The following is a 57,671-nucleotide window of genomic DNA, read 5'->3' as shown; positions in this document are numbered from 1 at the left end:
TCTTTGAGTGGGTCAAACATCGCTCACACCTATCGCGCGGCGTCACCTTCGGCACCATGCTGCAGGATGAAGCACTCTATTTCATCCGACTCGGCACCTTCCTCGAACGGGCTGACAATACTGCGCGCATACTCGACGTCAAGTTTCACGGTGCCGCTACGCAATCGCGGGAAAAACTGAGGAATGAAAACCAAATCGACTTTTACTATTGGGCAGCCATCTTGCGCTCTGTCTCCGCCTTCGAGATTTATCGCAAGGTCTATCGTGATGCGATCACACCGGCACGCGTTGCCGATTTATTGATGCTGCACGCCGACATGCCGCGCTCGCTGCTGGCCTGTCTGACAGAAGTCGTACGTAATCTGCGCATGGTCACTGACGACACCCACAACGACACGCTACGCTTCGCCGGCAAGCTGCACGCCGAGTTGAAATTTGCCTCCATCAACGACATTTTGAAAGAAGGTTTGCACGACTATCTGACAGAATTTTTTGAACACATTTATGAACTGGGTAATCGCATCAGCCGCGAATTCCTCGTTCCATTGGCGGCCTAGATGCGACTCGCTATTCGCCATGAAACCCTGTATCGATACACATCGCCACTGGCATACACCATCCAGCAATTGCGCCTGACACCGCGTGTTGAATCACACCAACATCTCTTGTCCTGGCATATCGATACATCCGGCCAACGCCATGCCTTCGCCGATGCCTTCGGTAACCTATGCCACATGCTGACAATCACCGGCAAACATGATGCAGTACGCATTGTGGTCGCCGGCGAAGTCGACATCACGCCACTTGATCGCGGTCGCCTGCTGGAAAACGGTGCTTTATCGCCGCTGGTTTTCACCGTGACGACGCGCCTGACTGAACCTAGCGAACATATCCGCGCATTTGCCGCACAACATTTGCGCGGCAACAGCAGCAGCGATCTGCTGCAACTAGCCGAAGCAATTTGTGGTGCAGTGATGTACCAAAGCGGTGCAACTGGTGTCACCACCACCGCCAACGATGCACTACAACTGGGCCAGGGCGTATGCCAGGATCATGCGCATTTGTTCATTGCCTGCTGCCACACCAGATGTATCCCCACGCGCTATGTATCCGGCTACATCGATTCCGGCAGTACTGGCCATGCAGAAAGTCATGCATGGGTTGATGTCTGGGTAGAGGAAAGTGATTTCACTGGCTGGATCAGCATAGATGTCACGCATGCCGGATTTGCAAGCGATGCACATTGCCGTCTGGCGGTCGCGCGCGATTACGATTCAGCTGCACCGGTGAGTGGCGTACGACGTGGCGGCGGCGAAGAATCACTGGATGTCAGCGTCAAGGTAGTGCCGATGTTGTCGCAATAGTTGAAGAAATGAAGAACACTCCCTCTTCCTGTAAAATTCGCGTTTTGCTTTTTCCTTCATCACCATGACTTATTGTGTTGCGATGCGCCTGGATGCCGGGCTGGTTTTTCTCTCTGATTCGCGCACCAATGCCGGCGTAGACCACGTCGGTACTTTCCGCAAGATGAACATCTTCGAGATACCGGGCGACCGCTTGATTGTCTTGATGACAGCAGGGAACTTGTCGATTTCGCAATCCGTACGACAAATCATTGCCGAACATACAACGGCCAGTGGAAAAAGTATCTGGAACGTGTCATCCATGTATGAAGCGGCGCAAGTCGTCGGTGAAGCAATCCGTGTCGTGCATGATCGCGATGCGGCTACGCTGGAACAATTCGGCATCGACTTCAATGCCAGCATGATTTTTGGCGGGCAGATCAAGGGCGAACGTTGTCGTTTGTTCCAGATGTATTCCGCCGGTAACTTCATCGAGTCACACGATGAGAATACATATTTTCAGATCGGTGAATCGAAGTACGGCAAACCCATCATTGATCGCATCGTCAGCACAGATACGCCACTGGATGAAGCCGCGAAGTGCGCATTGATTTCGATGGACTCGACCTTGCGCTCGAATATCTCGGTCGGCTTGCCACTGGATTTGCTGATTTATGAAACGGACACGCTGGCCGTGACCCGCTTCGTTACCATTGATGAAAACAATCAGTACTTCCAGATGATACGCAACACCTGGGGCAAGCAATTGAAATCGGTGTTTGAAAGCATAGACGACCCCGTATGGAACGCAGCCCCGGATGCCAGCAGCAATGTGCTCTCCAGTCAGGCACAGAAGAGCCAGCCGCTGCGTATCTTGCCTCCTGCCAAATTCGGCATCGACACCACGACCGCAACGCCAGCGCCGCTACAAACCTTGGCGCAAGACGAAGGCAATAACAAGCAACATTAAACCGAATTCATTTGGACAAAGAAAAAGGCTGCAACACTATGTGTTGCAGCCTTTTTAATTTGTTGCGTGTGCTTTTACAGCACAGTGATTACAGAACGACGGTTTGCGCCTGACCTTCTGCACGTTCACGGATTTCACCGATACGCATCACGGTTTCACCAGCAGCTTTCAATTGCGCGATCGCTGCATCTGCATTTTCTTTCGCTACGATCACGGTCATGCCGATACCGCAGTTGAAGACGCGATGCATTTCTGCGTCAGCCACGCCGCCATGTTGTTGCAACCATTTGAACAGTGGTGGCATATCCCATGCGCTGCTTTCCAGCACAGCGGTCAGATGCGGCTGCAATACGCGTGGAATGTTTTCCACCAAGCCGCCGCCAGTGATATGGACCATGCCTTTGACTTCCATGGATGCCATCAGTGCCAGCAAAGGTTTGACGTAAATGCGGGTAGGTTCCATCAACACGTCAGCCAGTTTGCGACCGTGGAAATCGGCGTTCAAATCTGGATTCGCGACCGAGATGATCTTGCGTACCAGCGAATAACCGTTGGAGTGTGCGCCCGACGAAGCCAGACCCAGGACCACGTCACCCGGAGTAATCTTGGTGCCATCGATGATTTTCGATTTTTCCACTGCACCGACTGCGAAGCCGGCCAGATCGTATTCGCCAGCTGGGTACATGCTAGGCATTTCAGCAGTTTCGCCACCGATCAACGCGCAACCAGCTTGCTCGCAACCTTTGGCCACGCCTTTGATCACGTCTGTTGCGATCGCTACATCGAGCTTGCCGCAAGCGAAGTAATCAAGGAAGAACAAAGGCTCTGCGCCTTGCACCAGAATGTCGTTGACGCTCATCGCGACCAGATCGATACCGACTGTGTCGTGACGATTCAATTCAAATGCCAGCTTCAGCTTGGTGCCGACGCCATCAGTACCGGACACCAGTACTGGCTCTTTGTACTTCTTGCTGATTTCGAACATGGCACCGAAACCGCCGAGGCCGCCCATTACGCCTTCGCGCATGGTGCGCTTGGCAAATGGCTTGATCGCTTCGACCAGGGCATCGCCTGCATCGATGTCAACACCAGCGTCGCGATAGGAAAGTGAAATATTAGAAGTGGAACTCATGATGTGATTGGCAGCAGAGGCAGTAAAATAGACGGTTGTGGCCGGATGGCTGACCTGTGGATCATTGTTTTGGAGGACGAAGCGGATCAGGATCGCAATGAGCGGGAGTCATCGCGAGCAAAATCAAAATATGCGCGCTTCCAAAACAGGATGATTCAGGCTCTATAATTCGGGCTAAGCGGTATTTTATCAAATCGATCCCCCTCCTCCCTCATTTGATGTCACTTTCTTTACCGAACCAGCAAAATAAACAGGGATATGTCTCTGTGTTTGCCATGAAACGGCTCTATTCGAGCCTTTCTTGCCAAATACGAGCATTGCCTTTTTCACAAATAAATATGACGAAACAAGCATGAGGCAGTTGTTACTCGATTTACCCGCCGAAAAACCACAGACACTGGAATCGTTTGTAGTCGGAGCCAATGAAGAATTGGCTCAGTTACTACAACGCCTGTCGCAAGGTAGCCCAAATGGACTGGACGAGCGCTTTGTCTATATATGGGGCGATGCCGGTGCTGGCAAAACGCATCTGCTGCGCGCCATGGCTGAAACGCCGCAAACCCGCTATATCGCTGGCGATGCCACGACCGATGACTTCCTGTACGACACGGCGACCACGCTCTATCTGATCGACGATAGCCACAAACTGACGCCGGATGCGCAAATTGCAGCCTTCGCGCTCTTTAACCAGGTACGCGAACAAGGCGGCTGCCTGATCGCCGCTGGCAACGCTGCACCCGCCACCCTTACCGTGCGTGAAGATTTGCGCACCCGCTTCGGCTGGGGCTTGATCTATCAGGTACACGGCTTGAGCGATGAAGAAAAGATCGCCGCATTGACGCACACGGCAACCGCGCGCGGGCTAACACTGTCGCCTGGCGTGTTACCCTACCTCATTACGCATTTTGCGCGCGATATGCGCTCTTTATCGGCGATGCTGGACGCACTTGATCAGTACTCACTGGAAACAAAACGACCAATTACCCTGCCCTTGCTGCGCGAACTGTTGCAACGGGAAAACGACACAAATTCATGACAAACCTGGCTTTATTCGACCTCGACCACACGCTGCTCCCGATCGATTCTGATTACGAATGGGGACAATTTCTCTCTCGTACCGGTGCAGTAGACCAGGCAGCCTATGCCGCGCGTAATGCCGAATTCTTTGTGCAGTACCAGAACGGCACCTTGAATCCCACCGAATACCAGGAATTCGTGCTTGGTACGCTGGCGCAATTCCCGCGTACGCAACTGGACGACTGGCACCTAGCCTTCATGAAAGAAGTGATTCATCCGGTTATCCTGCCGCCAGCACGTGATTTATTGAAAAAACATCAAGACGCCGGTGATCTGATTGCCATCGTCACTGCGACCAATCGCTTTATTACAGCACCGATTGCGCAAGCGCTCGGCGTCGAGCATTTAATCGCTGCCGAACCGGAACTCAAACCCGACGGCAATCTGACCGGAAAACTAGTTGGCATCCCAACCTCAGGCGCGGGTAAAATCACACATACCAATGCGTGGCTGGCCGCGCGCGGCCTTTCCTTGAAGGATTTCGAACGCAGCTATTTTTATAGCGACTCGCAAAACGATATTCCCTTGTTGTCCATCGTCACTCATCCGATTGCAACCAACCCTAACGCCTTGCTGACTGCGCACGCTCAAGCGCAGGGCTGGCCGATCATCAATCTATTCAATGATTAAAAAGCTTATCCGTCGTATCCTCGGCACAAAACAAAAAACAGGTGACCACACCCAACCGGTGGTACTGACTGCAAAAGAGCACGGCATCGATCCGCAATTGGTTTCTTCCAATGCGATCCGTGTCACCAGCACTTTGCAGCAGGCAGGATACAAAGCCTTTTTAGTCGGTGGCGCCGTGCGCGATCTACTGCTGGGTGTCAAACCTAAAGATTTCGATATCGCCACCAATGCAACGCCAGAACAAGTCAAACGCCTGTTCCGCCGTGCCTTCATCATCGGCAAACGTTTTCAAATCGTGCACGTCATGTTCGGCCAGGATTTGCTGGAAGTAACCACCTTCCGCGGCACCTCGACCGATGCAGCGCCCAAGGATGAACACGGCCGCGTACTGCGCGACAACACCTTCGGCGAACAACATGAAGATGCGCTGCGCCGCGACTTCACCATCAATGCGATGTACTACGATCCAGCCACGCAAACCGTGCTGGACTATCACGGCGGCATGGCCGATATCCGCAATAAAACACTGCGCATCATCGGCGTACCGGAAGCGCGTTACCGCGAAGATCCTGTGCGCTTGCTGCGCGTCGTACGCTTCGCTGCCAAGCTCAACTTCACCATCGACCCAGCCACCAGCGCACCGATCAGCGTGATGGCTCCATTGATCAACAACGTACCCGCAGCACGCGTGTTCGATGAGATGTTGAAACTGCTGATGAGCGGTTCCGCACTCGCCTGTTTGCAACAGTTGCGCAAGGAAGGTTTGCATCACGGCTTGCTGCCTTTGCTCGACGTCGTGCTGGAACAACCACTGGGTGAAAAATTCGTACGCTTGGCATTAGCCAGCACCGATGAACGCGTCAAGCAAGGTAAACCGGTTTCTCCCGGCTTCCTGTTCGCCTCCCTACTGTGGCATCAAGTGTTGGAAAAATGGACAGCCTATCAAGCGGCTGGCGAATATCCGATTCCTGCTCTGCATCTGGCAGCCGACGATGTCTTGAATACACAAACCGACAAGCTCGCATTGCAACGGAAGATCGCATCCGATATGCGCGATATCTGGGCGATGCAACCGCGCTTCGAACGTCGTGTCGGTAAATCGCCATACAAGCTGCTCGAACATCTGCGCATGCGCGCCGGCTACGACTTCCTGTTGCTGCGTTGTGCATCCGGAGAAATCGATAACGAAATTGGCGAATGGTGGACGGCATTCATGGAAGCAGACGGCCCAGGCCGCGAAGCACTGTTGGCGAAAAAACCTGCCGCCGCAAGCGCGAGCGAAGGCCCGGCCAAAAAACGTCCACGCCGTCGTAGCCGTTCACGCAAAACCAATCCAGCCACACCTGAATGAGCAAACCGCAGATCACCGCTTACATTGGCATCGGCTCGAATCTGGGTGATGCCGAGGGCAATGTTCTGCGTGCATTGACTGAGCTGGATCAACTGCCTACCACACGCGTGACTGGGCAGTCATCGCTCTTCCGTACTGCGCCGATAGATTCCAGCGGCGACGATTACATCAATGCTGTTGCACGCGTTAGCACCAGTCTGTCTGCTGAAGAATTGTTGCAGGCATTGCTGGCATTGGAACAAACGTTCGGACGTGAACGTCCTTACTTTAATGCACCACGCACGCTGGATCTCGATGTGTTGTTGTATGGCGATGAAATCATTGCTACACCTACATTATCCGTGCCGCACCCGCGCATGACAGCACGTGCATTCGTGCTGATTCCATTGCTGCAGATCGATCCCTTCATCATCATTCCCGGCCAGGGTGCAGCACATCAATTCGTGCCAGCAGTCGCAGATCAGGCGATACAGAAGATTGCTTAACAGCTTCTGTAATCAGCTCAAACATCCAGCATTACCCCACTCTCCAGAATGAATACTCACTTCACGAGGCCGCCATGCAGATTCCTGTAATCGTTCAAACAATCGGCTTATTGACGCTATCGAATGTATTCATGACCATCGCTTGGTACGGCCATTTGAAAGGGCTTGCATCCAAGCCTTGGTGGATAGCCGCGCTGATCAGCTGGGGAATTGCACTGTTCGAATATTTACTGCAAGTGCCTGCCAATCGCATCGGCTATACACAGTTCAGTTTGGCTCAACTGAAAATTATGCAGGAAGCGATTACACTCACGGTGTTCGTGCCATTTGCCATCGTTTTTATGGATCAGCCGTTCAAGCTGGATTATGTATGGGCAGCACTGTGTTTGGTCGGTGCAGTTTATTTCATTTTCCGCACATGACGCTGCGTGCAAAGTCATCGCAACACTGCTAACAGAAACGGACAAGAAGCCATCATTATGGATTTTGAAAAATACAAATATGTCGTGGTAGAAGGTGCCATCGGTGCCGGCAAGACGACACTTGCACGCAAGCTCGCAGAAAAACTCGGCGCGCAAACATTGCTGGAGTTGCCGGAAGAAAATCCCTTCCTCGAAAAGTTTTATCGCGATGCTGCGCGCTACGCCTTGCCGACGCAAATGTTTTTCCTGCTGCAACGCATGAATCAATTACGCGACCTGGCGCAACCGGATTTGTTCGATACGCGCATCGTGTCCGATTTCCTGCTGGACAAGGATCCTATCTTTGCACGCCTGACGCTGAGCGACGATGAGTTGGCGCTGTACCAGCAACTCTACGATCATCTGCGTCCGCAAGCGCCTTTGCCTGATCTGGTGATCTATCTGCAGGCAGAACCGCAAACCCTGATTGATCGCATCCGGAAACGCGGCATTCCTATGGAAGCCGGCATTTCGGAAAACTATATGCATCGCCTGTGCGAAAGCTATAGCCGTATTTTTTATGACTACGATACGGCACCGCTACTGATCGTCAATACCGAACATTTGAACCCGATTGATAATGATGAAGACTTTGCGCTGTTGCTGACACGCATTGCCAACATGCGTGGAAAACGCGAATTTTTTAGCCGTGGAGAATAAGTATGTCCAGCTATTTGCAAGAAGCACGTACCAAAGCTGTAACCGTCCCATCCCTGCTCGCAATGAAAGAACGCGGCGAGAAGATCACCATGCTGACCGCTTACGATGCGAGCTTCGCGTCGATGATGGATACCTGCGGCGTAGAGATGATCCTGATTGGCGATTCGCTCGGCATGGTATGCCAAGGACATAATTCAACCTTGCCAGTGACGATAGAAGATGTCGCCTATCACACCGCTTGCGTAGCACGCGGCTCCAAGACTGCATTCGTCATGTCCGACATGCCTTTTGGTTCTTATGCAACGAAAGAAGATGCCTTCAAGAATGCAGTCAAGCTGGTGCAAGCCGGCGCACAAATGGTCAAACTCGAAGGCGGCGCATGGATGGCCGACACCGTTCGTTTTTTGACTGAGCGTGCAATTCCGGTCATGGTGCATCTGGGCTTGACGCCGCAGTTTGTACATCAGTTTGGTGGTTACAAAGTGCAAGGCAAGACCGCAGAAGCGGCAGAACAATTGAAAAGCGACGCGCTGGCATTGCAAGCTGCTGGTGCTTCCATGTTATTGCTGGAAGCGATTCCAGCATCACTGGGCAAGGAAGTCACTGAACTGGTGGCCATGCCGACTATCGGCATCGGTGCAGGCCCTGATTGCTCAGGGCAGGTACTGGTACTGCATGACTACATCAACGTCTTCCCGGGCAAGAAAGCCCGCTTCGTCAGAAACTTCATGGAAGGCCAGACCAGCATAGAAGGCGCAACACGTGCCTATATTGCAGCAGTCAAGGATGGCTCCTTCCCTGCACCGGAACATTGCTTCTGAAGCGATAAGGTCTGATGAAGTGGTTGCAGCGCTACATTCAGCATTGCAACTATCATTGAAATAACTGGTGTGATTTTATGCAGCAACGAATCTGAGTCGTTGCTGCATTTCAGTTTTTACTGAAACGCCGTTTGCATGGCAATCGCGCGATGATTGACGACTACTTCGTCGATGATGCCGCGAAACAAATTCTGCACCACCTGCGGCTTCACGCCGAATTCATTTGCCAGCTCGGTATAGCGTTGCGCTTGACGTGCTTCGCGCTCTGGATCAATTGCGCTTAACTTCTTCTGCGCCTTCAATGCACCAACCTGATTAGTAATGTTGAAGCGTTTAGCTAACAGCTCGACCATTTGTGCATCGATCTTGTCGATCTCGACGCGTAGTACTGCCAATTCAGAATCTTCCATTTATGCTCTCCTGCAAAATCGACGCAAGCTGCCAACTCACTTTGGCAGGTGCGTGATTGTAATCAAATAGTGTAATTAAAGCTCTCTGGCCGCAAAGGTATTGCAATCATTCAAGTCGCCGCGCTGTATGCCGCGCTGGAACCAACGCACGCGTTGTGCTGACGTGCCATGTGTAAATGAATCCGGCACCACCACACCTTGCGATTGCCGCTGCAAGGCATCGTCGCCAATCGCACTGGCAGCCTTCAATGCGCTTTCCACATCACCGTTTTCCAAAATGCTGCGCGCCTGATTGGCGTGATATGCCCAGACACCAGCAAAGCAATCTGCCTGCAACTCGACTTTGACTGACAAGGCATTCGCCTGCTTTTGCGATCCGCCGCGTTTTGCCTGTTCCACTTTATCCATGATGCCGCTAATGTGCTGCACATGATGTCCAACTTCATGTGCAATCACATAAGCTTGCGCAAAATTACTGGATACACGGAAGCGATCACGCATGGTTTGGAAGAACTCCAGATCGATATATACCTTCTGGTCGCCAGGGCAATAGAAAGGACCCGCAGCTGTATCGCCAGTACCGCACGCTGTAGGCGTCTGACCGGAAAACAGCACCAGTTTCGGCCTCACGTAAGTCCCACCGCTCTCGCGAAAAATGGGTCCCCAAGTATCTTCTGTATCAGCCAAGACTGTTGAGACAAACTTCGCCGTTTGATCATCAGCCGGAGGACGTTGCGCCGGTGCCTGCTGCGATTGCAACTGACCGGGGCCACCACTCAGCAGACTGATAATCGTCGCCGGATTGATGCCGAGAAAATAAGAGCCCAGCAATGCGATGACGATGGTGCCGATACCGATAGAGCGGCCGCCAAACCCACCGCCGCCACTACCGCGTCTGTCTTCAACGTTGTCGCTTTCGCGATTACCTTCCCATTTCATATCGCCTCCGGGCTGACGCTAGTGATTTGTAGTGAAAACTTCTGTTCATGCCACATTGCGATTATCTCAATCGGCACTTGGATCAACACGTTCTTCCACTTGTTCATACCGCGCAAAACTATTCTTCAGCTTTTCATCTGCAGCATCCGGGCAATCAATCGTCACGCCGAGATCGCTGAGCAAACCATCCTTCAAGCCATACACCCAGCCATGTATCGTCAATTCCTGTCCACGCTCCCATGCGTCCTGCACGATGGTTGTGCGGCACACATTGGCGACCTGCTCGATCACATTCAATTCACACAAGCGATCATGCTGCGCCTGCGTCGGCAAAGTATCGCGCAGATAGCGACCATGCTTTTGGTGCACATCCTGCACATGACGCAACCAGTTATCTGCCAAACCGACGCGACGGCGCGTCATCGCCGCATGCACCCCTGAACAGCCATAGTGACCGCATACGATCACATGTTTGACACCCAGTACATCGATAGCAAACTGCAAGACCGATAAGCAATTCAAATCCGAGTGCGCCACCACGTTGGCGATATTACGGTGGACGAATAACTCGCCCGGCTGCAAATCGACAATTTCATTCGCAGGAACACGGCTATCGGAACAACCTATCCACAAATATTCAGGCGATTGCTGTGCGGCAAGTTTTGCGAAGAATTCTGCATCCTCCGCCACCATAGCTGCGGCCCAATTACGGTTTTTCTGGAACAGTTGTTCCAGCGCGAGCGGTTCTTTCTTTTTTTCTGTCATCTTTATCAATCATGCTGCCGGTTCAATACACAAACGGCGTATCAGCGGTGGCTGCCATTTTATCTGGAATTATCAACTAGAGATGGACTGCATTACGCCGGCACTGGCGATAAAAAAGCCGCTGACCAAATCAGTCAGCGGCTTTAGATATCTCGCCTACCATAGCAGGCTCTGTGAGCGATGTTGCAACTTACTGCTCTCCGAGTAATTGTCGTTTGAGTTTATCGTCGACCGGCTTCGCTCCCAGCCAGATACGCAGTACCGCGTTATAGAACGCCACATCGTTTATCGGCTCAAGGATGCGCTTGCCGTTCAACTGCACTGTCATGCCGCTGCCTGGCAGCCAATCCACATGCAATACATCACCTTCTTTCAGTTGAGACACGGAGCCAAACATTGCGTTGAATTTCGCCATAGGCGCGGCCAAGGCAGTACGCTCACTTGCATCAGTATTTTGATCTATGCCACTGGTGAAAGCCTTGCCGAATTCCTCACTACCGACATCGCGCAACATCACAATATGGACACGGCGCGCACCGGGTGCCGCCAACACATCGGCTGTAGTGGTTTTCTTGTCTGTCAGATAGAGACCGGCGACATAGACTTTGAAGATCACTTTGGTACGTATCCCGACACCATTGAGCCTGAGATCCTGATTAGCGACCTTGATGCTGTCATCGAGCTTTACACCGGCCAGCTCGACCGCCGTTGCAGTATGGGCGAAAAACAGAGCACAGCACACAGCCAGCATGCCGCCGATTGCTTTAAACGGTTTCATGGTGTCTCCAATGGTTGTTGTGAAGCCAGCATAGAACCTTGCAGGCCGGCGAGCAACCAAAAAAAAATGCCGGTCGAAAAATCGACCGGCATTTGCTAGCAAGGTACATTCTTACTCGAAGAATTCCTTAACCTTGTCTTTCCATGACTTGGTCTGCGGGCTGTGCTTGGAGCCGCCTTCTACCGTCAATTGCTCAAACTCGCGCAACAATTCCTTTTGACGCTCTGTCAGCGTGACTGGCGTTTCCACTATCACGTGGCAGAACAGATCGCCGGCGTAACCGGAACGCACGCCCTTGATGCCTTTGCTACGCAAACGGAAGGTTTTACCCGACTGCGTACCCTCTGGAATCGTGAACGATGCCTTGCCGCTCAAGGTTGGCACTTCGATTTCGCCGCCCAATGCCGCTTTCGCAAACGAGATTGGAATCTCGCAATGCAGATCGTCGCCATCGCGCTGGAACATCGCGTGCTGCTTGATGCGAATTTCCACATACAGATCGCCCGGCGGGCCACCATTCATGCCTGGTTCGCCGTTACCGGACGAACGAATGCGCATGCCGTCATCAATCCCGGATGGGATTTTGACTTCCAGTGTCTTGTTGCGTTTGATCTTGCCTGCGCCGCTACATGCAGCACAAGGCGACGGATTGATCTTGCCGCTACCGTGACATTTCGGGCAGGTTTGCAACACGCTGAAGAAGCCTTGCTGCATACGAACCTGGCCATGTCCACCGCACGTGGTGCAGTTGATAGGCGAAGTACCTGGCTTGGCACCGCTGCCGTCACAAGTCTCGCAGCTATCCCATGAAGGAACGCGTATCGTCGTGTCGTAACCGTGTGCAGCCTGTTCCAGCGTAATTTCGAGGTTGTAGCGTAAATCAGCACCGCGATAAACCTGTGGTCCGCTGCGACCGCCGCGGCCACCACCAGCTTGACCAAAGATGTCGCCGAAGATATCGCCGAAGGCATCGGCAAAACCGCCGCCACCTCCGCCGCCACCCATATTCGGATCGACACCGGCATGACCGTAACGGTCATAAGCATCGCGCTTTTGCGGGTCGGACAGCATCTCGTAAGCCTCTTTGGCTTCCTTGAACTTGTCTTCCGCGCCCTTGCTATCCGGATTGCGATCCGGGTGGTGCTTCATTGCAAGCTTGCGATATGCCTTCTTGATTTCATCATCGGTGGCATTTTTGCCCAGTCCGAGGATTTCGTAAAAATCACGTTTTGCCATTTTGTAGGCGCCTTGTTCTATCTAAACTAAAACGCCGAGTCGACGGTTTTTTGAGAACCATTCGACCCGGCGAGTCTGCATGGCACAGACAAATTAACGAAAATTACAAAGCACTTCAAAACAGTAATTTGAAGTGCCAAGCAGCTTTTGCATTAATAAATCCAGCCGCTTGACCAATCAAAATTACTTGTCTTTGACTTCCTTGAAGTCAGCATCAACCACGTCGTCATGCTGTGCTTTCGCATCTGCTTGAGCGTGACCAGCATCGCCCGCACCTGCATCAGCACCGGCAGCGCCTGCTGCTTGTTGTGCTTGCATATCGGCATACATCTTCTCGCCGAGTTTTTGTGCGGCAGCTGACAAGGCTGCGGATTTTTCATCGATGGCAGCTTTGTCGCTACCTTTCAATGCTTCTTCCAGCTCAGCAATCGCTGCTTCGATTTTTTCCTTCTCGCCAGCTTCCAGCTTATCGCCGTATTCAGCCAACGATTTGCGGGTCGAATGCACCAACGCGTCGCCTTGGTTGTGCGCTTCTGCAACTTCTTTCAGACGTTTGTCTTCTTCTGCATTGGCTTCGGCGTCCTGCACCATCTTTTGAATTTCTTCTTCGGTCAAACCAGAGTTTGCCTTGATGGTGATCTTGTTTTCCTTGCCGGTTGCCTTGTCTTTCGCGCCGACGTGCAAAATACCGTTGGCATCGATGTCGAAGGTCACTTCAATCTGTGGCGTACCGCGTGCCGATGGTGGAATACCTTCCAGATTGAATTCGCCCAAAGCTTTGTTACCAACTGCCATCTCGCGTTCACCTTGGAACACTTTGATCGTTACCGCAGGTTGGTTGTCATCAGCGGTCGAGAACACTTGGCTAAACTTGGTCGGAATCGTGGTGTTCTTTTGAATCATCTTCGTCATCACGCCACCCAGGGTTTCGATACCGAGGGACAACGGAGTTACGTCGAGCAACAACAGATCTTTACGATCACCGGACAAGACCGAACCTTGAATCGCTGCACCGACTGCAACCGCTTCATCTGGGTTGACGTCTTTGCGTGGTTCTTTGCCGAAGAATTCTTTTACTTTCTCTTGCACCTTAGGCATACGGGTCATACCGCCGACCAGAATGATGTCGTCGATGTCAGATACTTTGACGCCTGCATCCTTGATTGCGATGCTCAGTGGTGCAATGGTTTTGCTGATCAGTTCTTCAACCAACGATTCCAGTTTTGCACGTGTGATCTTCATGTTCAAATGCACAGGTGCGCCGTTCGCCATCGCGATGTACGGTTCGTTGATTTCAGTTTGTTGCGACGACGACAGTTCAATCTTCGCGCGTTCTGCCGAAGCCTTGATACGTTGCAGTGCAATCGCGTCTTTCGACAAATCGAGACCGTTGATCTTTTTGAATTCGTCGATGATGTAATCGATGATGCGTTGATCGAAATCTTCACCACCGAGGAAGGTGTCACCATTGGTCGACAACACTTCAAATTGCATTTCGCCATCAACGTCTGCGATCTCAATGATCGAGATATCGAAAGTACCGCCGCCCAAATCGTACACAGCGATCTTGCGATCACCTTTGCCGCCTTTGTCGAGACCAAACGCCAACGCTGCCGCAGTCGGTTCGTTGATGATGCGCTTGACGTCCAGACCAGCGATACGACCAGCGTCTTTGGTTGCTTGACGTTGTGCATCGTTGAAGTACGCAGGAACGGTAATGACCGCTTCGGTCACTTCTTCGCCGAGGTAGTCTTCAGCGGTTTTTTTCATTTTGCGCAGGATTTCTGCGGAAATTTGCTGTGCAGCCAGCTTCTTGTCGCGCACGGAGATCCATGCGTCGCCGTTGTCGGCTTTGACGATTTGATACGGCATCATGCCGATATCTTTCTGCACTTCTTTTTCGTCGAATTTACGGCCGATCAAACGCTTGACTGCGTACAGTGTGTTTTTTGGATTGGTAACTGCCTGGCGTTTAGCCGGTGCACCAACCAGAATTTCGCCGTCTTCCTGATATGCAATAACGGATGGCGTAGTACGTGCGCCTTCCGAATTTTCGATAACTTTCGGCTTGCCACCTTCCATGATTGCTACGCAGGAGTTGGTCGTACCTAAATCAATACCAATTATTTTGCCCATGATGGTCTTTCCCTTAATGTCTGTGATGCGAAACTGTTAAATACAAAATTTGTTAACGTCAATATGTGGCGTAAACAGGTGCTTTCAAGTTATTTTTCTTGTGCAACCGTTACCAGCGCCGGACGTAACAAGCGATCTGCAATCAGATATCCTTTTTGCAGCGTACTGACGATCGTATTGGCTTCCTGATCGGCAGGGACGACTGAAATGGCCTGATGTTTCATCGGGTCCAGTTTGTCGCCTTGTTGCGGTTTAATTTCCAACAAACGATTCTTCTCGAAAGCAGCGTTCAGCTGTTTCAAGGTCATTTCCACGCCTTCCTTCAACGAATCAACGGAAGGTGTTTCTACTTGCAACGCCATTTCCAGGCTGTCTTTTACCGGAACCAGCATCTCGGCAAAGCCTTCAATCGCAAATTTGTGCGCACGGGTAACGTCTTCCTGCGCACGGCGACGGAAATTCTCTACTTCGGCTTTGGCACGCAAGAATGAGTCCTGCAATTCTTGTACGAGCAATTGGGACGCCGCGAGCTGCTCCTCCAGGGTAGGAGTAGAAGCAGGTGCCGCCTCAGCCGTTACCGGCTCGTCGATCGACGCTGCTTGCTCAGCGTATTTATCTTGGTCTTGCATGAAAAAATCTCCAACAATCAATGAGTTATGACAAAAAATGCCAATGCGACAGTGCACATGGGGTTATCCCACACTATTTCAAGGGGTATTCTGGCGGACTTCCCAATTAATTCGCGAAACGCGATGATAAACGCTGCAGTGTGGTCTTTGTTACAAAAAATCATCCATTCATGGGATGGTATTTTTTTCCACACGAACTAGGCTATAGGGGTGAACACGCCATTTTTCACGACATCATCCCTGACGATAGAAAACATCATGAAACTGCCAGTCATTTCCCTATCGATTGTGGCCTATACCGCCGTTGCGGCTGCAGTCATTTGTTATGTCGCATTGTAAAACAATGCGCGCAACATGAGCGCTTTGAAAGGAAAAGCGCCAGATACGCTTTTACCTTCCATAAATGCTGCTTAATCGCAAAAATTCAAGGTTTTTCGGTAAAAAACCCTCATTTCTGCCTGATTTGACCTTTATTGGGCTGCGCCCAGACGTTTTGCCTCTTCCAGCGAGGTACGCGCCTGCTGCTCCTGCTCTTCGCGCTGCGAAGACGGAACAATAGTCGGCCAGCCGATCAAGTGCAACTCCGTAATTTCCGCCATTGCCTTAATCCAGGCATCATCTTCATTCAGGCATGGGATGTAATTGAAGTCCTTGCCGCCGGCACTCATGAAGTCGTGACGTGCTTCCATCGCGATTTCTTCCAGAGTTTCCAGGCAGTCGCCAATAAATCCGGGACAAATGACATCCACGCGGTTGATGCCCTCTTTTGCCAATTTACGCAAAGTGGGTGCTGTGTACGGCTGCAGCCATTCCGCCTTGCCGAAGCGCGATTGGAAGGTCACCAAATACTGATCTGGCGTCAGGCCCAGTTCTTTTGCCAGCAAGCGCGCCGTTTTATGGCATTCACAGTGGTAGGGATCGCCCAGCGTCAACGTACGTTTTGGCACGCCATGGAAGCTCATCACCAGTTTATCCGGCCGACCGGCCATATCCCAGTGAGCAAGCACTGACTTGCGCAAGGCGCGAATATAGCCGTCGTGATCGTGGTAATGCTTGACGAAGCGCAGCTCCGGTACATTGCGCTCTTGCGCGTAATGGCTGAATACAGCGTCGAAAATGGAAGCGGTCGTGGTGCCGGAATATTGCGGATACGCAGGCAACACCAAAACTCGGTCGCAACCATCCACCTTCAATTGCTGCAATACGCTGGCCACCGATGGATTGCCATAGCGCATGGCGTAGACAACTTTGACCTTGTGACCGCGCTCGCCCAGATAACCACCCAGCAGCTTGGCTTGTTTTTCGGTATGCACCTTCAGAGGCGAACCTTCATTACTCCAGATCGATGCGTATTTCTTGGCTGATTGCCCGGAGCGAAACGGCAGGATGAGGAAATGAAGGATGAACCACCAGATTGCACGAGGAATTTCCACCACGCGCGGATCAGACAGAAACTGCTTCAGGTAACGCCGCACCGCAGATGTCGTGGGTGCATCAGGCGTACCAAGATTGACCAGTACAACGGCGGTTTTCGGTATGGTGCCGTGGGTATACGGTGGTTCAGTTCTAAAGGACATGAGTTCTCAATCTTATTGATCTTATAGGGTGATGCAAACACGCCGTATAAAGGAGTAGCAAGCGTCGTTGCTTAGGTCGCCAGCAATTCCCTCGCGTGGGACCGTGTAGTCGCAGTGATTTCCAATCCACCCAGCATACGGGCGATTTCTTCCACGCGCGCATTCGCGTCGAGTGCATCGATAGAGGACACAGTTTTTCCGTGATTGCTTTGCTTGCTGACCTGAAAGTGTTGATTGGCCTGGCTGGCAACTTGCGGCAAATGCGTCACGCATAAGACTTGACGATCTTGCCCCAAGCGGCGCAACAAGCGCCCCACTACTTCAGCCACGCCACCACCGATACCGCTATCGACTTCATCAAAAATCAGCGTAGGCGTTGCAGTCGCACTTGAGGTAATGACAGAAATCGCCAAGGCGATACGTGCCAGTTCGCCACCTGACGCCACCTTGGCCAGCGGCCGTGGCGTGGTGCCAGCATGTGCCGCCACCATGAATTCGATTTGTTCCAAACCATAGGAAGCTGGTTCGCACGGCTGCAAAGCGATCGCAAATTTACCGCCGGTCATGCTGAGTTCCTGCATTGCGGCAGTGACTGCATCACCCAAAGCTTTCGCGGCCTTGGCGCGTGCTTTCGATAATTTTTGCGCGACGCTGATGTATGCCGCTTTCAGTTTTTCTTCCTGTGCACGCAAGGCATCCAGATCGCTGGCATCGGCCAATTGCTTCAGCTGAGCGGACAGCGTTTCCAGTTCTTGCGGCAAATCGTCAGGTGCGACGCGGAATTTGCGTGATGTGGAGTGGATATTTTCCAACCGTATTTCAACTTCGCGTAAGCGCGCAGGATCGAGCTCGACTCTGCTCAAGTAATCATTGAGCGCATACACGGCTTCCTGCAATTGAATACGTGCAGGTTCCAGCGCATCCAACACTGGCTGCAAGCCGCCATCCAGATCGACCAATTTGCCGATGCGAGTATTTAAAGAAGACAACTGCGACAGCATCGGTGTATCAGCGTCGGAGATCAGATCCAAGGCTTCTTGCGCGCCTTCGATCAGGCTGGCAGCATGCGATAGACGACTGTGTTCATTGCTGATGTCGACCCATTCACCCGGCTTGGCTGCGAGTTTTTCCAACTCGCCTACTTGCCATTCCAGACGCTCACGTTCGAGCAAAACATTCTTCGCATTGGTTTCAAACTCTTCGCGCTGTTTAGCCAATGCACGCCATGTTTTATACGCAGCGGCCACAGCTTTTACTTCATCCTGCAAACCAGCCTGGTTATCCAGTAGCACACGTTGCGCGTCAGTTTTCAGCAGAGATTGATGTGCATGCTGGCCATGGATATCGACCAGTTTTTCACCCAGATCGCGCAGTTGCGTAGCAGTAGCGGCAATGCCGTTGATGAAAGCTTTGGAGCGACCGGCGTTGTCTATTACGCGACGCAACAAGGCACCGCCGTCTTCATTGCTGAATTCGTTTTCGGCCAGCCATGCGTCCAGCTCGGCGCTGGCAGAAAACTCGGCAGTAATGTCGGCCTTGGCCGCGCCTTCGCGCACGACGCTGGCATCGCCACGACCGCCCAAGGCCAGTGCCAAAGCGTCGATCAGGATGGACTTGCCCGCACCTGTTTCCCCGGTAAAAACCGAGAAGCCAGGCGAGAACTCAAGTTCGATAGCATCGACAATCACGAAATCGCGGATGGAGAGCGTGCGCAGCATGTGAATAGTGCGTTCCAGGTCGTTCGTTTTGCCACGGCGCTGCTATAAACAGATGTGACAAAAACGATTAGGTTTGAATGATGAATCAACGTTGCGCAGGCAAAACCTGCTGCAGCGTGAGGTTATTTTAACCGGCCTTCTACCGATGGATATTCATTCCAGTGCAGCTTTTCACGCAAGGTGTCGTAATAATTCCAGCCTTCTGGATGCAGGAAGGTAATCGTATGTTCGGAGCGCTTCACGATAATTCTGTCGTGCTTCAACAATCTGGCAACAGACTGCATATCAAAGTTGACGCTGGCATTACGACCGCCCATGACTTCGATCACGATCTCGCTGGTATCCGGCACTACGATCGGGCGATTGGACAAGGCATGCGGCGCAATCGGCACCAGCTCAATACCACGCAAGCTAGGATGCAGTATCGGACCGCCGGCAGACAAAGCATAGGCGCTGGAACCGGTCGGCGTCGCCACAATCAAACCATCCGAGCGTTGGTTGTACATGAAGTGACCATCGACTTCGACGCGCAACTCAACCATGCCGGCACCTGAACCGCGCGACAACACGACGTCATTGAACGCCAGCGTGTTGTACATCGCTTCGCCTTCGCGCTCAATGGAGCCTTTCAGCAAGCTGCGCTGTTCGGATCTGACTTTGCCGTTCAGCATTTCCTGCAGCAGAGGCATCATCTGATCCAGCGAAATATCGGTCATGAAACCGAGACGCCCTTGATTAACGCCGATCAGCGGCACATCGTAAGGCGCTAACTGCCTTGCAATGCCCAGCATCGTGCCGTCACCGCCGACTACAATAGCGGCATCAGCGCATTCGCCGATCTCGTGCAAGGTCATTGATTCATAAGCGCTCAAGCCAAAATTAAGCGCGGTTTCCGCTTCGAAAACGACTTTGCGTCCGGTCTTGCCCAGACAATCGGCGATATCGGTCAACGATTGCGCAATTCCGCCGGCCATGTGTTTACCGACGATTGCGATCGTATTAAAGCTGGGAACAGGAGATGAGTTTGGTGTAAGCGACATGCTGCAGATTAGACCATAATTTGCCCTTGTCTTGCACCAGGGCCTGTTAACAATTAATTTGCGAGTGCGAACGTGCGACAGGCGTTGACTGTCTAGGCGCAGCGACACGACATAGCGGTGCTATGGCAAGGAGTTGCAACAACGGCAGACGACGCCTGTCGCCGTTCCCGAAGGGTTCCAAACAGAAAGCGCGCTGACTGCGTTGCATGGCTTGCAGGTGGACCCACCACCTGCTACGCCACGCGCCTTGCCACCACGCTTTCTGTTTGGAACGCATCTCGCAAATTAACTGTTAACAGGCCCTAGCATCCATCCACGTAATTGATTGTGAATCGACCATGAAGTCTCATCTAACGCATCATCCTATTAAGGCCGTCCTGTTCGATCTGGACGACACCTTATGGCATTTAGCGCCAACTTTGGTCAAAGCCGAAGCCATTTTGTACGACTGGCTGAACATCCATATTCCCGGCGTGACCCAGCGCTTCAGTAATGAAGAATTGCGCGAATTGCGCATGGAGCTGCTACCAACCGATCCTCAATATCAATTCAATGTGTGGGCCTTGCGCCATGCTGCATTGACGCGCGCCTGCCATCTGACCAGTGAAAACAAGGATCTGGTTGATCAGGCGATGGCGGTTTTTTCTGTAGCACGCAATGCCGTCACACCTTTTGACGATGTCGTACCGGGTTTAAGCAGCTTGCGTCAACGCTTTGCCATCGGCTCTGTTTCCAACGGCTTTGCTGATCTGGAAGCGATAGGCCTGGCGCAGCACTTCCAGACCTCGATCGCCGCCCATCAATTCGGCAGTGCAAAGCCAGGCGCTGAGATTTTTCATGCGGCATGCGAGGCACTTTCAGTTGCGCCGCACGAAGCAATTTACGTTGGTGACGATCCCGCATTGGATATTCAAGGTGCAAAAAATGCCGGCTTGCAAGCAGTATGGATGAATCGCTTTGGACGCACCCTGCCCGAACATATCGTGCCAGACGCAAGCTGCACGAACTTATATGAGCTCGATGCCTGGCTAAAGCGCGCATAATGACAAGCAACCAGACGGACTAAGTCGCAAAAATGGATGAAGATCATCCGTCGTATTTTTTGCACGTAACCTCGTATGCTTGCCGCCCGGCATGGCCACTCATTACAATAGCAACACTATGCAACTCGATAACCGCGCACAAACCCTGCTGAAAGCTCTAGTCGAACGCTATATTGCGGACGGCCAGCCTGTCGGCTCGCGCGAACTTTCCAAGATATCGGGTCTCGATCTATCGCCGGCGACCATACGCAACATCATGGCGGATCTGGAAGAAATGGGTTTCGTTGCCAGTCCGCACACTTCCGCCGGTCGCGTACCAACGCCGCGTGGCTATCGTGTGTTTGTCGATACCTTGCTGACTGTGCAATCCATCGATGAAAGCGCGTTGGAATCGAAACTACAAAATTCGCTGCAAACCGGTTCCTCGCAAAAAATCATTTCCAACGCGGCGCAAATTCTGTCGTCACTCTCCGAGTTCGCCGGCATCGTCATGACGCCGCGGCGCGAATCGGTGTTTCAGCAAATCGACTTTCTGCGCTTGTCAGAAAAACGCATATTGCTCGTCATCGTCGGCCCTACCGGCGATGTGCAAAATCGCCTGCTGCTGACCGATGTCGATTATTCGCCTACGCAGTTGATACACGCGGCGAATTACATCAACCAGAATTACGGCGGATTAAGTTTCGACGACGTACGGATACGTTTGCAGGGCGAATTAAAAGCTTTGCGCGACGATATGACGCGTTTGATGCAAGCTGCGGTCGAAGCTGGCAGCGATGCGATGAATGATAATAGCGACGATGTCGTGATTTCCGGTGAGCGCAATCTGCTCAGCGTGTCGGATCTTTCATCGAATATGGTGTCATTGCGCAAGCTGTTCGATCTATTTGAACAAAAAACCAGTCTGATGCAATTGCTGGATGTCTCCAACAAGGCGACCGGCGTACAAATCTTCATCGGCGGCGAATCGAATCTGGTCCCTATGGATCAGATGAGCGTCGTCACCTCGCCTTACACCGTCAACGGCAAGGTAGTCGGCACATTGGGTGTGATCGGGCCGACACGCATGGCGTATGAGCGGGTAATTCCGATTGTGGATATCACGGCAAAATTGCTGTCGAACGCACTCAGCCACAACAACTAATTCCAGCAAACAAAATACAAAAAGCCATGCCCCGTTACCGGTTGCATGGCTTTTTTATAAATCCCGCAGATTATTTCTTGGCTTTTTGGCAGCTCTTGCAGTGGCCGTACAAAGCCAGCGCATGATCAGCAATTTCAAAACCGTGCTCTTCAGCGATACGGACTTGACGTTTTTCAATTTCCGCATCGAAAAACTCTTCTACTTTGCCGCAATCCAGGCACACCAGATGGTCATGGTGGGAGCCTTCGTTCAATTCAAAAACGGCTTTGCCGGTTTCAAAGTGATTGCGTTGCAGCAAGCCAGCTTGTTCGAATTGCGTCAAAACGCGATAAACCGTTGCCAGACCGACATCTAGATTATCGTTCAGCAACATCTTGTAGACGTCTTCCGCGCTCAGATGGCGTACCTCGGCATTTTGGAAAATATCGAGGATTTTCAGACGTGGCAGCGTCGCTTTCAGACCGCTGGCTTTTAACTCGGATGGATTGTTGGGCATGTTCTTGTTCATATTGAGGATATCTGCCTTATCATATAGCGTTTTCGTACAATTGCTCAATCCCTTGAGATTCCTTATGCAAATGCTGCCCCGCTATTCTAATCGTGCCCCAGCCATCGCTGGTACTTTTTGCCTGTTACTGGCAACCGTACTCACAGGTTGCGCATCGAAAAACCCGCTGATGGACGAACCGACGCCGGTTGCCGCGACTGCAAAGCCAGCCGTCGCTCCACAGCAGGCCAAAGCTGCAGAAGAAAAAACCGCATCCACTGCGCCTGCCACTACAGCCGACGCAAAACCGGTTGCAACGCAAGCTGCAGCTACCACCGGTGTGCAAACCAAAAAAGAGAAACGCTTCCTCGGCATTTTCTCGCCTTACCGTCCTGACATCCAGCAAGGCAACTTCGTCTCGCAAGAAATGGTCGCGCAGTTGAAAGAAGGCATGACACAAGATCAAGTCATCTTCTTGCTCGGCACACCGCTACTCACCGATATCTTCCACGCTGAGCGCTGGGATTATGCCTTCCGCATGCAAAAAGGTAATGGCGAAATCACCACCAGCCGTGTCACCGTTTTCTTCAAGGACAAGGTGGTATCGTCCTTCGAAGGTGGCGGCGATCTGCCGACTGAAAAAGACTACATCGCGCGCATTGCCGACAAAGCCAAAGAAGCCAACAAATAATTAACTGAATTTACGCATGACTCAATTGAAAATCGCAGTAGCAGGTGCATCTGGCCGTATGGGCCACATGTTGATCGAAACCATACTGAACGCACAAGATGCAACACTGTCTGGCGCGCTTGATATTGCCAGCTCACCGGCTATCGGCACAGACGCTGCTGCCTTCCTCGGCAAACCATCCGGCATCTTGATCGAATCTGATTTCGCCAAGGGTTTGGCCAATTCCGATTTCTTGATCGACTTCACACGTCCTGAAGGTACGCTGGAGCATGTGGAATACTGCGCCGCACACAATATCAAGATGATCATCGGCACTACCGGTTTCGATGCAGCAGGCAAGGCAGCGATCACAGCAGCAGCTAAAAAAACCGCAATCATGTTTGCACCAAATATGAGTGTAGGCGTGAACGTCACGATGAAATTGCTGGAAATGGCTGCGAAGAATTTCTCCGAAGGCTATGACATCGAAATCATCGAAGCGCATCACCGCCACAAGGTCGATGCGCCATCCGGTACCGCGATCAAAATGGGCGAAGTCATCGCCGGCGCACTCGGCAAGGAACTCAACGATGTCGCAGTATGGGCACGCGAAGGCGTAACCGGCGCACGCGATCCATCGTCGATCGGCTTTGCCACCGTACGCGGCGGCGACATCATCGGCGACCACACGGTATTATTTGCCGGCGACGGTGAACGCATCGAGATTTCACACAAATCATCCAGCCGCGTCAGCTATGCACACGGCAGCTTGCGCGCCGTCCGCTTTCTGGCCGACAAGAAAACCGGCTTGTACGATATGCAGGATGTACTCGGCTTGCGTTGAACTGAACGCTGCACACCCCATCAAACTGATTTACTCGGATCGATAATATGAACTCAACTGCAGCGGATCAGGGCTTGGGACTGGCGCATTACTGGGCACAAGGCGATGCCGTCTCGCACGCCGTCGCTTATGTATTGCTGATCATGTCGATACTCAGCTGGTATTACATCCTGTCCAAAGCATGGAGTTCATGGCGCATACGCAAAAGCGCTGCTGCACTCGAGGGCTTCTGGCAAGCACCTACGCTGACCGATGCAATCGCAACCATCAAAGTTGTCGATAGTGAAAACGTCTACACGCCGCTGGCAGCTCAAAGCGTCGAAGCGGCCAACATCAAGCCGCACGCCAATTCGCTGAACGCGAACACGGATCCTGGCGAATTGATTACCCGCACACTGCGTCAAGAAATCAATCGCGTTTCATCCAGACTGGAAACCGGCTTGACGCTGCTAGCATCAGTCGGCTCGACCGCACCTTTCATCGGCTTGTTTGGCACCGTATGGGGTATTTACCATGCGCTGGTCGCAGTATCTGCATCCGGCACCATACAGATCGACAAAGTCGCGGGCCCCGTTGGTGAAGCGCTGATCATGACTGCACTCGGTCTGGCCGTCGCGATTCCTGCGGTGCTGGCCTACAACGCCTTTACCCGTGTCAATCGCGTCACATTGGCTGAGCTGGACGCCTTTGCACACGATTTGCATGCCTACTTGACCACCGGCGCACGCGTCGGCAAGTAAGCGTTACGCACGCTACTCGGGAGAGAACATGTCATTCGGCGGATTCAACGACAATCAGCACTCGGCACCCATGGCGGATATCAACGTCACACCTATGGTGGATGTGATGCTGGTACTGCTGGTGATTTTCATCATCACTGCGCCTTTGTTCACGCATGCGATCAAGCTCGATCTGCCTAGTGCACAATCGGCACCTGCTCCGGCTGAACCGACGACGATTTCGCTCTCCATCAATGGCGAAGGCGCCATCTTCTGGAACAACGATCCGGTATCGCAAGACGAACTGACCGCGAAACTCGCGATTGCCGCGAAACAGCAGCCACAGCCACAAGTACAACTCCGTGCCGACAAAGGCACGCGTTACGAAGTCATTGCACAAGTCATGGCCGCAGCACAAACCAATGGCGTAACCAAGCTGGGCTTTGTGACCGAAGCGCCGCAATCATCCAAGAAATAAGATCCATGGCCGTCGTACATTTAAACGGTGACACCATCACCGATCAGCAGTCCTTTCATAGCGCATGCAAGACTGCATTCGGTTTCCCGGATTTCTACGGCGACAATATGGATGCCTGGGTCGATTGCCTCAGTTATCTGCGCGATGAGGAGAACATGACAAAATTTCGCCTCAAACCGAACGAAAAGCTGCAAATCGTCATAGATCACGCAGAAATATTGCGCAAAAACGTCCCCGATCTCCTCGAAGAATTAAGCTTCTGCATCGAAGGCATCAACGAACGCTACGCCGATTACGGCGAAAATCCGGCGCTCGAACTCAAACTGGCCTGAACTCCCCCTAATTGCCTCGCCTCTGACGCGCCATCCGGGTGGACGAACCAGTATAATCACGGGTTCACATTCACTTTTGGCTCCATCCGTCATGCAAGATAAATACAGCCCCGCCGAAGTAGAGAAATCGGCGCACGACCATTGGCAGGCAATCGACGCTTACAAGGCCGTCGAACACGCCAAGGATAAAAACGGCAACGACAAGAAGAAATTCTACGCTTGCTCTATGCTGCCGTATCCATCCGGCAAGCTGCACATGGGGCATGTGCGCAACTACACGATCAATGACGTGATGTACCGCTATCTGCGGATGAATGGCTACAACGTGCTGATGCCTATGGGCTGGGACGCGTTCGGCATGCCTGCGGAAAATGCAGCAATGGCCAACAATGTGCCGCCAGCACAGTGGACCTACGCCAACATCGATTACATGAAGACGCAAATGGCGTCCATGGGCCTGGCCATCGACTGGTCGCGCGAAATGACAGCGTGCAAGCCTGAGTACTACAAATGGAACCAGTGGATGTTCCTGAAGATGCTTGAGAAAGGCATCATCTACAAAAAAACCGGCACCGTGAACTGGGATCCTATCGATCAAACGGTTCTGGCAAATGAGCAAGTTATCGACGGTCGCGGCTGGCGCTCCGGCGCGCTGATCGAAAAGCGCGAAATCCCGATGTACTACGCGCGCATCACCGATTACGCCGAAGAATTGCTCGATCACGTCGACAATAAATTGCCAGGCTGGCCGGAACGCGTGCGTACCATGCAAGCCAACTGGATAGGTAAATCGACAGGCGTACGTTTCGCCTTCCCGCACGATATCGAGGAAGACGGCAAACTGATCAATGACGGCAAGCTGTGGGTATTCACCACACGCGCCGACACGATTAAAGGCGTGACCTTCTGCGCAGTAGCGCCGGAACATGCACTCGCAACTTTCGCCGCCAAGACCAATCCTGAACTCGCTGACTTCATCGCCGAATGCAAACTCGGCAGCGTCATCGAAGCCGATATGGCGACGATGGAAAAGAAAGGCATGCCTACCGGCTTGTTCGTCAAACATCCATTGACGCACCAACTGGTTGAAGTCTGGGTCGGCAACTACGTGCTGATCACCTACGGCGACGGTGCCGTGATGGGCGTGCCAGCACATGACGAACGCGACTTCGCGTTTGCACAAAAATACGTGCTACCTATTCATCCTGTCATCGACATTGAAGGTAAAACCTTTTCAGAAGTGAGCTGGCACGACTGGTACGGCGACAAGGAAAATGGTCGCTGCATCAATTCCGGCAAATACGATGGTTTGAATTATCAACAAGCGGTTGATGCCATCGCCGCGGACTTGGCTGAACTCGGTCTGGGCGAAAAGAAAATCACCTATCGCCTGCGCGACTGGGGTATTTCACGCCAGCGTTACTGGGGCACGCCTATCCCGATGATCAACTGTACCGAGTGCGGTGCAGTACCAGTGCCAGAAAAAGATTTGCCGGTCGTCTTGCCAGAAGATTGCGTACCAGACGGTAGCGGCAACCCGCTGAACAAGCACGAAGCCTTCCTCAAATGTGATTGCCCGAAATGTGGCAAAGCTGCGCGTCGCGAAACCGACACGATGGACACCTTCGTCGATTCGTCCTGGTACTACATGCGCTATTGCTCGCCTAATAGCAACGACGCGATGGTCGACAGCCGCAACGATTACTGGATGCCGATGGACCAGTACATCGGCGGCATCGAACATGCAGTCTTGCATTTGCTGTACGCACGCTTCTGGACCAAGGTCATGCGCGATTTCGGCCTCATCAAATTTGATGAGCCATTTACCAATCTGCTGACGCAAGGCATGGTTCTGAACGAAACCTATTATCGCGAACCTACACCAGGCAAGTTTATTTGGTACAACCCAGCTGACGTACAACTTGAGCTGGATGAAAAAGGCCGTCCTATTTCAGCAACATTGAGCACCGATGGTCAGCCTGTTGCAATCGGCGGCACGGAAAAAATGTCGAAATCGAAGAACAACGGCATCGACCCTCAAGCACAAATCGATCAGTACGGCGCAGATACAGCACGTCTGTTCACGATGTTTGCATCGCCACCGGAACAAACGCTGGAATGGTCGGGCGCGGGTGTAGAAGGCGCGAACCGTTTCCTGCGTAGAGTCTGGGCTTATGCCTACAATCAGTCGGCACGCATTAGCACCGCTCTGGCCGCACCTATTGTGCCCGGAGCACGCGACTATACTGAAGTTCACAAGACGCTGCGCCGCGAACTGCACAAGATCCTGCAGCAAGCAGACAACGATTTCAAACGCATTCAGTACAACACGGTCGTGTCTGCCAGCATGAAAATGCTGAATACATTGGAAGGTGCCAAGCTGGATGATTCTGCGGCGTCGAATGCAGTCGTCACCGAAGGCTTATCTATCTTCCTGCGCGTGCTGAATCCGGTCGCACCACACATCACGCACGCACTGTGGCAAGAACTTGGCTACGCCACATTGTTCGGCGATATCCTCGATGCCGCATGGCCACAAGTTGATGCAAGCGCGCTGGAACAAGCCGAAATCGAAATGATGATCCAGGTCAACGGCAAGCTGCGCGGCAGTATCATCGTTGCCAAGGATGCTGACAAGGCTACGATCGAAGCAGCTGCATTGGCGAATGAAAGCGTACAGAAATTCATCGAAGGCACACCGAAGAAAATCATCGTGGTGCCGGGAAAACTGGTCAGTATCGTTGTCTGATTTGAAGTATCAACCAACGCAGGATTACTCATGTTAAAAAATCGCCGCCTTCTTTTTACTGCACTGGCCTCGACTGTCATGCTGTCTGCCTGCGGCTTCAAGCTGCGCGGCTCGGTGCTTGGTGAGAACTTGCCGTTCAAGTCGATTTTCATTACGCCACCCGACGCCGCCTATTACACAGCAAATGCATCGCTGGGAGCGATGCTACGCCGCTATATACGCGGCAGTGGTGAACTTGAACTCAAAACATCGCAAAAAGAAGCGGAAGTAACACTAGACCTCATGAGTGAGGTCAGGAACAAAGTTATCTTGTCCTTGAATAGTCAGGGCCGTGTGCGTGAATACATGTTGTATTACAACGTCACCTTCCGTGTTCTCGACAGCAAGGGCCTGATACTGCTGGAGCCAACCCTGATCACATTGAAGCGCGACATGAGCTATAACGAATCACAAGCGCTGGCGAAAGAAGCTGAAGAAGTTACGCTGTATCGCGATATGCAATCAGATGCCGTACAGCAAATTCTGCGCCGTCTGGCTGGCGTCAAGCTGGTAGACAGCGGTCCTGTAGAAAAATAATGCAACTGCGCATAGATGCTCTCGACACGCATTTGACCAAGCCGCTCGCCGGCTTGTATGTCATCACGAGCGACGAGCATCTGCTGGCACTGGAAGCCGCCGACAAGATTCGTAAAACTGCACGCGCACAAGGTTTTTCCGAACGCGAAGTACTGCTCGTTGATCGCAGCTTCAAATGGGGCGAATTGCTAGCAGCCAATCAATCGCAATCATTATTCGGCGACAAGAAACTGATAGAGCTGCGCATCCCCACCGGCAAGCCGGGCAAGGATGGTGGTAAAGCGCTGCAGGATTACGCTGCATCGCTAAGTCCGGACAATGTCACCTTGATCACATTACCGAAACTTGATTGGGCAACGCAAAAAGCAGCATGGGTCGCCAGCTTGCAGCAAGCCAGCGTGTACATCGATATTCCATTGGTCGAACGCGCACAATTACCTGCGTGGTTAGGCGTGCGCCTTGCAGCGCAACGCCAAAGTGCGGATCGTGTATGTCTGGACTTCATTGCCGATAGAGTAGAAGGCAATTTGCTGGCTGCGCATCAGGAAATCCAGAAACTGGCCCTGCTCTACCCAGAAGGTCCTTTAAGTTTTGAGCAAATCCATGACGCCGTGTTGAACGTGGCGCGCTACGATGTATTCAAGCTGAATGAAGCAATGCTGAGCGGCGACACTGCGCGTCTGGTTCGCATGCTGGAAGGCTTGAAAGGCGAAGGTGAAGCTCTACCGCTGGTACTGTGGGCCGTAGCGGAAGAAATCCGCACCTTGCTGAAGCTGAAATCAGGCGTCGCGCAAGGCAAACCGCTTAGTCAATTGACAAAAGAATATCGCATCTGGGGTCCACGCGAACGTCTGATCGAACCCGCGCTGCGTAGACTGAAATTATCGACACTGGAAGGCGCGCTGCAAGAAGCCGCACAAATCGATAAGATGGTGAAAGGTTTACGCGCGAAGAAGTTCTCCGGCGATGCATGGGATGCCATGCTGCAACTAGGATTGAAGATTGCGCGCGGTTAGCCGGCAACAGAATCCCTGCTCTTGCACATGAGCACAAGGCGCACCATATACATGTCTGCATCAGCAGCAAGCGCTCCTGATAATTCCAGACTGTAGTTTTAAAAACTATCCATTCATTAACCGACACACCAACCATTCCTTAGCAAAATGGACATCAAGCAATACATGAAAGAAGTTGGGCTACGTGCACGCAAAGCATCGCGCGCCATGGCCAAGGCCGATACTGCGGCAAAGAATCAGGCATTGCTGTTAATCGCAGCCGCGATTCGTCGCGATGCAGATGCACTGCGCGCAGCCAATCATCAGGATCTGGAAGCAGCGCGTGCTAGCGGCTTGGCACCCGCTCTGCTCGATCGTCTGACCTTGTCCGACAAAGCCATCGCCACCATGGCAGAAGGTCTGGAGCAAATCGTTGCCCTGCCCGACCCTATCGGTGAAATCTCGAACATGAAATATCGCCCGACCGGTATCCAGGTCGGCCAGATGCGCGTACCGCTGGGCGTGATTGGCATCATTTATGAAGCGCGTCCTAACGTCACCGTTGATGCTGCAGGCTTATGTATCAAGAGCGGTAACGCAACTATTCTGCGCGGCGGTTCCGAAGCTATCCATTGCAATCAGGCACTGGCAAAAATCGTCAGTGAAGGTTTGGCCGGTGCCGGTCTGCCTGCTGATGCAGTACAAATTGTGGAAACCACGGATCGTGCAGCAGTCGGTGAATTGATTACGATGCCTGAATATGTGGACGTCATCGTGCCACGCGGCGGCAAAGGTTTGATCGAGCGCTTGATGAAAGAATCCAAGGTTCCGATGATCAAGCATCTGGATGGTATTTGCCACGTCTACATCGACAGCAATGCTGACCTGAAAAAAGCACTGGATATTTCCTTCAACGCAAAATGCCATCGCTATGGCACTTGCAACACGATGGAAACATTGCTGGTCGCGCGTTCAATTGCACCAACGGTTTTGCCAGAGCTGGCTAAACTGTATGCAACGAAGGAAGTGGAATTACGTGCTGATGATGAAGCGCGCGCCATACTGCAAGGTTATCCGCATTTGACCGCAGTGACCGAGCAGGACTGGAGCGAAGAATATCTGGCAGCCATACTCTCCGTAAAAATCGTTGACGGCATGGATGAAGCTATCGATCACATCAATACCTACTCGTCGCAGCACACCGATTCCATCGTCACGGAGGATTACACACGTGCGATGCGTTTCCTGCGTGAAGTCGATTCAGCATCCGTCATGATCAATGCATCGACCCGCTTCGCTGATGGTTTTGAATACGGTCTGGGCGCAGAAATCGGCATCTCGAACGACAAATTGCATGCACGCGGACCAGTCGGTCTGGATGGATTGACGTCCTTGAAATACGTAGTCTTTGGGCATGGGGAAGTTCGTGTGTAATGCCATGCGACGGAGTACTGCCGTGCAAGGCAGTACCGTTACGCAGACGCAGGGCAATGCCCCGCGAAACCACTGCTTCACCATGGCGAAGTACGTGTCTGACGCCATTCACGCATTAGCAGGGAAATAATATGCTTTGGATTAAATCACTGCACATCGTGTTCGTCATCTCATGGTTTGCCGGTTTGTTTTATCTGCCGCGTATCTTCGTCAATCTGGCAATGGAAACCGATGCCACAGCGACCACGCGCCTGCTGTTAATGGCACGCAAACTGTATCGCTTCACGTCTATTCTCGCAGTACCGGCCGTACTGTTCGGCGTCGCCTTACTGTTTTACGGATTCGGCCAAGGCCCTGGCAGTATGTGGCTGCATGTGAAGCTGGTGTTTGTGATTCTGGCGATCGGCTACCATCACGCCTGCAATTCATTGCTGAAAAAATTCGAGCTCGGCACCAATAAGCGCAGCCATACCTGGTTCCGCTGGTTCAATGAAGTGCCGGTGGTTTTGCTGCTGGCAATCGTGATCCTTGTCGTGGTCAAACCGTTTTAATTATTTCCGGAGTTTTCCATGGCAAAGATTTGCGAATATTATTTTGCGCCCCAATCACCGTGGGCTTACTTTGGACACGCACGTCTGATCGCACTGGCAAAACAATACGATGTGCAAATCGAGATGAAACCTATCGATTTGCAAAAAGTGTTCAGCGTCTCTGGCGGTTTACCATTAGCAAAACGACCACCACAACGTCAAGCCTATCGACTGCTTGAATTGAAGCGCTGGAGCGCTCATCTTGATTTGCCGCTGAATCCGCAACCGAAGTTTTCACCGGTATCCGGCGACCCTGCTGCCAAACTGATCATCGCCACCAAGCTCGCGCACGGCACCGATGCGGCACTGGCACTGACTAGCACCATCATGCACGCGTTCTGGGCTGATGATAAAAACATCATGGATGCAGATACTTTGGCAGCACTGGCAAATGCCGCAGGCTACGATGGCAGCGCATTAATGAAATCGTCGGAAACGACCAGCGTACAAAACGAATACGATCAGTTCACCAACGATGCAATGGCCGCCAGCGTATTCGGTGCGCCATGGTATGTAGTCGATGGTGAAGCGTTCTGGGGTCAGGACAGACTGGACTTCGTGGAACGCGCTTTCCAAAAATAAGCACAGCTGGATAGTAGTAAAAAAGTAGTACAACACGGTACGCGCGACACATCATCTCGATGTGGTCGCGCGTCTATTTTCATAACGGATAAAAGGTCCCCCATGTCATCATCCCATTCCTATTTTTGCCCATGCCCGCGCGGCCTGGAAATTGCACTAGCCGAAGAGCTCAACGAGATCGCAGCAATGCCTGGCAGTGGCAACACACTCAAGGTACATACGCAAGTTCCCGGCGGCGTGCATTGCTCCGGCACACTACAAGATTCCTACAGAATCAATTTGCACTCGCGCATTGCATCGCGCGTGCTGATGCGTATGGCGCACGCCAGTTACACCACCGAAAACGACATCTACGATCTGACACTGGCACAAGCGTGGGAAGACTGGTTTGAAGTCGACCACACCATCCGCATCGATGTGACCGCAATCAAATCGCCGCTGCGCAGTCTGGAATTCACCACACTGAAAATCAAGGACGCGATCTGCGATCGCTTCCGCGACATCTACGATAGACGTCCATCCGTGGATACAAAAATGCCTGATATGCGCGTCGTCGGCTTTCTCGACGCGCGTACGTTCACCTTGTATCTCGATACCTCAGGCGAAGCATTATTCAAGCGCGGCTGGCGCATGGAAACCGGTGACGCGCCACTGCGTGAAAATCTGGCAGCAGGCCTGTTGCGCACTACCGGCTGGAAACCAGGCATGACCTTGTTCGACCCTATGTGTGGCTCCGGCACCATCCTGGCAGAAGCAGCACAAATGCTGGCAGGCATTCCACCAGGCTTGCATCGCAATTTCGCATTCGAAAAATTTGCGGGCTTTAGCAAGGATGAATGGGCTGCGATCAAAGCCAGCGTAAAACCGAATGACTTGCCAGCAACACCGACTATTTTCGGCAGTGATATTTCCGGCGACATGGTGGCCATGACGCGCAACAATTTGAACAAAGCCGGAATTCGATTCGAAGTCCCGCTCAAGCAAATTGAAGCGCAAGAAGTCAAAGCGCCAAGCGAAACACCAGGCATCCTGCTGACCAACCCGCCATATGGCGAACGGATAGGCTTGCGTGGCGACAGCACGATAGAGGGCGATGAGATGGCGAAGGAATTCTTCAGCGCCCTCGGCACTACGCTCAAGCAACGCTTCGCCGGATGGAAAGTCTTTTTGTTCACAGCCGATCTCGGCTTGCCGAAATTGCTGCGTCTGAAAGAAGCGCGCAAAACGCCTTTCTTCAACGGCGCGATCGAATGTCGTTTATTCCGTTTTGACATGGTGGCTGGCTTCAATCGCCGTGAACAAGCCATACCCAAGACTGATTCCAAAGAGTAAGAAACTTCCTGAAGTCTCCTGACATAATGCTGTCAGGAGCACTCCCGCATGATGCGTCTTGCCATTTGGCATTTCCTTCGAGGACATCATGCAGACAAAAATTAACTGGTTTGAAATTCCCTCCACCGACTTTGGTCGTGCCACACGTTTTTATGAGGCCCTGTTCGACACCACACTCCGCATAGAAGAAGGCAATGCAGAGCTGATGAAAATGGCCATATTCACCGATCCTAGTGGCACAACCTGCGGCAGCGTCACCCATAGCGAGTACTCCCAACCAAGCAGCAACGGCACCATGATTTATCTGGATGCCAGTCCGTCTATCGACACCGTACTCAAGCGGATAACACCTGCCGGTGGCAAGATTTACCTGCCAAAAACGGAACTGCCAGACGATATCGGCTTCATCGCACACTTTGTCGATACCGAAGGCAATCTGGTTGGGCTGCACGCACAACATTAAACCTGCATAAACGTGAACTGGACGGTGAGGTGTGCATTTGTCAGAATGAGGCGACAAACCTCATTCTGAATCACCATCCAATCTCATTTGGAGCGCAAGATGCTGTCCCTATACCCAATCACGCACAACTGCCATGCGCCGCGCTGAACGTCTGTTTCAGATTGCACAGTATTTGCGTGGACGCAGACTTACCACTGCACAGCAATTAGCGAACTGGTTGTCGGTATCGGAACGCACGATTTATCGTGATGTGCGTGACTTGTCCTTGTCTGGCATTCCAATTGAAGGAGAAGCCGGCGTGGGTTATCGCGTCAAGGCCGGCTTCGATTTACAGCCACTGATGTTTTCCAGCGATGAGATCGAAGCAATGGTCGCCGGCATGCGTATGGTGCAAGCCTGGGGTGGTCCGCAACTGGCAGCATCGGGCGCTGCTGCGTTGGCAAAAATCACACTCGCCTTGCCGCGCGAGAAACGTGACTTCGTCGAAGCAACACCATTGTTTGCACCAGATTTCCATATCGATCCTAGCCATGGCGAAAGACTGGAAAGCATACGTCAAGCGATAGGCAAGCAAAACAAGTTGCAACTGGATTATGTCGATGCCAAACAGCAGGCAACCTGCCGCATCATCTGGCCACTGGCTTTATATTTCTGGGGTGGCGGTTGGTCCATCGCAGCCTGGTGCGAAACACGTAGCGATTTCCGTTCCTTCCGCCTGGACCGTGTGCAAGCGATGCGCCTTGTCGATTCCTATACCGGCACCAGCGGACGTCGTCTCGCTGACTTTGTACGCGCCATGCAACGTGAGAACGATTGCGCCTGATATCGCGTACTTGTCGTAGTTCTATTTCGCAACCATCTCGTTTCCAGCACTTCTCAGCGCGCTAACGACGATTGGGCTATGCTTTTCCTTTTGCCATGCAGGAGAATCACATGTCGCGCACTGCCAATAACAGCTTTCAATTAAAAGACCCAGCGCTCTTGCGCAATCTCGCCTACATCGATGGCGCATGGGTAAGTGCAAAGACCAGCTTTATTGTCACTAATCCGGCAGATGGCAGCACCATAGGCAGCGTGCCTAACATGGGTGCAGAAGAAACAGAAGCCGCTATCAAGGCTGCGCATGTCGCCTTCCCTGCCTGGGCTGCTAAAACCGGCAAGGAGCGCTCTATCATCATGCGCAAGTGGTTTGACCTCATCATCGCCAATGCAGACGATCTAGCAGCTCTCATGACTGCAGAACAAGGTAAGCCGCTGATTGAGTCCAAAGGCGAAGTCATTTACGGCGCCAGCTTCATCGAATGGTTTGCCGAAGAAGCCAAACGTGTCAGTGGCGATGTGATGGCCTCAACCTGGAGCGACAAGCGTACCGTCACGCTCAAGCAACCAATAGGCGTGTGCGCATCGATTACGCCGTGGAATTTCCCGATTGCGATGATTACGCGCAAGGTTGGGCCTGCCGTTGCTGCAGGTTGCACCATCGTCATCAAGCCTGCCGAACAAACCCCGCTGTCTGCGCTGGCGATCGCAGAACTGGCGCATCGCGCAGGCATTCCTGCCGGTGTCATCAACGTCGTCACGGCAGATGCAGATAAATCAATTGCGGTCGGCAAAGTACTTTGCTCCAGCCCGATCGTGCGTCACGTCTCGTTCACCGGCTCAACACCAGTCGGTCGCATCCTGATGGAGCAATGCGCACCTACCGTCAAGAAAATTGGCTTGGAACTCGGTGGTCACGCGCCTTTCATCGTGTTCGACGATGCAGATCTGGATGCAGCAGTCGCAGGCGCACTGCAATCAAAGTATCGCAATGCCGGTCAAACCTGCGTCTGCACCAATCGCTTCTATGTACATGAATCAATTTACGATGCCTTCGTACAAAAGCTGGGCGCCGGCGCCGCACAGATCAAGGTTGGTAATGGTTTCGAGCAAGGCGTATTGCAAGGCCCGCTGATCGATGAACAAGCAATCAAGAAAGTCGAACAGCATGTAGGCGATGCAGTGAAAAAAGGCGCACAGGTCATTACCGGTGGCAAGCCTCATGCATTGGGCGGCTATTTTTATGAACCTACCGTCTTATCGAATATCAGCAATGACATGTTGATCATGCATGAAGAAACCTTCGGCCCGGTCGCAGCCGTCATCAAGTTTAAAACTGAAGACGAAGTCGTCGCCGCTGCCAATGACACCGATTTCGGCCTTGCCAGTTATTTCTATTCACGCGATATCGGCCGTGTCTGGCGCGTTGCAGAAAAACTGGAATACGGCATGGTCGGCATCAATACCGGTTTGATCTCCAATGAAGTCGCGCCATTCGGCGGTGTCAAACAATCCGGTCTCGGCCGCGAAGGCTCCAAGTACGGCATAGAAGAATATCTGGAAATTAAATACCTTTGCATGGGTGGCATCTAAACACGTCGCCCATAACTATCAACGATACACCACACATCGGCCTCACGATTTGTTCAAGTAGAAAAGAGTAATACCGATGTCTCACACACCAGAAACGTCCGCGCGTCCTGTCACTGCCATCGTCATCAACAGCACTGCGCTGGCGGTGATGCTGGCGGCCTTGTCCATGCTCGGGCCTTTTTCCATCGATGCTTATTTACCGGCATTCCCTAATATTCAAGCAACGCTTGGTGCCACTGCGCTGGAAGTTCAGCAAACGTTAACCGCTTATCTGCTCTCGTTTGCCGTCATGATTCTGTGGCATGGCGCCTTGTCGGATGCTTTTGGCAGACGCAATATCATTCTGGTGTCACTCGCGGTCTTTGCAGTTGCAACGCTCGCTTGTGCGGCCGTACACAGCATTGAATATCTGTGGGTATTCCGTATGTTGCAAGGCATCTCGGCGGGCGCAGGTGTGGTGATCGGGCGTGCGATTATTCGCGATCTGTATGCAGGTGCAGCGGCCGAACGTTTGCTGTCCCTGGTGACGATGATTTTTTCCATCTCGCCGGCCATTGCTCCTATTCTCGGCGGCTGGATAGTCCAGCATTCTAATTGGCGCGCCATCTTTCTTGCCTTGTTCGTGTATGCGGTGTTATTACTTTTCTACTGCTACAAACGCTTGCCGGAATCACTCTCGCTAGAGAAGCGTCAGCCTTTTAATCCTCACTTCCTGTATCACAGCTACAAGCGTGTCTTTCGCTCGCCACTGTTTCATTTGAAGGCTGGAGCGGTGGCGTTCAATTTTGCCGGCATGTTTTTGTATGTCGCTGCTGCACCCGTATTCCTGGTAGAGCATCTCGGACTGGGTCCTGAACAGTTCGGCTGGCAATTCGTTCCTATGGTGTCAGGAATTTTCTGCGGCGCACTAATGGCTAATCGATTGGCTGGCAACATTCCCACCTCGCGACAAGTGCTGATCGGCTTTGCCTTTCTGGTCGGCGCGGCTGTATTCAATGTGAGCTATCACGCCTTGTTCCCACCGACGTTGCCGTGGTCGGTTCTACCCTTATTTTTTTACACCTTCGGCATGTCCATGGTGGCGCCTGGTGCAACTCTATTGGTGCTGGATTTGTTCCCGAATATTCGCGGCATCGTTGCTTCATGCCAGTCATTTGTCATGATGATATTGGGCGCGCTGGTCGCTGGCGTGATTGCGCCAGCTTTATCACATTCACCACTTGCACTCGCAAGCGGACAACTGTTTTTTACAGTGGTCGCATTGAGTTTGTGGCTGGGAGGGCGTACTTATAGACGCTTTCTGGATGCACGTAAAGAACCCAATGCATGGGAAACGATAGATTAATTCTTTTAGTGCAGGTAATCGCTAGACAGCGACTGCACGATTCTTTCCATTCTTTTTCGCTACATACATCGCACCATCTGCCAGCGTGATCAATTGCTCGGCAGTGGTGCTGTCTTCAGGCCAATGCATGGCGATACCTATGCTGGCTGATATCGATACAGTCGCCGCAGTCAATGCAAATGGTTGCTGCAGCGTCTGCAATATCTTGTCCGCCACTTCAGTCGCATCCGCATCGCCATTGATCATTTCCAGCACGATGACAAACTCATCGCCTGCCAATCGCGCCACCGTATCAGTGCTGCGTACAGCGCCTGACAGACGTTGCGCAATCGTACGCAAGAGTTCATCTCCCGCCTCATGTCCGTAGCCGTCATTAATGCCTTTGAAGCCATCCAGATCGAGGAAGAGCACTGCCAGCGGTTTGCCCAAGCGGGCAGCACGTGCAATCGACTCCGGCAGTTTTTGCATCAGTGCGCGGCGATTAGGCAAATCGGTCAGCGCATCTTTCAAGGCCATGCCCATCAACGATGCCTGCAACAACTTTCTCTCTGTAATGTCGTGCAGAAAGGCGATAAACAGATAACCATCGCGGCGCGGGACGCAGGCGACCGCCAGCTCAATCGGGAACTCGACGCCATCGCGACGCAATGCCGTCACTTCTATCCGCTGATTGATGATATTGCTTTCACCCGTGGCAATGAAATGCTGCAAGTCTTGCGCATAACCTTCGCGCATAGCCGGCGGCACCACCATTTCCGACAGGTTTTGCCCTATCGCTTCATGTCGCGTCCAGCCTAAAAGACGCTCCGCCTGTTCATTCCAGTCGACGATGATGCCATTCTGATCCATCGCGATAAAAGCATCATTCGCGTTCTGCAAGGTGGCGCGTAATTCTGCTTCGCTATCTTTCAGGCGCTCCTGAATCAGGAGCTGCTGTGCCAAGGCATTTTCCAGTGCGCGTGCTTTTTGCTCTATCTCGCTAGTACGTTCCTGCACCAGATTTTCCAGATTTTCATTCAAGGTGTGCAGTCTCTTCACGTGCTGCCGCTCACGCTCCACCATATCTGCCAGCGTGACAGAAAGCAGGTGCACTTCGTGGTAATTGGGGATGATGGGAATTTGTTCGAAATCATCATCTCTACGCCGCACTATCGCTGCACTCAAATCATCCAGCGGCTTGGCCAGTCCTCGCGCCAATCCAACGGCAACCAACGCCAGTAGTAAACCAACTAAGCCACCAACTAGCAGAATCTGCTTTTGCAAATCACGGAAAGCCGCTAACGCGACCTCTTCCGGCTGGCGTATCAATACCGACCATTTCAACGATGAATAAGCAGCGCGTCCACCCGTCTGCGAATAGCCAGTCAAATAACGCTGCCCATCCGGCCATTTTTCGGCAATAGCTCCCGTGCGACCAGTACGTGACAAGGTCACACTACGCGTATTGACAGTGCTTTCTTCCAGATAATCCGGCCCAAGTATCACCATGCCGTCACTCCGCACAACGATCACTTCGACCATATACTGCCGGTCTGTCGGCACCAACAATTCGTTCGCAATACTACGTGCCCAGTCCCAACTCAAATGTATGCCAAGAACACCACGATACATGCCATTGCTGTGCGTAATCGGTAAAGCTACATCGACAAAACGCCAACGCTCATCCGTATTGGGTAATTTGTTTTCCAGCAAGGAGGAAGGATGGTAGTCACCGATAAACAATTGCTTTTGCCCAGCCATGAACCAGGGACGCTGACTGACATCAACACCGTCCAGCAAACCATCCGAGGCGGCGACCACCACTCCCTTGGTATCGGTCAAACCTATCCAGGCGTAGTTGGAAAAATTTCTGTGTATGTTGTCGAAGACTCTTTGGATATCGGCAGCATTGTCCGAATCTCGTACCGTCGCCAGATTTGCAATGACTTGTGTGTGATCGACCACGCGTGCAATGCCACGATCGAGGGAATCGCGCATCTGCCACGATAATTGCTGGAGACGTTCTTGCGCCTGCTGCTTCGCGTAGGTTGCAGCGAAATGATCGACCAATACCAATAGCGCCAGCATGGTCACGATAACGGTGGCACACACACCTATCGTCACTAGTGTGGCAAGCCGCAAGCGGTCTGGTGTTTTAGGTCTCATCCGAGGTCCCGTCAGCTACTACGTTGGTAGCAAGCATCTTTTAGATGCTCTGGTGCTTTAATAGTTTTATGGAAAAATTTCTTTGTGTGAAGAATTTCTCTACTACCAAATCAAGACCATGAGGGCTTAAACGAACTTTTAGCACAGACAAGGCCGAAAAGCCTGTCTAACGACGTAAATGATTAAACTGCACTAGGAATTAGTGTAAATCACGCAACAAGTTATGCAGCAACTCCGGCTCCAGGGGTTTATGCAGTATCCGTAAATGTGCTTGCGCAATCCGATTGATACTCTCCACCGAGGTATCGCCGGTAATCACCACCGCGGGAATATCGTGACCAGCAGCTTGTCGTACAGCCTGCACGACATCGATCCCGCTAATATTCTCCGCCAGACGGAAGTCACTCAGAATCAGATCAAATGGTGGCCGCGCCTGAGATCGATGTTGCGCGACAGTCTGCAATGCCTGCTCCAATGAAGATACGGCAAACACTTGATGTCCCCACGACGATAACAACAAGCGCATGCTATCCAGCACGCTTGCGTCATCGTCTATCACCAAAATGTCTTTTGATGCAGCACCAGATGCTTGCGCCACCGTCTTTTCCTCAACGACTGACGGTGTGCCATGAATCAGCGGCAACCAGACAGAAAATACAGAACCCTTACCCAACACCGAGCGCAACCCTATACGCACACCCAGCAAATCAGCCGTGCGCTTGACGATAGCCAAGCCCAAACCCAAACCGTGTTCACGTCTGCGTGCAGCATTTCCGATCTGATAGAACTCGCCGAAGATGAGTTGTGACTGTCCCTCCGCAATACCGATACCGGTATCAAGTACCTGCACTTCGACAAAATTGCCACGCCTACGTGCGCCCACCAGAATTTTCCCGCTCTCGGTATAGCGCAATGCATTGGAAACAAAATTGGCAAGAATACTGTGCAGTAAAACGCGATCTGTCTGGATCAACAGCGATGTCGGTCTGACGATAAAGCGCAATTTTTGTTCTGCTGCAACGGCGGAAAATTGCTGATCTATGGTTTCCAATAATTCCTGCAAATCGAATACTTCACGTTTCACCTTGACCGCACCAGCATCCAGTTTGGAGATATCCAACAAGACATCCAGCAATTGCACCAAACCCTTTAATGCAGCTTGCAACTTCGCCGCAATATTACCGACGTCTTCAGTGCGTATAGCCGGTGCGTTACAGAATGCACGCAAGGTTGCGATATACAAACCAAGCGCATGTGTAGGTTGGCGTAAATCATGACTGGCGGCTGCGAGGAATTGTGACTTTGAACGACTGGCCGATTCGGCACGTTCCTTCTCTTGCCGTAATTGTGCGATCAGCTCCACATTCTCGAACCGCAAGGAAACCGCTTCGCGCACAGTGCGATGGAAGTTGCGGCTATAAGCCAGATTGACGCCCAGCAAAAACAGTGACAACACGCCCAGCACCGAAAACAAAGGGCCACCATAGATAAATGAGTGCAATGCAAACGGCAACACAGTCGGCAAGGCAAACGCGTAATACGCCGGAGGAAAAGAAGATTGCGATGCGACCGATCCGCCCGTCATACCGGACAGAAGAATGCAGATAAACACGGTCACTATCGTGCTGTCTGGCGAAAAAAAGAAAATCCCAACCGAACCCCACAAACAACCTGACATGCCGGATAACAATGCATATTTCCAGGCACGCTTATGTGCCCTCTCTTCTGGCTGCAACACACGTAAATCACGACGCACAATCACAATACGGATTGCAGTCAGACCAAAGATTGCAGCTGCCCAAGTGAGCAGCATCGCACGATCCAGCTCGCTCCACAGCAAATAAACCGACAATACAACCACTGCGACATTGCCGAAAAAAATAGGCGTGGCCTGCCTATACAGGATATTGATCAGTTCATTGAATATGCGTTTATCAACCGCAGATGCGGCGCGATGATTATTCATGCGTGTCTCATTTTCGATGCACGGTGATGGATAGAGCTTTCTTCGCAGTGTAATATCTAATCATTACTTTCATGCAACAACTTAAGTGCCATCGGCAATTGCCTGTTGTTACAGTTGCCCAGCCTTCATATCATGACAAAAATCGTAATCGCAGAAGATCACACATTGATCCGGGAGGGATTGAGGTCCTTGCTGGCGCAAGTGCCTGAGATCGATGTTGTTGCAGATACCGGCAACGGTGCATTGGTAGAGCAATTGCTATTGCAAACGCAGGCAGACTTTTTGTTGCTTGATCTAGACATTCCCGGTTGCCATGGAATTGCACTGACAGCGCGCATCAAGCAGCAATCTCCCCATATCAAAATTCTGATCCTGACCGGATCAACAGATCATGTCAGCGTACGACAAGCCTTTGCCGCTGGTGCAGATGGCTACCTGCTCAAGCTGGAAGACAGTAGCGAATTGCTGGAGGCAATTCCAACCGTACTCAACAACAGGCGCTACGTCAGCAAATTGCTCGGCTCCATCGACCACTTTCTGCAAGAAACAGATCAAGCAGTCACGCCACGCGAACAACAGATACTAAAACTGATAGCCTCAGGAAAATCAACGCAAGAAATTGCCGATGCACTGGCACTCAGCGTATTTACCGTCCGCAAGCACAAGCAAAATCTAATGGCGAAACTGTCACTGCACAATGCCGTTGAACTGGCACGTTACGCGCTACATCAAGACGCTTAATCATCAAAATGCGGCATGCATCAAATGATGGGCAGCTAATGGCGGCGAGAATATCAATGTCCCAAAAGCAAGTAAATACTGTAAATGCAGTAGTCGCCGGGAACGTCAGAGGATGGGAATGTTCGGAAAACGAAAAGACGATCTTAACGAAATCTTCACGCCAGGCTTAGGTTTCAGCCTGAAAATCATTTCAAAATATTTGTAGAAATGCGTCAACCGCATTATTTGGCTGGCGTTATGTACGTACGAACCGAAAATACGGTTCGCACTATTTCCTAAACTTTAGAGAGCACTCAAATGAATAAATTAATCGCTGCCCTGGTTGCCGGTCTGTTTGCCTCCACCGTTTTCGCACAAGCCGCTGCTCCAGCACCTGCTGCTGCTCCAGCTGCTCCAGTTGCTGCTAAAACAGAAGCAAAAGCCGCAGTCAAAGCACCAAAAGCACACGCTAAGAAACACAAAAAAGCTAAAAAAGCTAAAGCAGCCGCTGCTGCTCCAGCTGCAGCCCCAGCTGCTAAGTAATTCGCAGTAACTAAAAAAGACAGGCTTGCCTGTCTTTTTTTATTGCCTGGTCAGACCGGATACTGACCGGGCAAGTTTTTTTTCTGCTGTATTTACACGCCTAAAGCTCTGCCATCGCTCCTCGGATCATGCGCGCCTGAAAAAGTCCCCGTCTTTTGATCGATCACAATTGCTCCCGGATGACCGGATAAAGGACTTTGTGCCGGAATGACACTCATTTCATGTCCACGTCGTGCCAGCTCTTGAAACACTTGCTCGCCTGCATCCTTCTCCAGCTTCAAAGAATCTCGCGTATCTGAAAAAGTTTTACCCAACAAGAACCGCGGTTTCGATAATGCCGTCAACGGATCCATGTTGTAATCAATCATTCTGGTCAGGATAGTCGCCAAGGTTTGTGGCTGCCCATCTGCACCTTGCGTGCCATACAAAATATGTGGTTTATCGTTCTTCAGATACATACCGGGATTAAGTGTATGGAATGGACGCTTACCAGGTTGCAATACATTTGGATGATCCGGCTTCAGGCTGAATGAAGCGCCGCGGTTATGCCACAAGATGCCGGTATCACCCGCCATCACACCACTGCCCCAATCGAAATAAACCGTTTGCAACATCGAGACCGAATTGCCTTGCGCATCAGTCGCACCGATATATACCGTGTCTCCATTCTTGAAGACATGCGGCCACGCCAATGCCTGTTTCATTTGTATGCCGCCGGCGAGTTGATCAAGATGGGCTTTGGACAATAACTTTTCCGAAGGTACCTTAACGAATTCCGGATCAGCCACATATTGATTGCGATCGATAAACGCGCGCTTCACCGCTTCGACTACGACGTGATAATAGTCAGCACTACCTTCTGGAATATTCTTCAAATCAAATCGATCGAGGATACCCATGATTTCCAGCGTCGTAATGCCTTGCGTCGGCGGCTGGTTCGCCAGCAAGATGCCATCACGATAAGCAACGCGTAAAGGCGGTTCTATGCGTGCCTGCGTTCTTGCCAGATCGGATGCAGTCAACGGTGAGCCGGCATCCTTCAAACCTTTAGCAATTTTCTCTGCCAATTTGCCATCGTAGAAATCGCGATAACCGCGTACCGCCAACACTTCCAATGTATCGGCCAGTTGCGGCTGCTTGAAGAGTTGACCTTCTTCCGGCACTTTGCCGGCGATCATGAAGTTGCTACGCACACCGGGAAGATCAGCCATTTCCTTTTGGCGGAAATCCATCCAGAAACGTTCTGATGGCGATACCGGAAAACCGTTGCGTGCAAAACCGATAGCCGGCTTCAATAATTCTGCCCAGCTCTTGCTGCCGGCGAGTTCCTTGTTGCTGATATCGAAAGCTTTACCCAAGGTATCAACATTGGCTGCCGTCGTCAGCATCGAGCCGGGACCGCGTACCGGAATCGTACCGCTGTACTGCGGCAATACCATCGGTGCCTGACCTATGCCAGACAAGGTTCTGACCTTGCCATTGCGATCGCTGATGATCATGAAAGCATCACCGCCAAAGCTGGCGAAATGCGGATAAGTGACGCTCAGACATGCAGCAATGGCAATCGCTGCTTCAATCGCATTGCCGCCCGATTTCAATACATCCAGACCAGCATTGGTAGCCAACTCGTGCGGGCTGGTCACCATGCCTTTGGTTGAAGTAGCCAGCACACTTTTTGGTTTGGCTTCCAAAGCCATCGATAACGGTGTCATCGAACCCAAAGCCATTGCACCTGAAGCGGATAAGAAATCTCTTCTCGTCATATCGTGGAAAATTTTGTTTTTCATTGTGTCTCCGTAGAAATTCGTGTGACAAGGCGCACACCAACACTGCGCCGTGCAACGTATGTGAACTTGTCCAGCAAGCGAATGTACGTAGCGAGATACGAATACGTATCAGCGCTAAAAAATCCTCTACCTTTATTTCGTAAAGACGAAAAAAAACACCGCTAAGCTGAGTGAGCTTGGCGGTGTTTAAAGGGAGATTTAGGCTTTTTGATGTGCGTGGTTATCGGCCTTGGCACTGGAAGCCGTAGGGAAAGTATTTTCCAGTGGCACGTGACGATGCGAGAAGTTAGCTGTGATCCAGGCATAGATAGGACCGAGGAAGCTCATCACAAGTACGACACCAAGTGCGGACAAAGGATCTTTAGGAACCGGACCAAAGCCGCCGAACATCGTGGCAAAGAAGGACGCGAAACCGAAGAACATACCGGGCACAAAACTAATGGCAGGGAAGCGTGCCAGCATGATCATGCCTGCGTTCAGGCAGAACAGAATCACACATTCTGCGATGAGCAGAGTGGTGCCGGACAGATTCTTCGAAGCGATACCAAAACCGGTGACAACCAGAAAGCCGGTGATCGAACCAATCGGCAAAGTCGGCCAGATACGTTTCAAATTAGCTGCAGTCGGACCGCCCATGGCAAAGGTGCCTGCCCAGCTGATAAAGATCGCCCAGACTGGCAAATGCCAAGGCAATTGCGCCATGAGAACGGTGGTGACTGCGAGTAAGGATGCTACAACTGCGTGTGGTGGCTTTTTCATGCTTGTCTCCTGATGGTTTAATTAAATATTTATTATTTGGCGCCTGCTGTTTCGCACACATGGTCTTTTGCACCATGATCGTGTGCGCCACAGCAACCGTGACGATGTATCGTGCTCTTATGCTGAGTGACCACGGTTATTCTTCCGCGTTTAATCACCCAGGAACGGGCAGGAATATCGAGCAAGGCATCGGCTACCTGATAGGTATCGAGAATCACCAGATCGGCTTGCTTGCCGACTGCAAGACCGTAGTTGTCACCGATACCGATGGAACGTGCGGCATTGATCGTGCCCATATCCAGAACCGCCGCTTGATGCGCAGGCGTGCCAAAGGAAATAGCGTGCGCCAGCATATTGCCGATGACCAGCATGTCCGCTTTACCGAATGGCGTGAAGGCATTGCGTATATTGTTGGATGAGTAGGCAACGTTGACACCCGCTTCATTCAAGGCACGCACCGGTGTCAGACCGCGACGACGATTCTTTGCATCGTTACGACCACCCAGATACAGATCGGTAGCAGGCAAGGTCACGATGCTGATATCGGCTTTGCGCAGCAATTCAATCACCGGCTTCAATTCATCCGGATCGAGCGAACCGAGACTGGTGACATGACCGAGCGAGACTCTGCCTTGATAGCCAGTATCGATCGTTTTTTGCGCAACGTAAGCTGTCGAAGCAAAACGCTGATCGCTTGCATCATCGGAAAAGTCCGCATGCAGATCGATAGGCGCGTCATACTTTTGCGCCATCTCGAACACGATGTCGATATGACGTTTGGTGTCTTCCCAGGTCAACTCGTTGTATGGGCAGCCGCCGACGACGTCAGCACCCATGTTCATCGACTTTTCCATCAAGTCGATAGTGCCTGGCGATTTGATGATGCCTTCCTGCGGGAATGCAACGATCTGAATATCCATCAGATCCTTATATTCATCGCGCAGCTCCAGCACTGTTTCCACACCGATCAGACCTTGAATCAGATCAACGTCAGGATGGGCGCGCAATGCGACCGTACCGTTTTTCACAGCCATATCGAGCACTTGGCGTGAACGATCCAGTACGTCCTTGCGCTCCTGTTTGCTCTTCAGGATGCCGGTGACGCGGATCGCTTCTTCCAGCGTACCCAGCACAGGCGGCAAGCGTCTATGCAGGAATGCTTTTTCCAAATGCATATGCGGCTCGACCAAGCCAGGAATAACAGCACGGCCTTCTGCATCGATTGCATCTGTCGCTGAGGCTTTAATGCCTTCTTCTATTGCGACGATTTTTCCATTCTTGATACCAATGTCCATCAGTGGTTTGTCATCCCACACACGAACATTGTGTATTAACAGGTCCATCTCCATAACCATCTCCTCTGGATGAAACAACTAAAAACCTAGTGCAATACCCTCGCCACGCGGATCGGCACCGCCTTCAAAAAATGGTGACCATGGTCCCGGCAAGCGAATCGCTTGTGCAGTACCCATACGTGGGAACGGCCACTGCGCCGCTTCCACCGGATGCCCTTGCTCACGCAGAGCATCAAACGTTGCCTCCGGCGCGGCAGATTCCAACAACAACTTGTTCGATGTATCGCCCCACGAGCGTCCGTACAACACGCGTGGCGCATCAATGGCTTCTTGCACATTCAGACCGAAATCAACCACACGCGTCGCGACCGAAGTCTGCGTCTGCGGTTGTACTTCACCGCCTTGCGTGCCATAGACCATGTAAGGCTTGCCATCCTTGAACAACATGCCGGACATCAGTGTCGATGCGCTTTGCTTGCCTGCCTTTAATACATTCGGATGATCCGGTTGCAGCGAGAAGAAGCTGCCACGGTTTTGCATCAACACACCGGATACAGGATCGGTCACGCATGCACCAAAGTCGAAGTACAAGCTTTGCACCAAGCCAACGGCATTGCCGTATTTGTCAGCGATGCTGATGAAGGTGGTGTCGCTACCGCCTGGACGATTTTCGTGTGTACGTTTGGTATCAGCCAGCCACTCTGCGCGCTCGGCGTTCGCCAACTTAGGATCAAGTAGTTCTTCAATTGGAATATCAGAGAACTCAGGATCGGTCAGATACTGATCGCGTTTATTGAAGGCCCATTTGATAGCCTGAATCATCGCGTTGTAATACTCAGGCGAATTCTCATCCAGACCAGACAGATCGATACCGTTGAGGAAATTCAAAATCATCAAGCCGGCTATACCTTGCGACGGTGGCGGCACTTGATACGCTTGAAAACCACGATAAGTCGTCGAGATCGGTTGCACCCACTTGGCGCGGTATTGGTGGAAATCGTCCAGCGTCAGCAAGCCGCCTTGGCTCTTCAGATAATTAACGATGGAGTGTGCGGTGTGTTCGTAGAAATGGCGTGTGCCATTTTTCGCAATGCCTTCCAGCGTATCGCCCAATGCAGGTTGCTGCAGGCGTTCACCCGGTTGATAAGCATTGCCGTTCTTCAGGAAAATCCCAGCCGAACCAGGATCTTGACGGAACACATCGGCATCATCGCTAATCCAGCGGCTGATATCTTGCGTGACTGCCACGCCTTCACGTGCATAGCGTATCGCCGGTGCCAGCAAACGGGTTAAAGGCATCGTACCGAAACGTGCATGGGCGAGGCCCCAGCTATCCACTGCGCCAGGCACAGTGATCGCAGCACGCGGGCCGCGATGCGGTATCGCATCCATGCCCTTGTAATCATCGAGAGAAATATTTTTACCGCACGTGCCACTACCGTTCAGTGACGATAGCGTATTCGATTTGGCATCGTGGATCATCCAGAATGCATCACCGCCTATGCCTATCATGTGCGGCAACACGACACTCATCGTGGCGGCTGCGCAGATTGCAGCATCGACAGCCGTGCCACCCTCTTTCAACACATCTAGTGCTGCCCCGGTCGCCAAATAGTGGGCGGTGGCGACCATGCCATTTTCGGCATAACTGACTGGGCGGGTGGTTCTCATCATTTCTCCAGGAATCGGGTTCATGGAAGATGAGCATAGGGATCAATTGCTCAGGTGGGAATCGGGATTACCTGATTCGCATCTAGGGATTTTCCTAGATGACTTCACCCTGCTCACAGCTCAATCGTATCCCTCATTGATCAAGCCGTGTTTAAGAGCGTAATACACCAGATTGGCAGTGGTAGCGGCTTCCATTTTCTGTAAAACGGCCGCTTTGTGGGTGCTGATGGTTTTATTACTGAGCGACAATATTTTGGCAATATCGTTGACGGAATTGCCTTCGACCAACATGTTGAATATCTGAAATTCCCGCGCCGTCAGCTTGGTGTGTGGCAAATCCTGTTCCGGCTTGTGCAATTGCTTGATCAGCTTGGCCGAAATCTCGGGCGAAACAAAAGTCCCGCCCTCCGCCACCTTGCGTATGCCTTCGATCAACTGGCTGGAAGCGGTGTTCTTCGTGATGTAACCGGACGCACCGGCGCGCATCGCCTGCACAGCGTACTGGCTCTCTTGATGCATGCTCAGCACCAATATTGGCAAATCAGGTTTGACTGCATTGATCTGCTGTATCAATGCGATACCACTCTTGCCCGGCATGGACATATCCAGCACCAGCACATCGATCTTGAGCGTTCTGATTTTTTGTAAAACCTCTTCGCCATCAGACGCTTCTCCCGCTACCGCCATATTGGAAACGAAAGAAATAATTTGCTTCAAGCCATCCCGTATGATGGCGTGGTCATCGGCGATCAGTATTTGTATCATTTTCCGTCTCCTGAATCGCTGGCTGTTACCTTGGGAATACGTACCTCTATGCTGGTACCTGAACCTAGCCTACTCTGAATTTTCAATTTCCCGCCCAGCATGAATGCGCGCTCGCGCATGCCGATCAAGCCCAAACTATCTTCGCGCGAACTGACGTGATCGAAGCCTTGTCCATTGTCAGTTACTTTCAATGTAACGACGCCTTTCGTTTCCTTGAGCGCCACCACGACCGAAGTAGCACGACTATGCCGACTGACGTTGGTCAACGATTCTTGCAGTATGCGAAAAATCGCCGTGCTGATATCGCGGCTGAAGGCCAAGGGCGTCGATGGCAAGCTTAATTCGTAGGTAATTGGATTACGTTTGGCAAACGATTCCAGCAGCCAGTCGATGGCCGATGGCAAACCCAGTTCATCCAGAATCAGGGGACGTAAATCGGCTGCGATGCGTTGCACCGACTCCACCGTCGAATCGGCAATCTTCTTGAGCGCATGCACATTCTGTAACCACTCATCATCCTGCATCTCGCGTCGCGTTTCTATCACGCTCAAGCCTATGCGGATGGCAGTCAAGGATTGCCCCAACTCGTCATGTAGTTCGCGTGAAATACGCGTGCGCTCTTCTTCTCGTACCGATTGCAGGTAAGCCGACAGTTCACGCAACTGACTACGTGATTCCAGCAAATCTTCCTCGGCCAGCTTTCTGTCGGTGATGTCGCGTGAAATGCCGGTAGTGCCTATCACTTCACCCTGTTCATTCCGAATCGGCGTCTTGATCGTGTCGTACCAGCGCAGCGTGCCGTCTTCGGTATAACGCCATTCTTCATAGCGCAAACGCTCGCCCTGCTCCATCACGCGTTTATCGGTATCGATGTACTCACGTCCCCAATCGGCAGGCCAGACATCAAGCGGTGTTTTATTCAGAATCTCGCTTTCCGGCAAGCGGCAAGCGGCGATAAATGCATCGTTGACCAGAATATAGCGAGAGTCTTTATCCTTCAGCCATGCCTGGTCAGGAATATTGTTCAGAATCGCTTTTTGCAATTCATCATCCTTGCTCATACGCCCTCTGCTCTTAATCGAATCGGAATAAGTATGAACTTCAATCGCTGCGTTCAGCGGAAATATCTTTCAACAATCTGCGGAATTCAGATGAATTCTGCATCAATGTCGTCGCCGCCGACCTCAATTCCCTGATGGTCTTTTTAGGAAGATACAAGGAGGTCGGTACATTAAGCAAGGTTTCCCTTTCGTCAGCATCGACGATATTCTTCAATGCAATGTTGACGTAATAGACAGATGGTTCCGGCGCATTTCTCGCCTTCGCCTTGGCTTTCGCCGTTTCTTGCCAACGTTCGATAGATGCTTGCATGGCGCGCTCGGACTCTTGCGTATAACGCGCAATCGGGATATCGCCAATCGCACGAATCACATCTCTAAAGCCAGGCACATCGGGACTTTGATCGATAGTATGTTCAGGATCATTCTGTGCATTGACGACGATCACAACCAGCTTGTTCATTTCCGTCAATCGGAAATCCTTGCTTACCTTGTCGCTACCAATCAGCGCCTCCATATCGAGGATGCTGCGTATGCTCAAGTTGTCAGACAAGCCGCCATCCAGCAAATGAATGTACGGACGCTTGCTACGATCAAGATAGCTGAATAGTTCTTCCGTACGTGCACGTGAGGATGCAGCACTTCTTGTTTTTGCCTTACTGGATGCGGCAGCCTGCACTGCATCCGGCACAGTGAAATTACAGCTGCCAGCGTAATTCCACAAGGTCACAGGAGAAAACACCAGCGGCACTGCGCTCGATGCAGCGACCGCGCGTGCAATCGGGAACTTGCTCAAATCGGAGCAAAGAAAGTCGAACGATTCCTGTATGAAATCGAAACGACCACCCGACGACATATCGGTCGCACTGATGATCACGAACGGCCCTTTGCGCTTACTCACCAAATCTTCAAAGGTCGCCTTGTTGAACAAAACTTCATCGAGTTGTTCTTCCAGCAGGTCGGAGCGACCGAAACGCGGCGAAGTCAGACGCCACTGATTTGAGAAGGAAATGATACGGCTAACGATCTTGTCCTGAAAATCCAGATTAAGAAAACGATCATTAAAATTCTTCAACACGCCTTCGCCGTGCAAACCGTAATACGCGGCAAGAATGGAACCACCCGATACGCCGTAGACTAGATCCACCTCGTCGAACAGACGCTTCTTCTTCCCATCCTCCACAAATTTATTACGCGCCAATTCTTCCAGCACGCCATATCCCAATGCCGCCGACCGCGCCCCACCACCGGAAAACATCACCACCACGAACATCTTGCTGGCACCCGGCTCGATATTGACGGAATCGATGCTGTAACCGTAATCAGGCTTGTAAGTCTCTAAAGGCGCGTTGATGTTGTACTGCACCAGACTGCTGCAACCGCTCATCAAGGAGGCAAGCGCAAGCAGGGAAAGCAAGCGCCACGGTTTTGAACATGTAGATGTCATTATTTTTGCAAGTTAGTTGAGCAGTGCCAAGAATATGGCGCACAGCGATCAGGTAGAAAAATTCTCTTCAGCATTATATCGATGGCTGAATCGACCATCATGCCTAAGCAAAAATCGTCGCTTTTCTGCACTTGCAAGGAACTAGTCGTGATGCGTGGCACTGGCCGACACAAATAAAAAAGGGTCCGACCAATGGTCAGACCCAAGAGACTCAGCTTGAGGACTGAGTCCGATACACACTCGTTTCCTGCGCTGCCATCACAAGGCAGCGCACATCGGATTAGTACACTTCGCTGATATCGCAGCTTCCTTCTGCACCTATCAACTGACGCAACTGGCTGCCTACAGAACCCATGCCGATATTTTCAAATACGCTTCTATGCTTGGGCACCACTATCTGATCGCAGTGATGCTCACGCGCAAACTGCACGATGCTCTCTGCCTTGTGCCCCACCACGATGCGCTCCTGATGCGGCACACCGGCTGCATCCAGCTTGTCCATCATCGGCTTCAAGATTTCCATACCGTTTTCCTGATGGAATTCGGCTATCTGCTTGCGGCTGATGAAGCGCGTAATGAATTTGGAAATCGGCGTTTGTACATTCAATAAAAACAGCGTCACGGGTTGTGTGCGATAGCGTTCGATTACATGTTTCACTGCACAATCGATATCACCACTGTCATTGATTGGAACCAGTACGTTAGTCATTTTCAGTCTCCTTTTATCTGCCGGAATGGAAAGGCTTAACCTTCGCTAGGCACTGCGACTGCATGTTTGGACGCGAAGAACTTCCCGCAGCCGATCACAATCAGGACGCCAAGTAGTGGAAGTGCGATTTCCAGATAATGGGCATTGGCGATAAAACCTTTGAGCGCTGGATCTTCCACCGCCATTTCACCGGCAACATAGCCGAGCAAGCCAGCACCAAGCGTGACAATGATAGGAAAGCGTTCCATCAAGCGCATCAACATCGCGCTACCGAACAGAATCAGTGGGATCGTGATGACCATACCGACAAACAACAAACCCATATGACCATTCGCTGCACCGGCCATACCGAGCACATTGTCCAGACTCATGACGATGTCGGCGATGATGATGGTTTTGACTGCGCCCCAGAAATTTTCACTGGAGTTGATATCGCCGTTTTCTTCTTCAGGCAACAGCAGTTTGATACCTATCCACAGCAACAGGATCGCACCGACCACTTCCACGTAAGGAATGGTCATCAGGTAGGCCGCAAAGGCCGTCAGTATTGTCATCAAGATGACGATGGCAACAGTGCCAATCAGGAAGGCGTTTCTTTGTTGCTTGGGCTCGAGATTGCGGCACGCAAGTGCAATGATGACGGCGTTGTCGCCGCTCAGAAGAATATTGATGATGACGATCTGGAAGAGCGCCACCCACATGGTTGAATCGCTTAACGTTGCAAGCATTTCTGTCTCCTTCTATGGTTATTGTGAAAGCCATTCCATAGTAAAGATCAGCGCTTACGCTGTACTTTCGCGAACATTACATTGAGCTTTCGCGAATATTACAGAATTCTTACAACAACAATAAAAGTGAGTTAAACGCTCGCGTGCGAGACGGGGAAAGAGACGGTAAAGGTATTGCCCACGCCATCGACATCATCTTCCAGCGTGATCGTTGCCTTGTGCAAGGTGGCGATCTCATGCACGATCGCCAGACCGAGGCCGCTGCCCTCTTCATGCGATCCAAGCAAGCGATGGAAGCGTTCGAAAATGCGCTGGCGCTCGTCGACTGGAATACGCGTGCCATCGTCGCTGACAACCAGATGCGCGCCATGTTCATCGGTATGCACACGCACCGTCACACGTCCGCCGGGCGGTGTATAGCGGATCGCGTTATCAACCAGGTTGTTAATCATCTCCGTCACACGTGCTGCTTCGCCATTCAACAACACAGCCTGCTCGGCGGTTTCGAAACCCAGATCGATCTGCTTCTTGTAAGCCAGCGGCACCCATTCCTGCGCAGTGCGCAAAGCCAGTTGATTCAGATCGAAGGGCGCGAAATTGGCGGCCACATTATTCGGTTCATTACGCGCCAGCGAAAGCAGTTGCGACACCAGACGCGACAAGCGTTCTGCGCTGGTATAAAGATGGCCCAAAGCCCGTTTGACTTGTGCTGGATCGGTCTCACGCAAGGCGAGTTCGATATGTGCTTTCAAGCCTGCGACTGGCGTGCGTAACTGATGCGCGGTATCGGCAATAAAGCGTCCCTGAAAACCGAGCACGCCATCGACGCGCGTCATTAAATCGTTGACCGCACCAACCAACGGTTCGACTTCTCCCGGTACGTTATCGGCTGCAATAGGACTGAGATCCAGATGCGAACGCATGCCGACTTCCTGCTGCAATTTGCGCAGCGGTGCCAAGCCGTGCGCCACTCCGCGCCAGATCAAGATACCTGCAATCAAAATCAATAAAACCTGCGGCAGTATCAATTGCATCAACAGTTCACGCTCGTGACGATCGCGCTTGATCTGCGTCTCGGCGATCTGAATCATCACGACTTCCGCCGGCGGCTGCACCAGTGGTTTTCCGCGCAAGAGTGCAATCCGCACCGCTTGGCCTTCTTGCAGCACGCCATCGTAGTAGGCCGTTTCCCTGCCGCTCTTGATGGTTTTATGTATCGGCAAGGTAGGATCGCCGGCGATGAGTTTTCCATCGACTGTACGTATCGCGTAATAGACCTGATCTTCTTTGTCGAGCAAGAGCGTGCGCTCAGCATCGGGAGATAAATCAAATCCCAGTTGGCCGTTCTCACGCGTGACGTGCAAGAGCATTTCGCGCGCGATCTCGTTCAACTCAACGTCGTACACATCGTTGGCGACATGACGTACGACAAAATAACTGCCGACGATATCAATCAGCAGAATCAGTGAAAGTGGGACAAGTACCAGACGCAGCAATCTGCTGCGCAGGGTCGGATTGGAATCAGATTTCCTGGCGTTCGATTTCACCGGATTTTTCCAAGAGATAACCCATACCGCGCACGGTACGGATATTGATGTTGTAGGGTTCCAGCTTTTTGCGCATGCGATGTACATAGACTTCAATCGCATTGCTGCCGCCATCGTCGCCCCAGCCGAACAATCTATCTATCATCTGCTCTTTAGTAACGACCTGCCCTTGGCGAGATAACAAAACTTCAAACACAGCCAACTCGCGCACCGACAGCTCTACCGGCTGATCGTTGTGGAACAGGCGATGTGCCTCTAGATCGAAGCGCAAGCCACCATGCGTCAAACTCTTGCCGGCATCGAACTGGCCGCGACGTATCAGGGCGCGTACACGTGCTTCGAATTCCGGCAGATCGAAAGGCTTGGTCATGTAATCGTCGGCACCCAGATCGAGACCAGCAACACGATCATCCAGCGTATCGCGCGCAGTCAAGATAAGAACTGGTACACGCGACTTGCGTTCACGCAAGCGACGCAAAACAGTCAGGCCATCCATCTTGGGCAAGGCTATATCCAGCAAGACCAGCGCATAGGCATCGTTACTCAATGCGCTATGTGCATCCTCACCGTTATCCACATAATCAACGGTATAACCAGCCTGGCTCAAGGCACGCGTCAGCGCAGCGGCAAGTACAGCATCATCTTCGACGATCAGAATACGCATAGGCAACGATTACATCCTGGTGAAGTGTGATTTCTTAAATCGACATGGCAGTAACACAGCCAGCAACAGGCTAGCATGTCTGTCATGCACGACAGCATAAGGATAGAAAAGAAAGATGTCTAGCGGGCAAGTTCGCAGTACTCTTGCAGAGATGCATAGCCTCACTTTACGCTGATCACGACTAATAAAAATCATGATCACACTTGCTTTAACTATTCACAATAACAACAAAATTCACTCTTTCTTAACATTACAAAATCGCTACTCACACAAAGTCTGTAGCGCCATTCGTAGTACATGGTGTTACCATCAAAAACCATTTTTTTACCGTGATAGCACTGTCTCAATTCTTGATATAACTTTCTGCCTTTCCTGAAACTGCACTGATTTCCAGCATACCGATTATGCGTATCCTCATCATTGAAGACGACCCCTTATTAGCAGACGGCATCAGCCAATTGATGCGTACTTCCGGTCATAACGTGGACGCTGTTGCAAGCGCCGAGCTTGCCGTACCGGCTCTGGCAAACGAAGTCTTCGATCTGATACTGCTGGATGTCGGCCTGCCGGGCATAGATGGTTTCGAGTTCCTGAAAAAACTGCGTGCGGATAATTGTCGTACTCCGGTATTGGTATTGACTGCACGTGATGCACTCAATGAAAAAGTCCGAGGCCTTAATCTTGGTGCCGATGATTACCTAACCAAACCTTTTGCAAGTGAAGAGTTGTTCGCGCGTGTAACGGCACTGGAACGCCGCATGCATGGCCGCATCAGCCAACAACGCATACACGGGCCCTTGGTACTGGATGAAGGCGCACACCGAGCATGGCTGGACGGCAAACCACTGGACTTACCTTTGCGCGAATGGGCCATTCTTCTTTTTCTTCTCGATAATGTGGAACGCGTCGTTAGCAAGGAGCGCATCACGAGAGCGCTCTGCAACTGGGAACAGGACATGAGCGGCAAGGCGATCGAAGTCTATGTATCGCGTCTGCGCACCAAACTTGAAGCCGGTGGCATCATCATTCGCACGGTACGCGGTATTGGCTATATGCTGGAAGAGAACTATGCAGTACGGCAGCCTACGTAAAGTTCTCATCAAGCGCTTGTCGCTTTCGCTTGGCTTATCGCTACTGCTGTTGATACCGCTACTCTATTTTCTGGTACAGCGCCCTGCCGTCAAGGCTTACGACATCGATTTGTCGGATGCCACACGTTCCTTGATTCCCTCTTTGCAGATCGTGGATGGCAAAGCGCAATTCACTTTCCCGCAGGCCGCAGAAGACATGCTGCGCACCGACAGCCACGACAATATTTATTATCTTGTGCTGGGTCCTAACGAACAATTCATTGCCGGAGACGAAGGTCTGCCCTTACCAAGTCCTGCACACGCACTCACCAAACCTTTGCTCTACAACGCCGTTTATCGCGACCATGATGTGAGAGTCAGCCTGATACCGCACAAGGTAGATGGGCAGAACTTCATTTTTCTCACTGCAGAGACAACAAAAAA

The 57,671-nt window shown here is 51.8% G+C and carries 58 protein-coding genes (2 of these 58 only partly in view); 33 read left to right on the top strand and 25 right to left on the bottom strand.

Features of this window, described 5'->3' with window-relative positions; all coding sequences use genetic code 11:
• The 3 genes from AC07N2_RS08245 to AC07N2_RS08235 all read left to right on the top strand — a co-directional run.
• Nucleotides 1–557, top strand: partial view of an alpha-E domain-containing protein gene (locus tag AC07N2_RS08245; protein ID WP_494777797.1) — the 3' portion only. It extends 400 nt beyond the left edge of the window; 557 of the gene's 957 nt are visible here — the last part of the coding sequence; its start codon lies beyond the left edge, outside the window; the stop codon is at nucleotides 555–557.
• Nucleotides 558–1,364 carry a transglutaminase family protein gene (locus AC07N2_RS08240; protein ID WP_494777796.1) on the top strand — a complete coding sequence of 269 codons (807 nt, stop codon included), beginning with the start codon at nucleotides 558–560 and terminating at the stop codon, nucleotides 1,362–1,364.
• 64 nt (nucleotides 1,365–1,428) lie between these two features.
• The gene (locus tag AC07N2_RS08235) at nucleotides 1,429–2,313 is read left to right on the top strand and encodes a proteasome-type protease (protein WP_494777795.1); all 885 of its coding nucleotides are present in this window, start codon (nucleotides 1,429–1,431) and stop codon (nucleotides 2,311–2,313) included.
• An 88-nt stretch (nucleotides 2,314–2,401) separates the two neighbouring features.
• Here AC07N2_RS08235 and purM read toward each other — a convergent pair whose 3' ends face one another.
• A complete protein-coding gene (purM, locus tag AC07N2_RS08230; RefSeq protein ID WP_494777794.1) occupies nucleotides 2,402–3,445 on the bottom strand; it encodes a phosphoribosylformylglycinamidine cyclo-ligase in 1,044 nt (347 codons plus the stop codon).
• A gap of 352 nt (nucleotides 3,446–3,797) precedes the next feature.
• Here purM and hda point away from each other — a divergent pair, with 352 nt between their 5' ends.
• The 7 genes from hda (at nucleotide 3,798) to panB (ending at nucleotide 8,930) form a co-directional block, all read left to right on the top strand.
• The gene (gene hda, locus AC07N2_RS08225; RefSeq protein ID WP_494777793.1) at nucleotides 3,798–4,481 is read left to right on the top strand and encodes a DnaA regulatory inactivator Hda; all 684 of its coding nucleotides are present in this window, start codon (nucleotides 3,798–3,800) and stop codon (nucleotides 4,479–4,481) included.
• Nucleotides 4,478–5,152 (top strand): histidinol-phosphatase, encoded by a 675-nt coding sequence (locus tag AC07N2_RS08220; RefSeq protein ID WP_494777792.1) that lies wholly within the window; start codon nucleotides 4,478–4,480, stop codon nucleotides 5,150–5,152. The genes hda and AC07N2_RS08220 overlap by 4 nt, the downstream gene beginning before the upstream one ends.
• On the top strand, nucleotides 5,145–6,503 hold the full coding sequence (gene pcnB / locus AC07N2_RS08215) for a polynucleotide adenylyltransferase PcnB (RefSeq protein ID WP_494777791.1): 1,359 nt from the start codon (nucleotides 5,145–5,147) through the stop codon (nucleotides 6,501–6,503). Before AC07N2_RS08220 ends, pcnB begins: the two co-directional genes overlap by 8 nt.
• Nucleotides 6,500–6,988 carry a 2-amino-4-hydroxy-6-hydroxymethyldihydropteridine diphosphokinase gene (gene folK, locus AC07N2_RS08210; protein ID WP_494777790.1) on the top strand — a complete coding sequence of 163 codons (489 nt, stop codon included), beginning with the start codon at nucleotides 6,500–6,502 and terminating at the stop codon, nucleotides 6,986–6,988. Before pcnB ends, folK begins: the two co-directional genes overlap by 4 nt.
• Before the next feature lie 74 nt (nucleotides 6,989–7,062).
• Nucleotides 7,063–7,410 carry a DMT family protein gene (locus AC07N2_RS08205; protein ID WP_494777789.1) on the top strand — a complete coding sequence of 116 codons (348 nt, stop codon included), beginning with the start codon at nucleotides 7,063–7,065 and terminating at the stop codon, nucleotides 7,408–7,410.
• 57 nt (nucleotides 7,411–7,467) lie between these two features.
• Nucleotides 7,468–8,109, top strand: a complete 642-nt coding sequence (locus AC07N2_RS08200) for a deoxynucleoside kinase (RefSeq protein WP_494777788.1) — start codon at nucleotides 7,468–7,470, stop codon at nucleotides 8,107–8,109.
• 2 nt (nucleotides 8,110–8,111) lie between these two features.
• A complete protein-coding gene (panB, locus tag AC07N2_RS08195; protein WP_494777787.1) occupies nucleotides 8,112–8,930 on the top strand; it encodes a 3-methyl-2-oxobutanoate hydroxymethyltransferase in 819 nt (272 codons plus the stop codon).
• A gap of 116 nt (nucleotides 8,931–9,046) precedes the next feature.
• Here panB and AC07N2_RS08190 read toward each other — a convergent pair whose 3' ends face one another.
• The 7 genes from AC07N2_RS08190 to grpE all read right to left on the bottom strand — a co-directional run bounded on the left by AC07N2_RS08190 (nucleotide 9,047) and on the right by grpE (nucleotide 15,823).
• Complete coding sequence (locus tag AC07N2_RS08190; RefSeq protein WP_076593470.1) at nucleotides 9,047–9,340, bottom strand: chorismate mutase; 294 nt, start codon at nucleotides 9,338–9,340, stop codon at nucleotides 9,047–9,049.
• A 75-nt stretch (nucleotides 9,341–9,415) separates the two neighbouring features.
• Nucleotides 9,416–10,279, bottom strand: a complete 864-nt coding sequence (ypfJ, locus tag AC07N2_RS08185; RefSeq protein ID WP_076593469.1) for a KPN_02809 family neutral zinc metallopeptidase — start codon at nucleotides 10,277–10,279, stop codon at nucleotides 9,416–9,418.
• 66 nt (nucleotides 10,280–10,345) lie between these two features.
• Nucleotides 10,346–11,044, bottom strand: a complete 699-nt coding sequence (gene can / locus AC07N2_RS08180; protein ID WP_494777786.1) for a carbonate dehydratase — start codon at nucleotides 11,042–11,044, stop codon at nucleotides 10,346–10,348.
• A 190-nt stretch (nucleotides 11,045–11,234) separates the two neighbouring features.
• On the bottom strand, nucleotides 11,235–11,822 hold the full coding sequence (locus tag AC07N2_RS08175) for a chalcone isomerase family protein (protein WP_494777785.1): 588 nt from the start codon (nucleotides 11,820–11,822) through the stop codon (nucleotides 11,235–11,237).
• 111 nt (nucleotides 11,823–11,933) lie between these two features.
• Nucleotides 11,934–13,058: a molecular chaperone DnaJ gene (dnaJ, locus tag AC07N2_RS08170; protein ID WP_076593466.1), complete on the bottom strand. Its 1,125-nt coding sequence runs from the start codon at nucleotides 13,056–13,058 to the stop codon at nucleotides 11,934–11,936.
• Between the two features lie 183 nt (nucleotides 13,059–13,241).
• The gene (dnaK, locus tag AC07N2_RS08165; protein ID WP_494777784.1) at nucleotides 13,242–15,194 is read right to left on the bottom strand and encodes a molecular chaperone DnaK; all 1,953 of its coding nucleotides are present in this window, start codon (nucleotides 15,192–15,194) and stop codon (nucleotides 13,242–13,244) included.
• Between the two features lie 89 nt (nucleotides 15,195–15,283).
• A complete protein-coding gene (grpE, locus tag AC07N2_RS08160) occupies nucleotides 15,284–15,823 on the bottom strand; it encodes a nucleotide exchange factor GrpE (protein WP_494777783.1) in 540 nt (179 codons plus the stop codon).
• A 210-nt stretch (nucleotides 15,824–16,033) separates the two neighbouring features.
• Here grpE and AC07N2_RS08155 point away from each other — a divergent pair, with 210 nt between their 5' ends.
• Nucleotides 16,034–16,162, top strand: a complete 129-nt coding sequence (locus AC07N2_RS08155; RefSeq protein ID WP_494777782.1) for a hypothetical protein — start codon at nucleotides 16,034–16,036, stop codon at nucleotides 16,160–16,162.
• A 131-nt stretch (nucleotides 16,163–16,293) separates the two neighbouring features.
• On the opposite strand, the gene hemH is transcribed toward AC07N2_RS08155, so the two are convergent.
• The 3 genes from hemH to AC07N2_RS08140 all read right to left on the bottom strand — a co-directional run bounded on the left by hemH (nucleotide 16,294) and on the right by AC07N2_RS08140 (nucleotide 20,158).
• The gene (gene hemH / locus AC07N2_RS08150) at nucleotides 16,294–17,400 is read right to left on the bottom strand and encodes a ferrochelatase (protein WP_494777781.1); all 1,107 of its coding nucleotides are present in this window, start codon (nucleotides 17,398–17,400) and stop codon (nucleotides 16,294–16,296) included.
• Nucleotides 17,401–17,471: 71 nt separating this feature from the next.
• Nucleotides 17,472–19,118, bottom strand: a complete 1,647-nt coding sequence (gene recN, locus AC07N2_RS08145; RefSeq protein ID WP_494777780.1) for a DNA repair protein RecN — start codon at nucleotides 19,116–19,118, stop codon at nucleotides 17,472–17,474.
• A 122-nt stretch (nucleotides 19,119–19,240) separates the two neighbouring features.
• Complete coding sequence (locus tag AC07N2_RS08140; RefSeq protein WP_494777779.1) at nucleotides 19,241–20,158, bottom strand: NAD kinase; 918 nt, start codon at nucleotides 20,156–20,158, stop codon at nucleotides 19,241–19,243.
• 338 nt (nucleotides 20,159–20,496) lie between these two features.
• Between AC07N2_RS08140 and AC07N2_RS08135 the strand changes: the two genes are divergently transcribed.
• Together AC07N2_RS08135 and hrcA are read left to right on the top strand one after the other, a co-directional pair.
• A complete protein-coding gene (locus AC07N2_RS08135) occupies nucleotides 20,497–21,201 on the top strand; it encodes an HAD family hydrolase (protein WP_494777778.1) in 705 nt (234 codons plus the stop codon).
• A gap of 118 nt (nucleotides 21,202–21,319) precedes the next feature.
• The gene (gene hrcA, locus AC07N2_RS08130; protein WP_076593459.1) at nucleotides 21,320–22,345 is read left to right on the top strand and encodes a heat-inducible transcriptional repressor HrcA; all 1,026 of its coding nucleotides are present in this window, start codon (nucleotides 21,320–21,322) and stop codon (nucleotides 22,343–22,345) included.
• Nucleotides 22,346–22,415: 70 nt separating this feature from the next.
• Here hrcA and fur read toward each other — a convergent pair whose 3' ends face one another.
• Nucleotides 22,416–22,841, bottom strand: a complete 426-nt coding sequence (gene fur, locus AC07N2_RS08125; protein WP_494777777.1) for a ferric iron uptake transcriptional regulator — start codon at nucleotides 22,839–22,841, stop codon at nucleotides 22,416–22,418.
• A gap of 76 nt (nucleotides 22,842–22,917) precedes the next feature.
• Here fur and AC07N2_RS08120 point away from each other — a divergent pair, with 76 nt between their 5' ends.
• The 16 genes from AC07N2_RS08120 (at nucleotide 22,918) to AC07N2_RS08045 (ending at nucleotide 38,353) form a co-directional block, all read left to right on the top strand.
• On the top strand, nucleotides 22,918–23,523 hold the full coding sequence (locus AC07N2_RS08120; protein ID WP_494777776.1) for an outer membrane protein assembly factor BamE: 606 nt from the start codon (nucleotides 22,918–22,920) through the stop codon (nucleotides 23,521–23,523).
• Between the two features lie 16 nt (nucleotides 23,524–23,539).
• Nucleotides 23,540–24,346 (top strand): 4-hydroxy-tetrahydrodipicolinate reductase, encoded by an 807-nt coding sequence (gene dapB, locus AC07N2_RS08115; RefSeq protein ID WP_494777775.1) that lies wholly within the window; start codon nucleotides 23,540–23,542, stop codon nucleotides 24,344–24,346.
• 47 nt (nucleotides 24,347–24,393) lie between these two features.
• Complete coding sequence (locus AC07N2_RS08110) at nucleotides 24,394–25,086, top strand: MotA/TolQ/ExbB proton channel family protein (RefSeq protein WP_076593456.1); 693 nt, start codon at nucleotides 24,394–24,396, stop codon at nucleotides 25,084–25,086.
• Nucleotides 25,087–25,114: 28 nt separating this feature from the next.
• Nucleotides 25,115–25,543, top strand: coding sequence for an ExbD/TolR family protein (locus AC07N2_RS08105; protein ID WP_076593455.1), 429 nt, complete (start codon nucleotides 25,115–25,117; stop codon nucleotides 25,541–25,543).
• 5 nt (nucleotides 25,544–25,548) lie between these two features.
• A complete protein-coding gene (locus tag AC07N2_RS08100; RefSeq protein ID WP_494777774.1) occupies nucleotides 25,549–25,875 on the top strand; it encodes a barstar family protein in 327 nt (108 codons plus the stop codon).
• A 91-nt stretch (nucleotides 25,876–25,966) separates the two neighbouring features.
• A complete protein-coding gene (gene leuS / locus AC07N2_RS08095; RefSeq protein ID WP_494777773.1) occupies nucleotides 25,967–28,624 on the top strand; it encodes a leucine--tRNA ligase in 2,658 nt (885 codons plus the stop codon).
• Nucleotides 28,625–28,654: 30 nt separating this feature from the next.
• The gene (locus AC07N2_RS08090) at nucleotides 28,655–29,200 is read left to right on the top strand and encodes an LPS-assembly lipoprotein LptE (RefSeq protein WP_494777772.1); all 546 of its coding nucleotides are present in this window, start codon (nucleotides 28,655–28,657) and stop codon (nucleotides 29,198–29,200) included.
• On the top strand, nucleotides 29,200–30,216 hold the full coding sequence (gene holA / locus AC07N2_RS08085) for a DNA polymerase III subunit delta (protein WP_494777771.1): 1,017 nt from the start codon (nucleotides 29,200–29,202) through the stop codon (nucleotides 30,214–30,216). Before AC07N2_RS08090 ends, holA begins: the two co-directional genes overlap by 1 nt.
• Nucleotides 30,217–30,363: 147 nt before the next feature.
• A complete protein-coding gene (locus AC07N2_RS08080) occupies nucleotides 30,364–31,629 on the top strand; it encodes a glutamate-5-semialdehyde dehydrogenase (RefSeq protein ID WP_494777770.1) in 1,266 nt (421 codons plus the stop codon).
• Between the two features lie 131 nt (nucleotides 31,630–31,760).
• Nucleotides 31,761–32,180 carry a CopD family protein gene (locus AC07N2_RS08075; RefSeq protein ID WP_076593449.1) on the top strand — a complete coding sequence of 140 codons (420 nt, stop codon included), beginning with the start codon at nucleotides 31,761–31,763 and terminating at the stop codon, nucleotides 32,178–32,180.
• 18 nt (nucleotides 32,181–32,198) lie between these two features.
• Nucleotides 32,199–32,801, top strand: coding sequence for a 2-hydroxychromene-2-carboxylate isomerase (locus AC07N2_RS08070; protein ID WP_494777769.1), 603 nt, complete (start codon nucleotides 32,199–32,201; stop codon nucleotides 32,799–32,801).
• 102 nt (nucleotides 32,802–32,903) lie between these two features.
• Nucleotides 32,904–34,133, top strand: a complete 1,230-nt coding sequence (locus AC07N2_RS08065) for a THUMP domain-containing class I SAM-dependent RNA methyltransferase (RefSeq protein WP_494777768.1) — start codon at nucleotides 32,904–32,906, stop codon at nucleotides 34,131–34,133.
• An 88-nt stretch (nucleotides 34,134–34,221) separates the two neighbouring features.
• Entirely contained in the window at nucleotides 34,222–34,596 is a 375-nt protein-coding gene (locus AC07N2_RS08060) for a VOC family protein (RefSeq protein ID WP_494777767.1), read from the top strand.
• Between the two features lie 133 nt (nucleotides 34,597–34,729).
• Nucleotides 34,730–35,419 (top strand): helix-turn-helix transcriptional regulator, encoded by a 690-nt coding sequence (locus AC07N2_RS08055; protein WP_494777766.1) that lies wholly within the window; start codon nucleotides 34,730–34,732, stop codon nucleotides 35,417–35,419.
• A gap of 110 nt (nucleotides 35,420–35,529) precedes the next feature.
• Nucleotides 35,530–37,008 (top strand): NAD-dependent succinate-semialdehyde dehydrogenase, encoded by a 1,479-nt coding sequence (locus AC07N2_RS08050; RefSeq protein ID WP_494777765.1) that lies wholly within the window; start codon nucleotides 35,530–35,532, stop codon nucleotides 37,006–37,008.
• 76 nt (nucleotides 37,009–37,084) lie between these two features.
• Nucleotides 37,085–38,353 (top strand): multidrug effflux MFS transporter, encoded by a 1,269-nt coding sequence (locus AC07N2_RS08045; protein WP_494777764.1) that lies wholly within the window; start codon nucleotides 37,085–37,087, stop codon nucleotides 38,351–38,353.
• Between the two features lie 21 nt (nucleotides 38,354–38,374).
• Here AC07N2_RS08045 and AC07N2_RS08040 read toward each other — a convergent pair whose 3' ends face one another.
• Entirely contained in the window at nucleotides 38,375–40,498 is a 2,124-nt protein-coding gene (locus AC07N2_RS08040; RefSeq protein WP_494777763.1) for a diguanylate cyclase domain-containing protein, read from the bottom strand.
• 199 nt (nucleotides 40,499–40,697) lie between these two features.
• Nucleotides 40,698–42,464 (bottom strand): hybrid sensor histidine kinase/response regulator, encoded by a 1,767-nt coding sequence (locus tag AC07N2_RS08035; protein WP_494777762.1) that lies wholly within the window; start codon nucleotides 42,462–42,464, stop codon nucleotides 40,698–40,700.
• A 132-nt stretch (nucleotides 42,465–42,596) separates the two neighbouring features.
• On the opposite strand from AC07N2_RS08035, the gene AC07N2_RS08030 reads away from it, so the two are divergent.
• Both AC07N2_RS08030 and AC07N2_RS08025 read left to right on the top strand, forming a co-directional pair.
• Complete coding sequence (locus AC07N2_RS08030; RefSeq protein ID WP_494777761.1) at nucleotides 42,597–43,205, top strand: response regulator; 609 nt, start codon at nucleotides 42,597–42,599, stop codon at nucleotides 43,203–43,205.
• Between the two features lie 297 nt (nucleotides 43,206–43,502).
• Nucleotides 43,503–43,727: a hypothetical protein gene (locus tag AC07N2_RS08025; RefSeq protein ID WP_494777760.1), complete on the top strand. Its 225-nt coding sequence runs from the start codon at nucleotides 43,503–43,505 to the stop codon at nucleotides 43,725–43,727.
• Nucleotides 43,728–43,819: 92 nt separating this feature from the next.
• Here AC07N2_RS08025 and ggt (AC07N2_RS08020) read toward each other — a convergent pair whose 3' ends face one another.
• The 11 genes from ggt (AC07N2_RS08020) to AC07N2_RS07970 all read right to left on the bottom strand — a co-directional run bounded on the left by ggt (AC07N2_RS08020) (nucleotide 43,820) and on the right by AC07N2_RS07970 (nucleotide 56,157).
• Nucleotides 43,820–45,514: a gamma-glutamyltransferase gene (gene ggt, locus AC07N2_RS08020; protein ID WP_494777759.1), complete on the bottom strand. Its 1,695-nt coding sequence runs from the start codon at nucleotides 45,512–45,514 to the stop codon at nucleotides 43,820–43,822.
• A gap of 198 nt (nucleotides 45,515–45,712) precedes the next feature.
• Complete coding sequence (locus AC07N2_RS08015) at nucleotides 45,713–46,273, bottom strand: DUF1097 domain-containing protein (protein WP_494777758.1); 561 nt, start codon at nucleotides 46,271–46,273, stop codon at nucleotides 45,713–45,715.
• A gap of 32 nt (nucleotides 46,274–46,305) precedes the next feature.
• Nucleotides 46,306–47,622 (bottom strand): amidohydrolase family protein, encoded by a 1,317-nt coding sequence (locus AC07N2_RS08010; RefSeq protein ID WP_494777757.1) that lies wholly within the window; start codon nucleotides 47,620–47,622, stop codon nucleotides 46,306–46,308.
• A 24-nt stretch (nucleotides 47,623–47,646) separates the two neighbouring features.
• Nucleotides 47,647–49,242 (bottom strand): gamma-glutamyltransferase, encoded by a 1,596-nt coding sequence (gene ggt / locus AC07N2_RS08005; RefSeq protein WP_494777756.1) that lies wholly within the window; start codon nucleotides 49,240–49,242, stop codon nucleotides 47,647–47,649.
• Between the two features lie 117 nt (nucleotides 49,243–49,359).
• Complete coding sequence (locus AC07N2_RS08000) at nucleotides 49,360–50,004, bottom strand: response regulator (RefSeq protein WP_076593436.1); 645 nt, start codon at nucleotides 50,002–50,004, stop codon at nucleotides 49,360–49,362.
• Nucleotides 50,001–51,065 (bottom strand): PAS domain-containing sensor histidine kinase, encoded by a 1,065-nt coding sequence (locus tag AC07N2_RS07995; protein WP_494777755.1) that lies wholly within the window; start codon nucleotides 51,063–51,065, stop codon nucleotides 50,001–50,003. The genes AC07N2_RS08000 and AC07N2_RS07995 overlap by 4 nt, the downstream gene beginning before the upstream one ends.
• 40 nt (nucleotides 51,066–51,105) lie before the next feature.
• A complete protein-coding gene (locus AC07N2_RS07990; RefSeq protein ID WP_494777754.1) occupies nucleotides 51,106–52,509 on the bottom strand; it encodes a patatin-like phospholipase family protein in 1,404 nt (467 codons plus the stop codon).
• Nucleotides 52,510–52,789: 280 nt separating this feature from the next.
• Nucleotides 52,790–53,218, bottom strand: a complete 429-nt coding sequence (locus AC07N2_RS07985) for a universal stress protein (RefSeq protein ID WP_076593433.1) — start codon at nucleotides 53,216–53,218, stop codon at nucleotides 52,790–52,792.
• A gap of 35 nt (nucleotides 53,219–53,253) precedes the next feature.
• Nucleotides 53,254–53,946: a TerC family protein gene (locus AC07N2_RS07980; protein WP_494777753.1), complete on the bottom strand. Its 693-nt coding sequence runs from the start codon at nucleotides 53,944–53,946 to the stop codon at nucleotides 53,254–53,256.
• A 131-nt stretch (nucleotides 53,947–54,077) separates the two neighbouring features.
• Nucleotides 54,078–55,493: a sensor histidine kinase gene (locus AC07N2_RS07975; RefSeq protein WP_494777752.1), complete on the bottom strand. Its 1,416-nt coding sequence runs from the start codon at nucleotides 55,491–55,493 to the stop codon at nucleotides 54,078–54,080.
• Complete coding sequence (locus tag AC07N2_RS07970; protein ID WP_076593430.1) at nucleotides 55,468–56,157, bottom strand: response regulator; 690 nt, start codon at nucleotides 56,155–56,157, stop codon at nucleotides 55,468–55,470. Before AC07N2_RS07970 ends, AC07N2_RS07975 begins: the two co-directional genes overlap by 26 nt.
• A gap of 404 nt (nucleotides 56,158–56,561) precedes the next feature.
• Here AC07N2_RS07970 and AC07N2_RS07965 point away from each other — a divergent pair, with 404 nt between their 5' ends.
• Complete coding sequence (locus AC07N2_RS07965) at nucleotides 56,562–57,248, top strand: response regulator (RefSeq protein WP_494777751.1); 687 nt, start codon at nucleotides 56,562–56,564, stop codon at nucleotides 57,246–57,248.
• Nucleotides 57,226–57,671: the 5' end (the start) of a sensor histidine kinase gene (locus AC07N2_RS07960; protein ID WP_494777750.1), read on the top strand. Its footprint extends 994 nt past the window's final position; the window shows 446 of its 1,440 coding nt (coding positions 1–446); its start codon is at nucleotides 57,226–57,228; the stop codon falls past the right edge of the window. Before AC07N2_RS07965 ends, AC07N2_RS07960 begins: the two co-directional genes overlap by 23 nt.

The organism is Herminiimonas sp. GW821-FHT09C12 (assembly GCF_059416385.1).
This window is presented reverse-complemented; position numbering and strand designations above follow the sequence as displayed.

Coding starts and splice junctions, on each gene's coding strand:
- AC07N2_RS07995 (WP_494777755.1), bottom strand. CDS start 51,065: ATGAGCAAGGATGATGAATTGCAAAAAGCGATTCTGAACAATATTCCT.
- AC07N2_RS08050 (WP_494777765.1), top strand. CDS start 35,530: ATGTCGCGCACTGCCAATAACAGCTTTCAATTAAAAGACCCAGCGCTC.
- AC07N2_RS07970 (WP_076593430.1), bottom strand. CDS start 56,157: ATGCGTATTCTGATCGTCGAAGATGATGCTGTACTTGCCGCTGCGCTG.
- AC07N2_RS08120 (WP_494777776.1), top strand. CDS start 22,918: ATGCAAATGCTGCCCCGCTATTCTAATCGTGCCCCAGCCATCGCTGGT.
- hemH (WP_494777781.1), bottom strand. CDS start 17,400: ATGTCCTTTAGAACTGAACCACCGTATACCCACGGCACCATACCGAAA.
- leuS (WP_494777773.1), top strand. CDS start 25,967: ATGCAAGATAAATACAGCCCCGCCGAAGTAGAGAAATCGGCGCACGAC.
- AC07N2_RS08190 (WP_076593470.1), bottom strand. CDS start 9,340: ATGGAAGATTCTGAATTGGCAGTACTACGCGTCGAGATCGACAAGATC.
- AC07N2_RS08140 (WP_494777779.1), bottom strand. CDS start 20,158: ATGTCGCTTACACCAAACTCATCTCCTGTTCCCAGCTTTAATACGATC.
- holA (WP_494777771.1), top strand. CDS start 29,200: ATGCAACTGCGCATAGATGCTCTCGACACGCATTTGACCAAGCCGCTC.
- ypfJ (WP_076593469.1), bottom strand. CDS start 10,279: ATGAAATGGGAAGGTAATCGCGAAAGCGACAACGTTGAAGACAGACGC.
- AC07N2_RS07965 (WP_494777751.1), top strand. CDS start 56,562: ATGCGTATCCTCATCATTGAAGACGACCCCTTATTAGCAGACGGCATC.
- AC07N2_RS08235 (WP_494777795.1), top strand. CDS start 1,429: ATGACTTATTGTGTTGCGATGCGCCTGGATGCCGGGCTGGTTTTTCTC.
- AC07N2_RS08105 (WP_076593455.1), top strand. CDS start 25,115: ATGTCATTCGGCGGATTCAACGACAATCAGCACTCGGCACCCATGGCG.
- AC07N2_RS08220 (WP_494777792.1), top strand. CDS start 4,478: ATGACAAACCTGGCTTTATTCGACCTCGACCACACGCTGCTCCCGATC.
- AC07N2_RS08045 (WP_494777764.1), top strand. CDS start 37,085: ATGTCTCACACACCAGAAACGTCCGCGCGTCCTGTCACTGCCATCGTC.
- AC07N2_RS08070 (WP_494777769.1), top strand. CDS start 32,199: ATGGCAAAGATTTGCGAATATTATTTTGCGCCCCAATCACCGTGGGCT.
- AC07N2_RS08110 (WP_076593456.1), top strand. CDS start 24,394: ATGAACTCAACTGCAGCGGATCAGGGCTTGGGACTGGCGCATTACTGG.
- pcnB (WP_494777791.1), top strand. CDS start 5,145: ATGATTAAAAAGCTTATCCGTCGTATCCTCGGCACAAAACAAAAAACA.
- panB (WP_494777787.1), top strand. CDS start 8,112: ATGTCCAGCTATTTGCAAGAAGCACGTACCAAAGCTGTAACCGTCCCA.
- recN (WP_494777780.1), bottom strand. CDS start 19,118: ATGCTGCGCACGCTCTCCATCCGCGATTTCGTGATTGTCGATGCTATC.
- dapB (WP_494777775.1), top strand. CDS start 23,540: ATGACTCAATTGAAAATCGCAGTAGCAGGTGCATCTGGCCGTATGGGC.
- AC07N2_RS08025 (WP_494777760.1), top strand. CDS start 43,503: ATGAATAAATTAATCGCTGCCCTGGTTGCCGGTCTGTTTGCCTCCACC.
- AC07N2_RS08040 (WP_494777763.1), bottom strand. CDS start 40,498: ATGAGACCTAAAACACCAGACCGCTTGCGGCTTGCCACACTAGTGACG.
- AC07N2_RS08080 (WP_494777770.1), top strand. CDS start 30,364: ATGGACATCAAGCAATACATGAAAGAAGTTGGGCTACGTGCACGCAAA.
- ggt (WP_494777756.1), bottom strand. CDS start 49,242: ATGATGAGAACCACCCGCCCAGTCAGTTATGCCGAAAATGGCATGGTC.
- AC07N2_RS08135 (WP_494777778.1), top strand. CDS start 20,497: ATGAAGTCTCATCTAACGCATCATCCTATTAAGGCCGTCCTGTTCGAT.
- hrcA (WP_076593459.1), top strand. CDS start 21,320: ATGCAACTCGATAACCGCGCACAAACCCTGCTGAAAGCTCTAGTCGAA.
- AC07N2_RS08240 (WP_494777796.1), top strand. CDS start 558: ATGCGACTCGCTATTCGCCATGAAACCCTGTATCGATACACATCGCCA.
- AC07N2_RS08205 (WP_494777789.1), top strand. CDS start 7,063: ATGCAGATTCCTGTAATCGTTCAAACAATCGGCTTATTGACGCTATCG.
- fur (WP_494777777.1), bottom strand. CDS start 22,841: ATGCCCAACAATCCATCCGAGTTAAAAGCCAGCGGTCTGAAAGCGACG.
- AC07N2_RS07985 (WP_076593433.1), bottom strand. CDS start 53,218: ATGACTAACGTACTGGTTCCAATCAATGACAGTGGTGATATCGATTGT.
- AC07N2_RS08015 (WP_494777758.1), bottom strand. CDS start 46,273: ATGAAAAAGCCACCACACGCAGTTGTAGCATCCTTACTCGCAGTCACC.
- AC07N2_RS08200 (WP_494777788.1), top strand. CDS start 7,468: ATGGATTTTGAAAAATACAAATATGTCGTGGTAGAAGGTGCCATCGGT.
- dnaJ (WP_076593466.1), bottom strand. CDS start 13,058: ATGGCAAAACGTGATTTTTACGAAATCCTCGGACTGGGCAAAAATGCC.
- AC07N2_RS08060 (WP_494777767.1), top strand. CDS start 34,222: ATGCAGACAAAAATTAACTGGTTTGAAATTCCCTCCACCGACTTTGGT.
- AC07N2_RS08090 (WP_494777772.1), top strand. CDS start 28,655: ATGTTAAAAAATCGCCGCCTTCTTTTTACTGCACTGGCCTCGACTGTC.
- AC07N2_RS08100 (WP_494777774.1), top strand. CDS start 25,549: ATGGCCGTCGTACATTTAAACGGTGACACCATCACCGATCAGCAGTCC.
- AC07N2_RS08010 (WP_494777757.1), bottom strand. CDS start 47,622: ATGGAGATGGACCTGTTAATACACAATGTTCGTGTGTGGGATGACAAA.
- AC07N2_RS08065 (WP_494777768.1), top strand. CDS start 32,904: ATGTCATCATCCCATTCCTATTTTTGCCCATGCCCGCGCGGCCTGGAA.
- AC07N2_RS08000 (WP_076593436.1), bottom strand. CDS start 50,004: ATGATACAAATACTGATCGCCGATGACCACGCCATCATACGGGATGGC.
- AC07N2_RS08075 (WP_076593449.1), top strand. CDS start 31,761: ATGCTTTGGATTAAATCACTGCACATCGTGTTCGTCATCTCATGGTTT.
- ggt (WP_494777759.1), bottom strand. CDS start 45,514: ATGAAAAACAAAATTTTCCACGATATGACGAGAAGAGATTTCTTATCC.
- AC07N2_RS08175 (WP_494777785.1), bottom strand. CDS start 11,822: ATGAAACCGTTTAAAGCAATCGGCGGCATGCTGGCTGTGTGCTGTGCT.
- AC07N2_RS07980 (WP_494777753.1), bottom strand. CDS start 53,946: ATGCTTGCAACGTTAAGCGATTCAACCATGTGGGTGGCGCTCTTCCAG.
- AC07N2_RS08030 (WP_494777761.1), top strand. CDS start 42,597: ATGACAAAAATCGTAATCGCAGAAGATCACACATTGATCCGGGAGGGA.
- AC07N2_RS07990 (WP_494777754.1), bottom strand. CDS start 52,509: ATGACATCTACATGTTCAAAACCGTGGCGCTTGCTTTCCCTGCTTGCG.
- can (WP_494777786.1), bottom strand. CDS start 11,044: ATGACAGAAAAAAAGAAAGAACCGCTCGCGCTGGAACAACTGTTCCAG.
- AC07N2_RS08035 (WP_494777762.1), bottom strand. CDS start 42,464: ATGAATAATCATCGCGCCGCATCTGCGGTTGATAAACGCATATTCAAT.
- grpE (WP_494777783.1), bottom strand. CDS start 15,823: ATGCAAGACCAAGATAAATACGCTGAGCAAGCAGCGTCGATCGACGAG.
- AC07N2_RS08055 (WP_494777766.1), top strand. CDS start 34,730: ATGCGCCGCGCTGAACGTCTGTTTCAGATTGCACAGTATTTGCGTGGA.
- purM (WP_494777794.1), bottom strand. CDS start 3,445: ATGAGTTCCACTTCTAATATTTCACTTTCCTATCGCGACGCTGGTGTT.
- hda (WP_494777793.1), top strand. CDS start 3,798: ATGAGGCAGTTGTTACTCGATTTACCCGCCGAAAAACCACAGACACTG.
- dnaK (WP_494777784.1), bottom strand. CDS start 15,194: ATGGGCAAAATAATTGGTATTGATTTAGGTACGACCAACTCCTGCGTA.
- folK (WP_494777790.1), top strand. CDS start 6,500: ATGAGCAAACCGCAGATCACCGCTTACATTGGCATCGGCTCGAATCTG.